The 56541-nt window shown below is 66.2% G+C and carries 53 protein-coding genes and 1 pseudogene (1 of these 54 only partly in view); 29 read left to right on the forward strand and 25 right to left on the reverse strand.

The features are described 5' to 3' along the window. Positions 1 to 913 precede the first annotated feature (913 nt). The 3 genes from QX070_RS17860 to QX070_RS17870 all read right to left on the reverse strand — a co-directional run bounded on the left by QX070_RS17860 (position 914) and on the right by QX070_RS17870 (position 3740). A complete protein-coding gene (locus QX070_RS17860; RefSeq protein WP_315738322.1) occupies positions 914 to 1726 on the reverse strand; it encodes an SDR family oxidoreductase in 813 nt (270 codons plus the stop codon). 327 nt (positions 1727 to 2053) lie between these two features. Next, positions 2054 to 2491, reverse strand: a complete 438-nt coding sequence (locus QX070_RS17865; RefSeq protein WP_315738323.1) for an HIT family protein — start codon at positions 2489 to 2491, stop codon at positions 2054 to 2056. Between the two features lie 1069 nt (positions 2492 to 3560). After that, positions 3561 to 3740 (reverse strand): hypothetical protein, encoded by a 180-nt coding sequence (locus tag QX070_RS17870; protein ID WP_315738324.1) that lies wholly within the window; start codon positions 3738 to 3740, stop codon positions 3561 to 3563. 15 nt (positions 3741 to 3755) lie between these two features. Between QX070_RS17870 and QX070_RS33040 the strand changes: the two genes are divergently transcribed. Next, positions 3756 to 3971, forward strand: a complete 216-nt coding sequence (locus QX070_RS33040) for a helix-turn-helix domain-containing protein (protein ID WP_409999175.1) — start codon at positions 3756 to 3758, stop codon at positions 3969 to 3971. Between the two features lie 137 nt (positions 3972 to 4108). On the opposite strand, the gene QX070_RS17875 is transcribed toward QX070_RS33040, so the two are convergent. After that, positions 4109 to 4534, reverse strand: coding sequence for a nuclear transport factor 2 family protein (locus QX070_RS17875; RefSeq protein WP_315738325.1), 426 nt, complete (start codon positions 4532 to 4534; stop codon positions 4109 to 4111). Between the two features lie 34 nt (positions 4535 to 4568). After that, positions 4569 to 4994, reverse strand: a complete 426-nt coding sequence (locus QX070_RS17880; protein ID WP_315738326.1) for a nuclear transport factor 2 family protein — start codon at positions 4992 to 4994, stop codon at positions 4569 to 4571. 96 nt (positions 4995 to 5090) lie between these two features. On the opposite strand from QX070_RS17880, the pseudogene QX070_RS17885 reads away from it, so the two are divergent. After that, positions 5091 to 6022: pseudogene (locus tag QX070_RS17885) on the forward strand (LysR family transcriptional regulator). A gap of 434 nt (positions 6023 to 6456) precedes the next feature. Beyond that, positions 6457 to 6726, forward strand: coding sequence for a DUF2798 domain-containing protein (locus QX070_RS17890; RefSeq protein ID WP_315738327.1), 270 nt, complete (start codon positions 6457 to 6459; stop codon positions 6724 to 6726). Positions 6727 to 7157: 431 nt separating this feature from the next. Here QX070_RS17890 and mutY read toward each other — a convergent pair whose 3' ends face one another. Continuing rightward, positions 7158 to 8261: an A/G-specific adenine glycosylase gene (gene mutY / locus QX070_RS17895; RefSeq protein WP_315738328.1), complete on the reverse strand. Its 1104-nt coding sequence runs from the start codon at positions 8259 to 8261 to the stop codon at positions 7158 to 7160. Between the two features lie 125 nt (positions 8262 to 8386). Here mutY and QX070_RS17900 point away from each other — a divergent pair, with 125 nt between their 5' ends. From QX070_RS17900 to QX070_RS17940, 9 genes are all read left to right on the forward strand, one after another. Then, positions 8387 to 8866, forward strand: coding sequence for a DUF721 domain-containing protein (locus QX070_RS17900; RefSeq protein ID WP_315738329.1), 480 nt, complete (start codon positions 8387 to 8389; stop codon positions 8864 to 8866). A 118-nt stretch (positions 8867 to 8984) separates the two neighbouring features. Then, positions 8985 to 9641, forward strand: a complete 657-nt coding sequence (locus QX070_RS17905; RefSeq protein WP_315738330.1) for a DsbA family protein — start codon at positions 8985 to 8987, stop codon at positions 9639 to 9641. Positions 9642 to 9884: 243 nt separating this feature from the next. Next, complete coding sequence (locus QX070_RS17910; RefSeq protein WP_315738331.1) at positions 9885 to 13349, forward strand: chromosome segregation SMC family protein; 3465 nt, start codon at positions 9885 to 9887, stop codon at positions 13347 to 13349. Positions 13350 to 13412: 63 nt separating this feature from the next. Beyond that, positions 13413 to 14399 (forward strand): small ribosomal subunit Rsm22 family protein, encoded by a 987-nt coding sequence (locus QX070_RS17915; RefSeq protein WP_315738332.1) that lies wholly within the window; start codon positions 13413 to 13415, stop codon positions 14397 to 14399. A 145-nt stretch (positions 14400 to 14544) separates the two neighbouring features. Continuing rightward, the gene (locus QX070_RS17920; RefSeq protein ID WP_315738333.1) at positions 14545 to 14973 is read left to right on the forward strand and encodes a hypothetical protein; all 429 of its coding nucleotides are present in this window, start codon (positions 14545 to 14547) and stop codon (positions 14971 to 14973) included. Between the two features lie 188 nt (positions 14974 to 15161). Next, the gene (locus QX070_RS17925) at positions 15162 to 15719 is read left to right on the forward strand and encodes a LemA family protein (protein WP_315738334.1); all 558 of its coding nucleotides are present in this window, start codon (positions 15162 to 15164) and stop codon (positions 15717 to 15719) included. Positions 15720 to 15752: 33 nt separating this feature from the next. Next, positions 15753 to 16952 (forward strand): M48 family metallopeptidase, encoded by a 1200-nt coding sequence (locus QX070_RS17930; RefSeq protein ID WP_315738335.1) that lies wholly within the window; start codon positions 15753 to 15755, stop codon positions 16950 to 16952. Positions 16953 to 17215: 263 nt separating this feature from the next. Next, positions 17216 to 17977 (forward strand): hypothetical protein, encoded by a 762-nt coding sequence (locus QX070_RS17935; RefSeq protein ID WP_009025709.1) that lies wholly within the window; start codon positions 17216 to 17218, stop codon positions 17975 to 17977. Between the two features lie 56 nt (positions 17978 to 18033). Next, a complete protein-coding gene (locus tag QX070_RS17940; RefSeq protein WP_315738336.1) occupies positions 18034 to 18702 on the forward strand; it encodes a hypothetical protein in 669 nt (222 codons plus the stop codon). A 16-nt stretch (positions 18703 to 18718) separates the two neighbouring features. Here QX070_RS17940 and QX070_RS17945 read toward each other — a convergent pair whose 3' ends face one another. Both QX070_RS17945 and QX070_RS17950 read right to left on the reverse strand, forming a co-directional pair. After that, positions 18719 to 19258 (reverse strand): adenine phosphoribosyltransferase, encoded by a 540-nt coding sequence (locus QX070_RS17945; RefSeq protein WP_315738337.1) that lies wholly within the window; start codon positions 19256 to 19258, stop codon positions 18719 to 18721. A gap of 156 nt (positions 19259 to 19414) precedes the next feature. Continuing rightward, positions 19415 to 21577, reverse strand: coding sequence for an anthranilate synthase component I (locus tag QX070_RS17950; RefSeq protein WP_315738338.1), 2163 nt, complete (start codon positions 21575 to 21577; stop codon positions 19415 to 19417). A 926-nt stretch (positions 21578 to 22503) separates the two neighbouring features. On the opposite strand from QX070_RS17950, the gene QX070_RS17955 reads away from it, so the two are divergent. Beyond that, positions 22504 to 24003, forward strand: coding sequence for a tetratricopeptide repeat protein (locus QX070_RS17955; protein WP_315738339.1), 1500 nt, complete (start codon positions 22504 to 22506; stop codon positions 24001 to 24003). A gap of 62 nt (positions 24004 to 24065) precedes the next feature. Here the strand turns inward: QX070_RS17955 and QX070_RS17960 are convergent, their stop codons facing one another. From QX070_RS17960 to QX070_RS17970, 3 genes are all read right to left on the reverse strand, one after another. Beyond that, a complete protein-coding gene (locus tag QX070_RS17960; RefSeq protein ID WP_315738340.1) occupies positions 24066 to 24875 on the reverse strand; it encodes a DUF3658 domain-containing protein in 810 nt (269 codons plus the stop codon). Between the two features lie 23 nt (positions 24876 to 24898). Then, entirely contained in the window at positions 24899 to 25123 is a 225-nt protein-coding gene (locus tag QX070_RS17965) for a hypothetical protein (protein WP_315738341.1), read from the reverse strand. A gap of 182 nt (positions 25124 to 25305) precedes the next feature. Then, positions 25306 to 26358 carry a hypothetical protein gene (locus tag QX070_RS17970; RefSeq protein ID WP_315738342.1) on the reverse strand — a complete coding sequence of 351 codons (1053 nt, stop codon included), beginning with the start codon at positions 26356 to 26358 and terminating at the stop codon, positions 25306 to 25308. A gap of 375 nt (positions 26359 to 26733) precedes the next feature. On the opposite strand from QX070_RS17970, the gene QX070_RS17975 reads away from it, so the two are divergent. Beyond that, a complete protein-coding gene (locus QX070_RS17975; protein ID WP_315738343.1) occupies positions 26734 to 26952 on the forward strand; it encodes a hypothetical protein in 219 nt (72 codons plus the stop codon). Between the two features lie 44 nt (positions 26953 to 26996). On the opposite strand, the gene QX070_RS17980 is transcribed toward QX070_RS17975, so the two are convergent. The 4 genes from QX070_RS17980 to petA form a co-directional block, all read right to left on the reverse strand. Beyond that, positions 26997 to 27671, reverse strand: coding sequence for a dienelactone hydrolase family protein (locus QX070_RS17980; RefSeq protein ID WP_315717281.1), 675 nt, complete (start codon positions 27669 to 27671; stop codon positions 26997 to 26999). A gap of 43 nt (positions 27672 to 27714) precedes the next feature. Further along, on the reverse strand, positions 27715 to 28014 hold the full coding sequence (locus tag QX070_RS33045; RefSeq protein ID WP_409999176.1) for a YnfA family protein: 300 nt from the start codon (positions 28012 to 28014) through the stop codon (positions 27715 to 27717). A gap of 185 nt (positions 28015 to 28199) precedes the next feature. After that, complete coding sequence (locus QX070_RS17990) at positions 28200 to 30272, reverse strand: cytochrome c1 (RefSeq protein WP_315738344.1); 2073 nt, start codon at positions 30270 to 30272, stop codon at positions 28200 to 28202. A 60-nt stretch (positions 30273 to 30332) separates the two neighbouring features. Next, entirely contained in the window at positions 30333 to 30863 is a 531-nt protein-coding gene (gene petA / locus QX070_RS17995; protein ID WP_315738712.1) for a ubiquinol-cytochrome c reductase iron-sulfur subunit, read from the reverse strand. Between the two features lie 279 nt (positions 30864 to 31142). Here petA and QX070_RS18000 point away from each other — a divergent pair, with 279 nt between their 5' ends. The 5 genes from QX070_RS18000 (at position 31143) to QX070_RS18020 (ending at position 34379) form a co-directional block, all read left to right on the forward strand. Beyond that, the gene (locus tag QX070_RS18000) at positions 31143 to 31628 is read left to right on the forward strand and encodes a tRNA (cytidine(34)-2'-O)-methyltransferase (RefSeq protein ID WP_315738345.1); all 486 of its coding nucleotides are present in this window, start codon (positions 31143 to 31145) and stop codon (positions 31626 to 31628) included. Continuing rightward, on the forward strand, positions 31625 to 32254 hold the full coding sequence (queE, locus tag QX070_RS18005; protein WP_315738346.1) for a 7-carboxy-7-deazaguanine synthase: 630 nt from the start codon (positions 31625 to 31627) through the stop codon (positions 32252 to 32254). The genes QX070_RS18000 and queE overlap by 4 nt, the downstream gene beginning before the upstream one ends. A gap of 17 nt (positions 32255 to 32271) precedes the next feature. After that, entirely contained in the window at positions 32272 to 32640 is a 369-nt protein-coding gene (locus QX070_RS18010; RefSeq protein ID WP_315738713.1) for a 6-carboxytetrahydropterin synthase, read from the forward strand. Between the two features lie 93 nt (positions 32641 to 32733). Beyond that, the gene (gene hemF, locus QX070_RS18015; protein ID WP_315738347.1) at positions 32734 to 33621 is read left to right on the forward strand and encodes an oxygen-dependent coproporphyrinogen oxidase; all 888 of its coding nucleotides are present in this window, start codon (positions 32734 to 32736) and stop codon (positions 33619 to 33621) included. 32 nt (positions 33622 to 33653) lie between these two features. Continuing rightward, entirely contained in the window at positions 33654 to 34379 is a 726-nt protein-coding gene (locus tag QX070_RS18020; protein WP_315738714.1) for an HAD family hydrolase, read from the forward strand. Positions 34380 to 34439: 60 nt separating this feature from the next. Here the strand turns inward: QX070_RS18020 and QX070_RS18025 are convergent, their stop codons facing one another. From QX070_RS18025 to QX070_RS18040, 4 genes are read right to left on the reverse strand one after another with little or no spacing between them, the layout of a single operon-like run. Continuing rightward, positions 34440 to 35213, reverse strand: coding sequence for an ABC transporter permease (locus QX070_RS18025; RefSeq protein WP_315738348.1), 774 nt, complete (start codon positions 35211 to 35213; stop codon positions 34440 to 34442). Continuing rightward, positions 35197 to 36027 (reverse strand): ABC transporter ATP-binding protein, encoded by an 831-nt coding sequence (locus tag QX070_RS18030; RefSeq protein ID WP_315738349.1) that lies wholly within the window; start codon positions 36025 to 36027, stop codon positions 35197 to 35199. Before QX070_RS18030 ends, QX070_RS18025 begins: the two co-directional genes overlap by 17 nt. 14 nt (positions 36028 to 36041) lie before the next feature. Next, entirely contained in the window at positions 36042 to 37040 is a 999-nt protein-coding gene (locus tag QX070_RS18035) for an ABC transporter substrate-binding protein (RefSeq protein ID WP_315738350.1), read from the reverse strand. Positions 37041 to 37092: 52 nt separating this feature from the next. Further along, positions 37093 to 38172, reverse strand: a complete 1080-nt coding sequence (locus QX070_RS18040; RefSeq protein WP_315738351.1) for a 4-oxalomesaconate tautomerase — start codon at positions 38170 to 38172, stop codon at positions 37093 to 37095. 103 nt (positions 38173 to 38275) lie between these two features. Here QX070_RS18040 and QX070_RS18045 point away from each other — a divergent pair, with 103 nt between their 5' ends. After that, entirely contained in the window at positions 38276 to 39175 is a 900-nt protein-coding gene (locus tag QX070_RS18045; protein WP_315738715.1) for a LysR family transcriptional regulator, read from the forward strand. A 38-nt stretch (positions 39176 to 39213) separates the two neighbouring features. Here the strand turns inward: QX070_RS18045 and QX070_RS18050 are convergent, their stop codons facing one another. Genes QX070_RS18050 through QX070_RS18070 form a run of 5 tightly spaced genes read right to left on the reverse strand, consistent with a single transcriptional unit; the run spans position 39214 to position 42764 of the window. Next, complete coding sequence (locus QX070_RS18050; protein ID WP_315738352.1) at positions 39214 to 39990, reverse strand: TSUP family transporter; 777 nt, start codon at positions 39988 to 39990, stop codon at positions 39214 to 39216. Beyond that, complete coding sequence (locus QX070_RS18055; protein ID WP_315738353.1) at positions 39987 to 41237, reverse strand: CCA tRNA nucleotidyltransferase; 1251 nt, start codon at positions 41235 to 41237, stop codon at positions 39987 to 39989. The genes QX070_RS18050 and QX070_RS18055 overlap by 4 nt, the downstream gene beginning before the upstream one ends. Further along, positions 41234 to 41497 (reverse strand): DUF6111 family protein, encoded by a 264-nt coding sequence (locus tag QX070_RS18060; protein ID WP_315738354.1) that lies wholly within the window; start codon positions 41495 to 41497, stop codon positions 41234 to 41236. Before QX070_RS18060 ends, QX070_RS18055 begins: the two co-directional genes overlap by 4 nt. Further along, on the reverse strand, positions 41494 to 42153 hold the full coding sequence (locus QX070_RS18065) for a CoA pyrophosphatase (protein ID WP_409998911.1): 660 nt from the start codon (positions 42151 to 42153) through the stop codon (positions 41494 to 41496). Before QX070_RS18065 ends, QX070_RS18060 begins: the two co-directional genes overlap by 4 nt. Positions 42154 to 42161: 8 nt before the next feature. Continuing rightward, a complete protein-coding gene (locus tag QX070_RS18070; RefSeq protein ID WP_315738356.1) occupies positions 42162 to 42764 on the reverse strand; it encodes a DUF1285 domain-containing protein in 603 nt (200 codons plus the stop codon). 264 nt (positions 42765 to 43028) lie between these two features. Here QX070_RS18070 and QX070_RS18075 point away from each other — a divergent pair, with 264 nt between their 5' ends. The 6 genes from QX070_RS18075 to QX070_RS18100 all read left to right on the forward strand — a co-directional run bounded on the left by QX070_RS18075 (position 43029) and on the right by QX070_RS18100 (position 53063). After that, the gene (locus QX070_RS18075) at positions 43029 to 44027 is read left to right on the forward strand and encodes a MoxR family ATPase (RefSeq protein WP_315738357.1); all 999 of its coding nucleotides are present in this window, start codon (positions 43029 to 43031) and stop codon (positions 44025 to 44027) included. Beyond that, positions 44027 to 44983: a DUF58 domain-containing protein gene (locus tag QX070_RS18080; protein ID WP_315738358.1), complete on the forward strand. Its 957-nt coding sequence runs from the start codon at positions 44027 to 44029 to the stop codon at positions 44981 to 44983. Before QX070_RS18075 ends, QX070_RS18080 begins: the two co-directional genes overlap by 1 nt. Beyond that, positions 44980 to 47802 carry a DUF4159 domain-containing protein gene (locus tag QX070_RS18085; RefSeq protein ID WP_315738359.1) on the forward strand — a complete coding sequence of 941 codons (2823 nt, stop codon included), beginning with the start codon at positions 44980 to 44982 and terminating at the stop codon, positions 47800 to 47802. Before QX070_RS18080 ends, QX070_RS18085 begins: the two co-directional genes overlap by 4 nt. A gap of 142 nt (positions 47803 to 47944) precedes the next feature. Beyond that, positions 47945 to 50008: a hypothetical protein gene (locus QX070_RS18090; protein WP_315738360.1), complete on the forward strand. Its 2064-nt coding sequence runs from the start codon at positions 47945 to 47947 to the stop codon at positions 50006 to 50008. Positions 50009 to 50207: 199 nt separating this feature from the next. After that, positions 50208 to 50579 (forward strand): DUF2946 family protein, encoded by a 372-nt coding sequence (locus QX070_RS18095; RefSeq protein WP_315738361.1) that lies wholly within the window; start codon positions 50208 to 50210, stop codon positions 50577 to 50579. A 162-nt stretch (positions 50580 to 50741) separates the two neighbouring features. Continuing rightward, positions 50742 to 53063, forward strand: a complete 2322-nt coding sequence (locus QX070_RS18100) for a TonB-dependent receptor (RefSeq protein ID WP_315738716.1) — start codon at positions 50742 to 50744, stop codon at positions 53061 to 53063. 134 nt (positions 53064 to 53197) lie between these two features. Here QX070_RS18100 and QX070_RS18105 read toward each other — a convergent pair whose 3' ends face one another. Continuing rightward, entirely contained in the window at positions 53198 to 53710 is a 513-nt protein-coding gene (locus QX070_RS18105; protein ID WP_315738362.1) for an N-acetyltransferase, read from the reverse strand. A 248-nt stretch (positions 53711 to 53958) separates the two neighbouring features. On the opposite strand from QX070_RS18105, the gene QX070_RS18110 reads away from it, so the two are divergent. The 3 genes in view from QX070_RS18110 to eat are tightly spaced (at most 17 nt apart) and all read left to right on the forward strand, a layout consistent with a single transcriptional unit that may run on beyond the window. Next, positions 53959 to 55359 carry an ethanolamine ammonia-lyase subunit EutB gene (locus QX070_RS18110; RefSeq protein ID WP_315738363.1) on the forward strand — a complete coding sequence of 467 codons (1401 nt, stop codon included), beginning with the start codon at positions 53959 to 53961 and terminating at the stop codon, positions 55357 to 55359. 17 nt (positions 55360 to 55376) lie between these two features. Next, positions 55377 to 56138 (forward strand): ethanolamine ammonia-lyase subunit EutC, encoded by a 762-nt coding sequence (eutC, locus tag QX070_RS18115; RefSeq protein WP_315738717.1) that lies wholly within the window; start codon positions 55377 to 55379, stop codon positions 56136 to 56138. Further along, positions 56131 to 56541: the start of an ethanolamine permease gene (eat, locus tag QX070_RS18120; protein ID WP_315738364.1), read on the forward strand. It continues 996 nt past the right edge of the window; 411 of the gene's 1407 nt are visible here — the first part of the coding sequence; the start codon lies at positions 56131 to 56133; its stop codon lies beyond the right edge, outside the window. The genes eutC and eat overlap by 8 nt, the downstream gene beginning before the upstream one ends.

Here is a 56541-nt window from a genome sequence, read left to right on the forward strand (position 1 = left end):
GCCCCGCGTTGACCGTTTCTTTCGAATGCCCATCGCAACCTCCTCATCGAGTGTTGCGACGACCAATTGAATCCACCTCCGGCATTCCCTGCGCGATGGGCTTCCGTCTTATACGTGATCTCCCTGGTGCGCCGGGCTTTCTGGCCACCATCCCCGCGCGAAGCGAAGCCTCAACGCGAGTTGACATCAGCATCGGGATGCCAGGACCACACGATTTCAACGTCCGCGAAAGGCCCCGCACGCGCGCCACGCCGGCAAGCCGCCGCAGCCCTGCACGAGGCCGGTCGACGTCGCTCGTCCTGACGACGCCGTCGCAGCCACCGCATCCCGCCCCGCGTGTCGTGACGACGCGTACGCCCCTCCTGCCGGGACGGAACGGGGCGGATATAGCCATTGATTTGGGGGCGGAGTCAAGACAAATTCCGAAAAACGGAAGACGCGTCCTGGAACGGAACGGAGCGACGGATCGGAATGACGTGCAATGTCGGCGCATGCTGCGCCGTCGATGCGATCAGCGCCGACCGGTATGCAGCCGTCTCGTCGGGGCAGCGCGCCACGACAAGTTTCATGCAGCGTCACCGTAATACGTATTACTCAACGAAATACTGGAATCCGCCGCCCGGCGTGCTACTGCCACCGACAAAGCGTGGGGCGTGACTTCGCTTTAGTTTCGCGGCATGCTGTCGATTAGCTCGCGGGATGGGTGGAGCAACGCGAAACCCATCAATTGGTCTACGAGACAACAATGGTATCGCTTCGCTCCAACCAGTCCACGCGCTGGCGGGTTTGTCCTATCTGGTGACGCAGCGGAAGTCTTTAAGCCTGACCTCATACGCTCGCGGAAGGCGTCACCATATTCATGTTCATCCTCCGACGGATTGCCTCGCGGCCGATCGCCGGTATGACGATGAACTCACACCGGGTGCTTCCGCTCGAGTTTCCCAACAATGCGCTCGCCAAGTCTACGCACAATCGATGGTACGAGTCGCAAGCCGAGGACGGCCAGCCGGGCGCGGCCACCCGGAACGATGAAATACCGGTCGCGCCGGATTCCCCGCAATGTGTCCGCAACCACGATTTCCAAGGGAGTTCTCGGGATGGTCAGCGTATGTCGCCGGTTCTCCGGTGTCCGATAGGAATCAAGCTCCGCCACCATAGGCGTCTCGAACTCCGCTGGGCAGACGAGGTGAACCTTGATACCTTGGCGCAGCAGTTCGTAGTGCAGGCATTCGGTGAAGCCGACCAAGGCGTGTTTCGCAGATCCATAGGCGGTGAAACCGAAGATTCCGGTCAGACCAGCGATCGATGCTATGTTGATCAACCGCCCGCCAGCGGCGCGTAGATGGGGTAAAGCAGCCCTGGTGACATTTACCGGACCAAAGAAATTGGTTTGCATCACGGCCTGGAAGTCATTGTCGGTGAGGGTCTCGAACCGCCCCTCGCGCATCACACCTGCATTGTTGAACAGCATGTCGATCCCTCCACGGCGCCGAGCAACCTCCTCGATAGCCTGAGACGTTGCAATCGGATCGCCAACATCGACGGGCTGCACCTCGATATCGGCGCCGGCGTGTCGCCGACGAAGTTCATGAACCGCGAGATCCAGATTATCGGTTCGCCGCGAGAGGAGCGTCAGCCGAGCACCTTGGGGGGTAAGCGCGTTCGCTATCGCAAAGCCTAGGCCCGTCGCCCCCCCGGTGATGACAATGCTACGTGAATGGAACATATGAGAGTCCTAAGCCAGAATCCACTTCGGGAAGCCGGGAGAAAGGACGAGCCCCAGCTTCGCCCAATCGCGCGGTCGAGTGCTGCCCACTGACCGCCGTTGCCTCAGAAACACCTATTTTCATTTTGTCGACCTTGCTGAGCTTCCTAGGTGCAGTTGCTGAGCAGGACTTCGTACAAACTCCGCCAGCGGTTGAAGCCTCCGGTGATACCCCCGCAGGGCGACGGCGCGTTCGCCGCAAGGCATGGCTACATCGTTTTCGTGCAGTCACATCGGAGCTTTTCCGATTGCTATTTGAGCGGCAGCAGACCGCATGCCGGGCTGCGGTCAATCAAGCGCAGTGGCGATGCGGTCGGCGAGGGCGAGCAGGGTTTCTGGTTTGCCCATCGGCGCCTGCCCGTGGCCCTTCATCGGAACGTCCGCCCAGCGAGGTATGATATGGAAATGCAGGTGGAAGACGGTCTGACCGCTGGCCGCACCGTTCAACTGAACGATCAGGAAACCCTCGGGTGCCAGCGCCTTGACCACTGCCCGGGCGGTGCGTCGGGTGGCTGCGACCAGCCGAACGAGCACGTCCGGCTCCACGTCCAGCAGGGTGCGCGAGGTCGAGGTCTTCGAGATCACCAGTACATGCCCTTCGGACTGGGGAAAGGCGTCCATGAACGCGAGGACGTGATCGTCCTCCCAGACCTTGGCGGCGGGGACTTCGCCGCGAAGGATTCGGCCAAAGATGTTGTCGGGGTCGTAGGGGGCGGCGAGGGTCATCTGGTGCTCCGGAGTATGGGCGAGGCTAGAAACCGCGGTGCGGTGGGGTGTTTTGGGTGACGGCGCAGTGCTTCCCTAGTTTTGGCGGCCCGGGCTCCATCGGCCGAGGACGTGCGGTCCCCGGCACGGCGGCTCAATCGCTGAGGGGTCTCGTGTGCCGGGCGCGGCGCCCGTGACATGGACTGTCGTCTCTTAGTCCGGCTGAGGCTGACCGGGCGCCTGTTGCAAGTGGGCTATATCGCGTAGCCCGCTTGAACTCCTCGTGTGACAGGCCTTCAGATTCGGCTGTTCGGGTGATCGTTGAAAGCTACCAGCCATCGCGAGGAAGGTGATCGCGTGCTGACGGCGATCACGCTGACGCCCGGTGGCCAGCTCAGCCGCGCGAATTCTGCAAGAACCAAGCAAACAGGTGAATACATTGGCGCTGCGATGGCAGGGGTCGGCGTAAACAGACGCCCGCACTTCGGGCGACGCAACCATGCGGCGGCATTTCCAGATGCCGCCCACCGGAAGAAGCCGCCACAACTCAATATTCGCAATCAAGAAAGCGTTCGACATTATTTCCCCAAACAAATCTTTCCGCTATGGACGCCGGGTACAAGAGCTTGCGCGCCAAGGTCGCTGGATGCCGTCGGCGTGACCTTCTCGAAGCATAGACGTGTGGAGGAATGGCCGCTTGCCAGAATCGGCTACCAATTTCGACGAGAGAGCTTTGTTGTGCCTCTGGCCTCAACGAATGATGTTCATCGGGCGTCTGGGTACGCTGCCGCTGCACCGGCATCCAATATCGGTCTGCCTGGTGGCGCTTCAGGCCCCTCTGCGGATCGGCACCACAATGGCCGGGGAGAGCCTGGCCTGCCTTACCGCCATCGTCCCCGCAGGCTTGGCGCATACCCTTGATCTAAGCGGGGCGCCGGTCGCCGTGATATACAACGACCCTGACGATCCTTACTATCGGCGCCTCTCGCCCCGTCAGAGATGTGGCCTAAGCTCACTGGACCCTGACATCGAAAGTTCGCTTATCGTCGCTGTGCGGAATCTCTACGCGCTGCATCAGACAGGTGATAAGCTACGCTTCGACGATTTCGATTTCGCTGCTGAACAGGCATTGGGAATCGAACCGCGCCCACCACGGTTCGATGCGCGGGTTGAACGTGTCGTAGCTATCATAAGGGCTGACATCGCCCGCAATCACTCGATCCAGGAACTGGCCCGGCGAGTCGACCTTTCCCCTGGTCGCCTGCAGCATCTGTTCGTCCAAGAGATTGGGGTGCCACTTAGGACGTTTAGGATTTGGATTCGTTTCCGGCACGCTGTGGAGCGTGTGGGAAATGGCGATTCTATCACGTCGGCGGCGCTCGATGCAGGCTTTTCGAGCTCCAGCCATTTCAGCCACGCCTTCAAGGCAACCTTTGGCGCTACTGCCGCCAGCGTGCTCAAGGACGCTCCGTCTAGGGTCCGGATTCAGTTGATCGAATAACTACGATGGCCGCGATGGGCGCCGGAAACTGACGGTTTTTCCCTCTTGCTGCCACACGTCATCCTCGAAATGCCTGTCGCAGAAATTATCTGCGTCTCACTTGAGGGGTGCAGTCCAGAGATGTCACCGTAATTGTCTCATGACGTCGTCGGCGGCGGACCGAGTGCGGTCTCGATCAGCAGCGTGTCGCAATATTCGATCCATTCCAGGATACGGCCGTTCTCCAGGCGAAGGACGTTGCAATAGCTGTTGTTGTAGACCTTGCCGTCGCTCGTCGTATTGCGGCCACGCGCCTCGACCACGACACGGTCATCCTCGGCCGTCAGCCGGATCGGGATGGTGGTGATGCGGCCGAGCCGCGCCCGCAGCGGCGCGAACAACTCGGCGAGAACGGTCGCCTTGCCGTCATAGCTGCGCGACCAGGATCCGCTGCCCATGATGACGAAGCGGACATCATCCGCAAGATGCGCGAGCAGCGGCTGCGGATTGCTCTTCGCCAGTTCGTCGAACACATGCTGCACGATCCGCTTGTTGTCATGACCCGTGGCTTCTACGGCGCTCATCGGCAAACTCTCCTTGAATTCGGTCATCGTCGCATCAACCGGTCTGCTTGAGCGCAGCCGGAAACGGTCCCAGCACCGCTTCCGTCAGCGCCGAGTCGCAGTATTCACGGATCTCGACGATGCGCCCCTCGTGCAGCCGATAGATCAGGCAGTAGTCGTTGTTGTAGGGCCGTCCGGCCCTGGTGCGCATCTCGCCCTTGGCCTCGACCACGACGAGGTCGTCATCCGCGATGAAGCGCAGCGGAATGGCGCGGCGTCCCTCCGCCAGCAGGCTGTTGAGATGGCCATGGAGATTGCGCAGCAGCGTCTCCTTGCTTCTGATCGTCTGCGACCACGAATATTGTCCCGTGATCACCATCGTGACGTCGTCGGCGATGGCCGCGACATAGGCCGCGCGGTCGCCGGCGGCGGCCTTGGCGAGCAGCTCTTGCATCAATCGCTTGTTGGCGCTGGCGGTCATGACATCTGTCTCCCGATCTCCTCTGCGACAGGGCGAAGCATGACGGGTGGCGGCGCATTCTTCCAATCGATATCGGATATGATATCAATTCGGCCCATGAATTTGGCCGCGCTCGACCTCAATCTGCTGGTGGCGCTCGACGCACTGCTCCGCGAGAGCAGCGTCAGCCGGGCTGCGCTGCGGATCGGACTGTCCCAGCCGGCCACCAGCCACGCCCTGCAGCGGCTGCGCGACTTGCTCGGCGATCCCCTGCTGGTCCGCACCGGCGCGCGGATGGAGCTGACCCCGCGCGCCCTTGCGCTGCAGGCTCCGCTCGCCCAGGCGCTGGATCAGGTGCGCGGCCTGTTCACGCCCGACGCGTTCGACGCTGCACGGAGCGAACGCCAATTTCGCCTGATGATGCCTGATCTCGCGGTCGAGCTGCTGATGCCGTCGTTGATGGCCAAGGTGACGCGCGCCGCGCCAACCTCCGCATCGACGTTGTGCCTTGGCGAGGCCCTGCGATCTTCCACGCCGAGTTCGCCCGCACCATCGACATGGTGATCTCGATCGGCAACGCCTTCAAGGGCTTCCATCGCCAGTTGCTCTACACCGACAGCGATGCGCTGGCGGTGCGGCGCGGTCACCCGGTCGGCAGGCGACTGAGCCGGCGAGACGGCTTCCTGGCCGCCCGGCATGTCGCGGTGGTGCTGCGCGGCCAAAGCGAGGACCTGATCGACGGCTGGCTGCGCAGCAAGGGCTGGGAGCGGCGGATCGCACTGGTCGTGCCGAGCTACATCGAGGCGCTGCATGTCGCCGCGCGCACCGATCTCGTCGCCTTCGTGCCGCGCCGCCTGATCGCGGCGCTGGCGCAGCCCCTGTCGCTGTCGACCGTCGCGCCGCCGCTCGATCCTGGCATCGACGAACAATACATGTTCTATCCGACCAGGGCGCAGGTCGAGCCGGGGTCGATCTGGCTGCGCACGCTGATGCTGGAAACGGGCCGCGAGCTCGGCGGCGCGCCAGGACGTGCGACGAAACCGACATGAGCGGACGCCGGCGGGCGCCCGCGCGTTCTCCTCCGTCAGGCCGCCAACAGCAAAATGCGTTGATACAGTTGAGGTCGCGCAGGGTAGGCAAAGCAGCCGCCCGGCAGGGCGGCTGCGTGCCCACCGTGACGCTGCGTACTCCGCGTCAGATGGTGGGCACGGCGCGCGATCGAGCGCAGTCTGCGGTGAATACGGTGATGCGCGCCTTTGCCCACCCTACCCTCCAAACCGGCTAGCGCAGCAGCGGCATGAATTCCGGCTCGTTCAGATTTTTGGCTGGCGTCCGCCTTGTTGTCAGGCTATCAGACGCACGCTGCGCGGATGCGCACCGTAAGCGTCTCACGTCAGGCAACGCATTCAACGGATCGGCTCGATCCGGAGGAATGCAGGATGCGTTGCCCGTGATCGACCGATCGAATTCCGGAACTGCCATCATGAATCCACCTGGTGAACGGCGCGCGCGCAGAAAACTGCCCGCGCGCTATGCAGCCGTCGTCATGCCGCTGACACTCTCGGTGCTGATGACGTTCGTCGTGTCGGCGATCGCCACGCTGAAGAGTCTTGGACCGACGCCGGCGTTCATCGCGACCTGGCCCGCAGCGTGGGGCATCTCCTGGCTCGTCGCGTTCCCCACGCTGCTCGCTGTTCTGCCGCTGGTGCGGCGGATCGTGGCGCTCGTGGTGGAGACGCCCAAGCCGAATTAAGCGAAAGCAGCGGGGCCGCTCAACTGCGGCCCCGCTTCAACGGGTATCACGCAAGCCGCTGTTTGAGCCGTGAATCCGCCTCATCTACCGCTGTCGTCCCGGACAAGCCGCGACGCGCACCAGCGCGGCACGGCGCCGATCCGGGACCCATACTCCGCGGCCGTCGTGATGGGCAGAATGCCAATGACCGGTGTGCCTCAAACCACTCCCTGTGGGTATGGGTCCCGGCTTTCGCCGGGACGACAATGGAGCATATTGATATGCGCGGCCGTAGGGTGGGCAAAGCGGTCGCCGAAGGCGGCAGCGTGCCCACCGTCTCGCTGCGCACTCGCAGCCTCGATGGTGGGCACGGCGCGGGTAACATCTCGCTGAACTCATCAGCAGCGTGGCGCGCCTTTGCCCACCCTACAAACTACACGCTCAGCGCGCCCTCACTGCCCCAGCCCGTGCGCGACGACCTTGCGCATGACGTTGGGCAACGCCTCGCCGTCAAGGGTCGCGATCGGAACCCAGCGCATGCCGTCCGGCGCGCGTGTCCGCGCCGGCACCCGCGCGGTATAGACCACGAGCTCCAGCGGGAAATGCGTGAAGACGTGCGTCACGACGCCGAGCTTGCGGTGCCAGCGTTTCACGCCGGCCAGCTCCGGCGCTTGCGCCAGCGCTTCGGCGTCGCCCTGCCCGGCCAGCCATTCCGAGCCGGGGACCTCGGTCATGCCGCCGAGCAGGCCCTTTGCGGGGCGCGAGCGCACCAGCAGCTCGTCGCCTCGGACGACGACGAAGGCGGCGCCGCGCCTGAGCGTACCGGTCTTCTTGGCGGCCTTGCGCGGGAACGTGTCCTGGTCGCCGCGCTCGCGTGCGGCGCAGTCCTCGCTCAAGGGACACAGCGCGCAGGCCGGCTTCTTCGGCGTGCAGATGGTGGCGCCGAGATCCATCAGTGCCTGCGCGCTGTCGCCGGCGCGGGACGGCCCGAGCAGGGTCGCCGCGAGCGCCTGGATCTGCGGCTTGGCCTGCGGCAACGCCTCCTCCACCGCGAACAGCCGCGACACCACGCGCTCGATGTTGCCGTCGACCGGCATGGTCAGCCGATCGAACGCGATCGCGGCGATGGCGGCCGCGGTGTACGGACCGACGCCGGGCAGCGCGCGCAGCCCCTCCTCGGTGTCCGGGAACGCGCCGCCATGCTCGCGCAGCACGGCGACGGCGCAGGCATGCAGGTTGCGCGCCCGCGAATAATAGCCGAGGCCGGCCCACATCCTGAGCACGTCGTCGAGCTCGGCGCCGCCGAGCGCCGAGACATCCGGCCAGCGCGCCAGGAATTTCTCGAAATACGGCCCGACCGCCTTCACCGTGGTCTGCTGCAGCATGATCTCGGACAGCCAGACGCGATAGGGATCGGAGCGCTGCCCGGCCGGCGCGCGCCACGGCAGCCGCCGGCGGTGGCGGTCGTACCAGGCGAGCAGTTGTGCGGGGCGCTCGGCGGAGCCGCGATTCTCTGGTCGGCTCTTGCGCTTGGAAGGAAGGGCTGATGACACCATTGGCTTAATCTAGTACGTCAGGAGCCATCGTCGCCCGCTGGACCGCAGTCTCGTCTGCGGCATCCACGGCTTTCTTCGAGCCTCGGCGGCTCGGACGGGCGGCAGACCACGAGAAGCCTGTATCGATGGCAAAGCCCGGCCGCCTCACCGCAAAGCCATTGTCGCTGATGATGGGCGACGTGCTGTCGGCTGCCTATGCCAAGCAGGGCTTTGCCGCGCGCGAGCTGGTGACGCGCTGGCCGGAGATCGCCGGGCGCGAGATCGCCGAGCACGCCCAGCCGCTGAAGATGCAATGGCCGCGGCCGGTCGAGGGCCAGCCGCAGGAGCCGGCGACCTTGATCCTGCGCGTCGAGGGGCCGATGGCGCTGGAGATCCAGCATTCGTCGGACGTGATCCTGGAGCGGGTCAACCGCTTCTTCGGCTGGCACGCGGTGGGCAAGCTGGCGCTGCGCCAGGGGCCGCTGTTGCGCCCCCCGGTGAAGCGCCGCCCGGTGCCGCCCGATCCGAACACGGTGGCGAAAGTCGCGCAGACCCTGACCGCCATCGAGGACGACGCCCTGCGCGACGCCCTCGCCCGGCTGGGCGCCGCCATCAAGCGAAATTGACGCTTCCCGTTTGATCCCGGTTTGCGGCCCGGCATTGCCTCAAGCTGGGTTTCAAGCTAGCGAAAAGCCGAGTTACGAGTGTTTCAGGCGCGAGATGCGCCCATTCCGGAGCAGAGCCTTGATCATCACCCGCCGCGCCTTCACCGCAGCCTTGTCGCTGACCGGCCTCGCCGCTCTGGCGGGCCTGTCCCCGCTGCGGCTGATCTCGGACGCCATGGCCCAGAGCGCCACCGATGTCGCCAAGCCGGTGTCGCTGCCGGACATGGCGATCGGGCCGGCCGACGCCGCCGTCACCATCACCGAATATGCCTCGATGACCTGCCCGCATTGCGCCGCATTCAACGCGACCGTGTTCCCGAAGCTGAAGGCCGAATACATTGATACCGGCAAGGTGCGCTACATCTTCCGCGAGTTCCCGCTCGACATCAAAGCCGCGGCCGGCTCGATGCTGACGCGCTGCATCGCCAATGGCGATGCGCAGAAGTATTTTGCGGTCACCGACATGCTGTTCCGCTCGCAGAACGACTGGGTGGTGAAGAACACCACCGAGACGCTGACCCGGATCGGCAAGCAGGCCGGCCTCAGCCAGCAGCAGGTCGAGGCCTGCCTGAAGGACCAGGCGCTGCTCGACAAGATCGCCGCCGACCAGAAATACGCGAGCGACATTCTTAAAGTCGATTCGACGCCGACCTTTTTCATCAACGGCGAGAAGATCAAGGGCGAGACTTCGATCGAGGAGTTTCAGAAGAAGATCAACCCGCTTCTGAAGAGCTGATTCGAATCACTGAGTCCTCAGAGACACAGCGCGGCCCCTCAATGGGGCCGCTTCTGTTTCGTGGGCCGTTCGCCACGAGAAAGCCTTGGAAAAGCAGGGCCGGCGGGTTGCCCTGGGGACCGGCCCTCGCCATTGTCCCGCCCTCAGAATGGGGCGCCAGGGCGACTCAGTCCACATTGACATTGCCTTCCATGGTATTGTCGGGGCTGGGAGATTCGTCTCCCGCCAACAGAGAATCTGTGCATGAAACTCACCCGTCTTCGTCTTCACGGTTTCAAGACGTTCGTCGAACCGACTGACTTCGTGATCGAACCCGGCCTCACCGGCGTCGTCGGTCCGAATGGCTGCGGCAAGTCGAATCTGGTCGAAGCGCTGCGCTGGGCGATGGGCGAGACCTCGCACAAATCGCTGCGCGCCGCCGACATGGACGCGGTGATCTTCTCCGGCTCGAACACGCGTCCGTCGCGCAACCACGCCGAAGTGGTGATGACGATCGACAACAGCGATCGCACCGCGCCAGCCGCCGTGAACGATCGCGACATTCTCGAAATCTCGCGTCGCATCGAGCGCGAGGCCGGCTCGGTCTATCGCATCAACGGCCGCGACGTGCGCGCCCGCGACGTGCAGATCCTGTTCGCCGACGCCGCCACCGGCGCGCGTTCGCCGGCGCTGGTCCACCAGGGCAAGATCGGCGAAATCATTCAAGCGAAACCTGAGCAGCGCCGCCGCGTGCTGGAAGACGCCGCCGGCGTCGCCGGCCTGCATGCGCGCCGCCACGAGGCCGAGCTGCGATTGAAGGCGGCCGAGACCAATCTGCTGCGCGTCGAGGACGTCATCGGCCAGCTCTCCGGCCAGATGGAAGGCCTGCGCAAGCAGGCGCGGCAGGCGATCCGCTACCGCGAGGTCGCGGCCAAGGTGCGCAAGGCGGAAGCCACCCTCTATCACATGCGCTGGATGGGCGCGCATGCCGATCTCAACGACGCCGCCCATGTGCACGACGTCGCCGTGCGCGAGATGGCCGAGCGGACCCGCGAGCAGGCCGAGTCGGCCCGCATCCAGGCCATCCGCTCCTCGCATCTGCCGGCGCTGCGCGAAGCCGAGGCCCGCGCCGCGGCGACGATGCAGCGGCTGAAGAACGCCCGCGACCTGCTCGACCGCGAGGAGCTGCGCGCCAAGGAGCGCGCCGGCGAGCTCGATCGCCGCCTGATGCAGCTCACCGCCGACGTCGCGCGCGAACAGCAGCAGAACCAGGACGCGCAGGTCGCGTTGCAGCGGCTGGAAACCGAAGACGCGGAGCTGAAGGAAGAGATCAAGGCGCGCGTCGAGATGCGCAGTGGCGTCGACGAGCGCGTCGCCGAGGCGGAGGCGCTGCTTGCCGAGACCGAGCGCCAGTTCACCGAGCTGACGACGCAGCTTGCGGACCTCACCGCCCGCCGCAACCAGCTCGAAGCCAACGTCCGCAGCCACCGCGACCGGCTCGCCCGGCTCGACCAGGACATCGCCAATGTCCGCGCCGACGAGGAGCGGCTGGCGCAGGAGACCGCCCATCTCGGCGATCTCGACACGCTCGCCGCCTCGCTCGAAGCGGCCGAGGAGGCCGAGGCGCAGGCTGAGGCCGCGGTGCAGACCAACGAGTCGGCGCAGGCCAATGCACGGCAGAAGCTCGAAGCCTCGCGCGCCCCGCTCGCCGAGGCCGAGAAGCGCGCGCAGCGGCTCGAGACCGAGGCCCGCACCATCTCCAAGATGGTCAACAGCGAGACCAAGAATCTGTGGCCGCCGATCATCGACGGCGTCACGGTCGCCAAGGGCTATGAGAAGGCGCTCGGCGCCGTGCTCGGCGACGACCTTGATGCGCCGGTCGACGCGTCCGCGCCGATGCATTGGACCGTGGCCGGCGCCGAGGTCATCGACCCCGCGCTGCCGGATGGCGTCGAGCCGCTCGCGGCCTATGTCCAGGCACCGCCGGAGCTGTCGCGACGTCTGGCGCAGATCGGCGTGGTGTCGCGTGATCGCGGCGCCCAGCTGGTGTCGCAGCTCAAGACCGGCCAGCGGCTGGTGTCCTCCGAAGGCGACGTCTGGCGCTGGGATGGCTTCATCGCCGCGGCGCATGCGCCAACCGGCGCGGCACGGCGTCTGGCCGAGCGCGCCCGCCTGATCGACATCGAGGCCGAGCTAGAGCTGGCGCGCATCGATGCGACGAGCAAGCGCCAGGCGCTGGAGAGCGCCGAGGCCGAGGTGAGGGCCGCGACCGCCGCCGAGAGCGCCGCGCGCGAAGCCTGGCGCGCCGCCCAGCGCGAGGTGAACTCCGCGCGTGAGCGCCACGCCAATGCCGAGCGCGAGATCAACCGCCATTCGGCGCGCAAATCGGCGCTGGTCGAAGCCTCGACCCGCCTCGCCCACGACCGCGCCGAGATCGCCGAGCTGCACCAGAATGCGCTGGAGGCGATCGAGGAGCTGCCGGCGACCAACGAAGCCGACGGCCGTCTTGCCGCCGTGCGGGCCGAGATCGAGACCAAGCGCCGCGCCGCGGCGCAGGTCCGGGCCGAAGCGCAGGCGCTGGCCCGCGAGGCCGAGCTCGCCGACCGCCGCGTGCAGGCAATCATCAGCGAGCGCAACGACTGGTTCAACCGCATCCGCGGCGCCGGCTCGCAGATCGCCACCATCGAGGCGCGCATCGCCGAGGTGAAGGACGAACGCGCCGAGCTCGAAAACGCGCCGGAGATCTTTGCCGAGAAGCGCAGCGCGCTGATCGACGAGCTCGCCATCGCCGAAGGCGAGCGCCAGGTCGCCGCCGACGCGCTGGCCGAAGCCGAGACCGCGATGGGCGACACCGACCGTGCCGCCAAGGCGTCGCTGGAAGCCCTGTCGAAGTCGCGCGAGGCCGCGGCCCGCGCCGAGGAGCGGCTCGAAAGCGCCAAGCGCCGCGTCGGCGACGTCGAGCGCGAGATCCACGACATGCTCGAATGCGAGCCGCAGGCGGTTGCCGCCATGGCCGAGATCGGCCCGGACACGCAACTGCCGCCGCTGCATGAGATCGAAGAGAGCCTGGAGAAGCTGCGCCGCGATCGCGAGCGGCTCGGCGCCGTCAACCTGCGCGCCGAGGAGGAGCTCACCGAGGTCGAGGGCTCGCACACCGCGCTGACCACCGAGCGCGACGACCTGGTCGAGGCCATCAAGCGGCTGCGCCAGGGCATCCAGAGCCTGAACAAGGAGGCGCGCGAGCGCCTGCAGGCGTCATTCGAGACCGTCAACGATCACTTCAAGCGTCTCTTCACCGAGCTGTTCGGCGGCGGCGAGGCCGCGCTGCATCTGATCGAGAGCGACGATCCGCTCGAGGCCGGCCTCGAGATCATCGCCAAGCCGCCGGGCAAGAAGCCGCAGACGCTGTCGCTGCTGTCGGGCGGCGAACAGGCGCTGACGGCGATGGCGCTGATCTTCGCGGTGTTCCTCACCAACCCCTCGCCGATCTGCGTGCTGGACGAGGTCGACGCGCCGCTCGACGACCACAACGTCGAACGCTTCTGCAACCTGCTGCACGAGATGAAGGGCTCGACCGAGACCCGCTTCATCATCATCACCCACAACCCGATCACCATGGCGCGCATGAACCGGCTGTTCGGCGTCACCATGGCCGAGCGCGGCGTGTCGCAGCTGGTGTCGGTCGCACTCGACGAGGCCGTGAAGATCCTCGACCAGCAGGTGGCGTGATCTTGCTCCGTCATTCCGGATCGCCGCCTGCGCGGCGCCCGGACTGACGCGTGGAGAGGATCGATGATCTCTCCTGATTTGCCCGCAGCGCTGAAGGCATCCCTCGAAGCCAGGCTGCACGGGCAGTCGCGGCAGGATGCCGCCGCTCGCGCGGCCCGCATCTCGGATTCCTATCGCAGCGGCGGCAATTCGGGGACGATCACGAGCGAAGCCGACGCAATCGCCTATGCCACTGTGCGGATGCCGGCGACGTATGCTGCGGTGGTGGCCAGCCTGAATGCCTTGATGCAGGCCAGCCCGGACTTCGCCCCGGCCTCGCTGCTCGATGTCGGTGCCGGTCCGGGCACCGCAAGCTTCGCTGCGGCGGACGCATTCCCGTCGCTGGCGTCTTTCGCCGCCATCGATTCCAATCCCGCCTTGCGCACGCTCGCGCTGGCGCTCGCTGGCGACGCGACACGCATCCGCGACCTCGACTACGCGCTGGGCCCGGCGCGAGCGCTGCTCGAGCGCAGCACGGGCGCCGATCTCGTCATCGCCAGCTACATGATTGGCGAACTGAGCGACGCCGAACGCCCGGGCATCATTGATGCGCTGTGGACGAGGACCGGCGATACGCTCCTGATCGTCGAACCCGGCACGCCCGCCGGCTATCAGCGCATCATCGCGGCGCGCGACCGCCTGATCGCGTCCGGAGCCCACATCGCCGCCCCCTGCCCGCACGCCGCGGCGTGTCCACTGATCGCACCGGATTGGTGCCATTTCGCCCAGCGGCTGGCGCGCTCGCGGGCGCATCGCGAGCTCAAGGGCGCGGACGTTCCGTTCGAGGACGAGAAGTTCAGCTTCATTGCCCTCACCCGCAAGCCCGCGACGCATCGGCCCGCCGCACGCGTGCTGGCGCCGCCGGCGGTCACCAAGGTCGGGGCAACCGCGAAGCTGTGCCAGGCGGATGGTGCCGCCAGGGTCGTCAGCATCCCCCGCCGCGACAAGCCCGCCTTTGCCGCCGCGCGGCGCTGGGACTGGGGCGACGGCGTGGAGCCGCCAGGTTCGTAGATGCCTCGGCCGACGGCCCATGGTTAACGGCGGGTCGTATTCGTCTCTCATTTTCGCGATTTCGCGAAACCGGCGAGAAATCCGCGCTTGCTACGGTGAGCTGTAACAGGCGCTGAAGGCGCTACTCACAAGGGAACGCGTTTCGATGTTCAGGACGATGATGATCACCGCCGCGCTGCTGGCTTCGGCAGGAACGGCCCTGGCAAACAGCCACGGTGGTGGATCCTCGGCACCGCCCCCGCCGAAGCAGGAAGGCCCGCCGGCCAAGGCCATCGTCGGCAAGAACGGCCCCGTCCTGGTCGATCCCAAGGGGATGACGCTGTACTACACCGAGCGCGACAACACCGGGAACAAATCGACCTGCGACGGTGCCTGCGCCGAGAAGCGGCCGCCCCTGATCGCACCCGACAACGCGACCGCCAGCGGCGACTTCACCGTCATCACCCGCAGCGACGGCAAGAAGATGTGGGCCTACCGCTACCGTCCGCTCTACACCTCGCAGCTCGACAGCGCCCCGGGCGATATCAAGGGCAACGATCCCACGCAGCAATGGCGGGTTGCCCGTCCCTATTGAGCCCTGCGCATCACTGCCTCCGGCGCCCATTCGGTCGCCTGGGCGACCATCGAACGGACCAGTCAGCCTCAAGCGACTTGAACGAGCATCCCCCCTAATGCGACCAATGCACGCCGGTCCACCTGCGGACCGGCGGCGCCGTCGCGTGGCGGCGCCTCGTCCTCCTGCCCTCTCCCTCGGAGCCCGTCATGTCCGGCTGGATCGTCCTCGGCATCATCGTCATCCTCGTACTGTTCGCCCTTGGCGCCTACAACCGGCTGGTCGCCCTCAGCCAGCGGGTCGGCCAGGCCTTTGCCGACATCGACGTCCAGCTCAAGCTGCGCCACGACCTGATTCCGAACCTGGTCGAGACCGTGAAGGGCTACGCCGCGCATGAGCGCGGCACCCTCGACGAGGTGATCAAGGCCCGCAATGCGGCGATGTCGGCGCAGGGCCCGGCCCAGGTCTCGGCCGCCGAAGGCCAGCTCTCCGGCGCGCTCGGGCGCCTGATCGCGCTGTCCGAGGCCTATCCGGACCTCAAGGCCAACGCCAACTTCCAGCAACTCGCCGGCGAGCTCTCCGACATCGAGAACAAGATCGCCGCCAGCCGCCGCTTCTTCAACAACGCTGTGCAGGAATACAATACCAGCATCCAGCAGATGCCGGCCGCGCTGTTCGCCGGCACCTTCGGCTTCACCCGCAAGGAATTCTTCGATCTCGGTACCAGCCGGGCCGAGGTCGAGGCCACGCCGAGCGTGAAGTTCTGAGCCAGCGCCTTCGCGCCTGAAGGGCCCGAAATCATGGCCGCCTATGGTCTCTACACCCACATCGCATCGAACAAGACCCGTTCGATGCTGCTGCTCGGCGGCCTGTTCCTGCTGATCTACGTGCTGGTGTTCGCCGGCGCGCTGATCGCGGAGGTCATGATCAACGGCAATGGCAGCGTCGCCTATTACATGCAGGCCGCTACGCGCGACCTGATCAAGGCGTTGCCCTGGGCCACGATCGGCGCCGCGGCCTGGATCGTCATCGCCTATTTTTTCCATCAGAAGATGATCGACGCCGTGACCGGCGGGACGGCCGTGACCCGCCAGGAGCAGCCGCGGCTGTACAATCTGCTCGAGAATCTCTGCATCTCGCGCGGCATCACCATGCCGCAGCTGAAGGTCATGGACAGCCCGGCGCTGAACGCCTTCGCCACCGGCCTGAATCCGCGGCAATACGCCGTCACCGTCACGAGCGGTCTTCTGAACGCACTCGATGACCAGGAGATCGAGGCGGTGCTGGGCCACGAACTCACCCATATCCGCAACGGCGACGTGCAGCTGATGGTCGTGGCCGTGATCATCGCCGGCGTGGTCGGCTTCTTCGGCGAACTGTTCTTCCGCCTGTTCACCAACATGAGCTGGGGCGGCGGCTGGGGCCGCTCGTCGTCGTCCTCCTCCTCCTCGTCCGACTCCGACCGCAAGGGCTCCGGCGGCGGGGCCATCATCGTCGTGATCATCGCGGTGGTGCTGATCGTGGTGGCCTGGCTGCTGTCCCAGGTGGTCAAGCTGGCGCTGTCGCGCACCCGCGAATACCTTGCCGATGCCGGTTCGGTCGAGCTGACCAAGAATCCGGACGCCATGATCAGCGCCCTGCGCAAGATCGAAGGGCGGGGCGAACTGCCCGGCGCCACCTCCGCCGTCATGGAATTGTGCGTCGACAATCCGCGCGAGGGCTTTGCCGATTTGTTCGCCACCCACCCCTCGGTCGACTCCCGCGTCCAGGCGCTGATCAAGTTCGCCGGCGGCCATGATCCCGGCCCGCTAGCGCTGCCGTCCGACGGGAGGGATAACGATACCGGTGACGAGCCAGCCGACGGCACTGCGCCACCGCCGCTGCCCCCGGCCGGCCCCTGGAGCGATGCCGATGGAGGGGGTAAGTCACCCGGCAGCGGGCAAGCCGCCCCGGAAGGCCCCTGGACGACACCTGCTGCAGGCCCATGGGGCCGGCATTAGGACCAGCAGCTGCGGCGCTGTTCGAGCCCCGATCGCGCGCAGCGCGCAATCATCCCGGCATTCGCTCTCAAGTGTTTCGGCGCGAACCGGACGTTTCGGCTGGAACGGGTCCGATTGCGCCGATCTGTTGCAGCGAAGGCGCAAATTTCCCCGGTCTCGTGCTGCAATGAATTTGAATTCTCCAGCGTTTCTGCCATGTTCGCGCCCAAAGCAGAATGCAAAGCGCCGGCCCCCTGGCCGGCCTCAGGGCTGAAGGACTTTCCATGGCGAAACCGGCAGTGGTTGTGGTGGGTGCGGACAAGGGCGGGGTCGGCAAGACCACGGTGTCGCGGACGTTGCTCGATTATTTCAGCGCCAACAACGTCCCGACCCGGGCGTTCGACACCGAGCATCCGCGCGGCACCCTGAAGCGCTTCCACCCGGAAATCACCGAGATCGTCGACATGAATTCGACGCCGGACCAGATGAAGATCTTCGACACCTTGAGCGCGGTGGCGCCCTCGGTGACCGTGATCGACGTCCGCGCCGGCCTGATGTCGCCGACGCTCGCGGCACTGCGCGACATCGGCTTCCTCGACGCCGCCCGCTCCGGCCAGATCACCTTCGCGGTGTTCCACATCCTGGGCTCGTCGATCGCCTCGCTGGACGAGATCGCGGAGACGGCAAGCTACATGATCGGCGCGAAGTACTTCCTGGTGAAGAACTTCATCAACAACACCAGCTTCTTCGAGTGGGACCAGTCGACCTACAATTCCTACTTCCACCGCATCAAGGATGCGACCGAGCTGACCATCCCCAAGCTCAACGAGATGGCGTTCGAGCAGGTCGAGGTCGCCTCGGTGCCGTTCCTGAAGTTCGTCGCCAACAAGGGCCCGCGCGACGAGGCCGCCAACTACTCCTTCGTGCTGCGCGGCTATGTCCGGCATTGGCTCGCCAATGTCTGGAGCGAGTACGACCGCATCAAGCTGACCGACATCGTCGGTTCGACCAAGGCGGCGGCGCCGCGGCCGGCCGGGGAAAAATAGCAGCCCCGTGAAGGATGGGACTTTATCGCAACCGCATTTGACCTGATATAGGTCTGATGCCCGCAACGCCCGTCTACATCGTCTGCTCGCCCCGGCCGCAGTCCGGGAAGACGCTGCTTGCGCGGGTGCTGAGCGAGTTCCTGCTGCTCAAGAACGGCCAGGTGCTCGCCTTCGACGTCACCTTGCGCGAGCCGTCGCTGCTCGACTTCCTGCCGCAGATCACCGAGACCGCGACGATCGAGGACACCTACGGCAAGATCCAATTGATGGATCGCGTCATCCTCAACGACGGCATCGCCAAGGTGATCGACCTCGGCTACTACTCGTTCGACGAGTTTTTCAAGATGTCCGAGGAGATCGGCTTTTTGAAGGAGGCCTCACGGCGGAACGTGGTCCCGATCGTTCTGTACTGCGCCGAGGGCGACCGGGTGTCGATGCGCGCCTACGACGCCCTGCGGCGACAGATCCCGCGACCTCAGCTGATCGTGGTCGAAAACGACCACGTCCTGCGCGAGGAGCTCCCCGACCTCTACAGCCGCGGCAAGCATCTGCGCATTGCCGCCCTGCCCGCGTTCCTGAGGACCTATATCGAGCGCTTCTCGTTCTCCTTTACCGGCTATCTGCGCCAGGAGAAGGACCCGTCCACCGAGCTCTATCAATGGATCCGGCGCAACTACTATGCGCTGCGCGAGATCGAGAACGAGCTCCTGATGCAGCGGTCCTGACGCCGCCGCGCGTTCCTCAGTGCCCCTCGAAGGAGATCAGCGTGCGCACGGGCACGTCGAGCGCGCGCAGCTTGGCGGCGCCGCCGAGATCCGGCAGGTCGATGATGAAGCAGGCCGCCACCACCGTGGCGCCGATCTGGCGGAGCAGCTTCACCGCCCCCTCGGCCGTGCCGCCGGTGGCGATGAGGTCGTCGACCAGGATCACGCGCTCGCCGGGCTCGACCGCGTCGACATGCATCTCCATCTCGTCGGTGCCGTATTCCAGCGCATAGGACATGCTGACCGTCTTGTGCGGCAGCTTGCCCTTCTTGCGGATCGGCACGAAGCCGGCCGAGAGCTGATGCGCCACCGCGCCACCGAGGATGAAGCCGCGCGCCTCGATGCCGGCGACCTTGTCGATCTTGGAGCCGGCCCAGGGATGCACCAGCTCGTCCACCGCGCGACGGAACGCGCGCGCGTCCGCCAGCAGCGTCGTGATATCCCGGAACAGGATGCCCGGCTTCGGATAGTCCGGAATGGTGCGGACCGTATTCTTGATGTCCAGATCGAACGTCATCGTGCTCTCATCCACTCTGTTTATGTGCCGTCATTGCGAGCGAAGCGACGTGTCCGCCGAAGCCCACTCGGGCGAAGGCGGAAGCAATCCAGGGTCGCGAAAACAACTCTGGATCGCTTCGTCGCTCACGCTCCTCGCGATGACGGCAACCACCTTTCACCCCGGCTGATTGAGCCGGAACGCATTCTCCACGATCCTCAAACCCACGGCATCGCCGAGCGACATCAGCGACTCCGGGTGGAACTGCACGCCGCCGACCGGCAGCGTCTTGTGCTCGATCGCCATCGCCACGCCGTCCTCGGTCGCTGCGGTGACGGTCAGCACCTCCGGCATGCTGTCGCGCTCGACGAACAGCGAATGGTAGCGGCCGATGACGATCTCGTTCGGCAACCCCTGCATCAGGCGTCCGCCGCGCACCTGGACCCGCGACGGCCTGCCATGCGCCGGTTGGGCGAGCTGGCCGAGCTGACCGCCAAAATATTCGCCCATCGCCTGCACGCCGAGGCACACGCCGAAGATCGGCAGCTTCTTCGCGAGCGCCGCATCGATCGTCGTCGAGATCTTGAAGTCCTCGGGGCGGCCCGGTCCGGGCGACAGCACGATGAGATCCCAGCTGCGCTCGGCCAGCATCTTCAAGGCATGGACGTAACGCACCACGGTGACGTTGGCGCCGACCTGGCGGAAATAGTCCGCCAGCATGTGCACGAACGAATCGTCGTGGTCGATCAAGAGCACGTTCTTGCCGGAGCCGGTGGCGTCCGGCGCGGTCGAGGACAGCGGCTTCGGCGGATCGCCGCGCAGCGCCTGGAAGAGGGCCGCGGCCTTGACCTGGCACTCGCGATCCTCGGCCGCGGGGTCGGAATCGAACAGGCAGGTCGCGCCGACGCGGACCTCGGCGAGCCCGTCCTTCATGCGGATGGTGCGGATGGTGAGGCCGGTGTTGATCGAGCCGTCGAAATTCACCGCGCCGATGGCGCCGGCATACCAGCGCCGCGGCGAGCGCTCATTGTCCTCGACGAACTGCATCGCCCACAGCTTCGGCGCACCGGTCACGGTGACCGCCCAGGCGTGCGTCAGGAATGCGTCGAGCGCGTCGAAGCCCGGCCGCAGCATGCCCTCGACGTGATCGACGGTGTGGAACAGCTTGGAGTAGGTCTCGATCTGCCGGCGCGCGAGCACCTTGATGGTGCCGGGGACGCAGATGCGCGCCTTGTCGTTGCGGTCGACGTCGGTGCACATGTTGAGCTCGAACTCGTCCTTCTCCGAGTTCAGGAGCTGGCGGATCTGCTCGGCATCGCCGATGGCGTCGCGGCCGCGGGCGATGGTGCCGGAGATCGGACAGGTCTCGACGCGGCGGCCATCGGAGCGGACGAACATCTCGGGTGACGCCGACACCAGAAACTCGCCGTCGCCGAGATTCATCAGCGCCCCATAGGGCGACGGATTGATCCGGCAGAGCCGCTGGAACACTTCCGCCGGCGAGCGCTCACAGGGCTCGGCAAACAGTTGGCCGGGCACCGCCTCGAACAGGTCGCCGCGGGCAAACGCCGCGCGGGCCTTCTCGACCGTCGCCTGGTACTCGCCGGGCGCGTGATCGGCAAAACCCTGGCGCGGCTCCTTGAGATAGACGCTGGCGTCGGTGTCGCGCGGCAGGCCTGATGTCGACTGGCCATTCCAGGAAAAATCATACGACAGCACCACGCCGCGGCCGGTGGCGCGGTCATAGGCCAGCAGGCGATCCGGCACGTAGAGCACGATGTCGCGCTGGTCCTTCTCGCGCGGCCGCTTCTGCAAGAGGTCCTCGATCTGGAACACGAGGTCATAGGCGAAGGCGCCGAACAGGCCGAGCAGCGGATCGTCATTGGCCGACAGCACAGCGATCATCGCCCGCACCAGCGACATCACGCTGGCGCGGCGGGTGCGCTGGTCCTCCTCGACCGGGGCAGGCCCGCGGACGATGTGCCCGGCGAGCCGCGCAGGCGAGGCCTCGGTGATGACCACGCAGGGCTCGCGCAGCGTGTCCTTGAGGAACGCGATCAGCACCTCGCCGCGACGATTCAGCGCCTGCAGGGTGAAGGTGGTGCCCTTGGTCTCCAGCACGAGCGGCGGATCGGCAAAGCCGAGGTCAAAACTCTCGTAGCGGCCGGGCACGGTCGTGCCCGAGGACAGCACCACGCCGCGGCGGCGGTCGAGCAGGTCGATCAGATCGTCGAGCCGGCTGGCGCCACCGGAAAACTGCTCGACGGCGCGCGTGATCGCGAGCCCGCCACGAGTGCGGTAGTCGCTGACAGCTGGAAGGGCGAAAACGGTCCTGTTCATGGGGTCCTCTCAGGCGTCCTCTTACGAAACTTGCCGAGGAAACGCCACACAGGACCAACCGGAAGCCGCCGCTGCGTGGCGGCCCCTCTGCGATTGGATGTCAATAAAATCGCACCGGCCACCTTTTACAAGGTGCGCCACCAGAGACGGGCTGGGCGGACAAGGGTGCTCATGGCGCGGACCTGACCATGCGGGACGGCTGCGGTCAAGTGCGGCGGGGCCACAAATGGGGGTGGGATGCGTCAGCAAATCAACAGAGGCGCCGCGGGGCGGCTGCCAGATACAGCGCCCTCGCCCCTTGCGGGAGAGGGCATGCACGGCCCATCCGCGGGCGCGGTTGGGTGAGGGGTATCTCTCCGCGAGTCCTGCTTGCAGAGGCATACCCCTCACCCAATCGCGTTTGCCGCTCTGTCCTACATGCCCTCTCCCACAAGGGGCGAGGGCGCAATAACGGGCAGCGGCGAGGCCAAGGCAAGAGCGGAAACTGAGATGACGATCAAACATGGAAAAGCATTCTCGCGACACGATCTGCCCGAGGGATGATCATCGACACCGCCCTCTCCAAGTCGAGGGCGCAGGGAAGGCCGGGCATCGGCTGATGCCCGTGGCCCGCCTGCAGCAAAAAAAGCAGGCGGCAGTCACCACAGGTCAGCCGGACGACCGGCCTTCCCTGCGCGATGGTTTGACGGATTATACGCATTCTCCCCGGGGACCGGGCTGTCTTGCCCCCGTGACTGGCGGATCATCCACCAGCGTAGCCTCAGCGTCGGGAGGCCAGGACCATGCGACTTCACCGTGCGCGCCCGCCGTTCGTCCGCACGACCTGAGCCATGCTGCGACGTGACGCGCCCACCGCATCTCCACCCCGCGTCTCGTGACGATCGCGATACGCCCCTCGTGCCGGGGTGGGACGCGCACATCCAAGCATGAATTCTGAAAAAGAGAAACAAGAATATTTTTCGAGGCCGGACTGGACAGGGCAAATCAGCTTGAGACGGCTGATGAATTTGGCGTACCGGCGCATGCTCGACCAGCCCGGCTCAGATCTCACCGGCAGAGCGGCTATCCGAATTGCCGGGCCTGCGGCGCCCGGTCTATGCTGCATCGTCTCCCTTGCAGAAGGCATTCGTCCGTTGCAACGCCATTCCCTGGCCCTGCCCGCCATGCTCCTTTTTGCCCTGGCGACGGCGCCCGACGCTGTTGCACAGAGCGAGCCGCCACCGGCCTGGTGCCTGGACCGCCGTTTCCCGGCCGACCAGCGTATCGAGAGCTGCACCTTCGCATTGCAGTCCGATCGATGGTCCGGACAGGAGGAGATCCAAGGCTATTTCAATCGTGGCAATGCGTACTATGAGAAACAGGACTATGACCGCGCCATTGCCGATCTCACCGAAGCAATCAGGCTCGATCCCTCTTACCCGGCAGCTCGCAACAATCGTGGGTTCGCCTACGCGGCCAAAGCCGACTACGACCGCGCGATTGCCGACTATGACGAGGCGATCAAGCTCGATTCGAAAAAGCCGCTCTACTACTACAATCGCGGCTTGGCCTACTTCTCGAAAGAAAATTATGATCAGGCGCTCTCGGACTTCAATCGAACGTTGGCGCTGGATCCCGAGCAAGCCAAGCCCTACGTTGATCGCGGCGCAGTCCATGTTATCAGGAACGACTTCGATCGCGGACTCGCAGATATAGACGAGGGGATCCGACGCGACCCGACTGACGCCACCGGATACACCCTTCGCGCCATCGTGCATAAACACAAGAAGCAGTTCGACCGCGCCATTGCCGACTACAGCGCTGCGATCAAATTTGGCCTGACGCCCGCGAAAGCCCTTAATGCCCATTTCAACCGAGGGATCGCGTATTTCGAAACAGGTGACATCGATCAGGCCATCGCCGATTTCGACGAAACGATCAGGCGCGATCCGGGTCACGTTCTTGCCCATGTCAATCGCGGTATTGCATATGACGACAAGGGCGATCACGACCGGGCCATCGTGGATTTCGGCGTGGCGATCAAGCTCGAGCCGCAGCACGCGAAAGCATACATGAACCGCGGCGCGGCCTACGACAAGAAAGGCGATCATGATCGCGCCATCGCCGATTATGACGAGGCCTTGAGGCTCGATGGCAAGCTGGCAGAGGCCTTCAACCGTCGCGGCATCGCCTACGACGACAAAGGGGATCACGACCGGGCCATCGTCGACTTCGACCAAGCCATCAGGCTCGATCCGAGCTATGCCGATGCCTACAACAATCGCGGCCTCGCCTATAAGGAGAAGGCGGACTACGATCGCGCGATCGCCGACTTCGATGCGGCCATCGCCCTGGAGCCGGATTTCGCCGAGGCCCAAGGCAACCGGGACGCGGCTCGCGAGCTGAAGAAGAGCCGCGAAGCTGCCATACCGCCCCCGCAACGATAGGCGTTTCCGCAGCGAATCCGGTCGGGGCGCCGCTTTCGGTCAACCCGACTCTTCCGCGCACCTCATGCGCCGCCACTCGGCAACCGCAACGCGCTGCGATGCATATCAAGCAAATCGCCACGACACTCCAGGCGGCCAGCCGCAACCAGTGCGCGGACACGCGCGAACAACTGCAGATCACCTGTCTGCATGCCCTCGGTCCAGCTCTCGCAGAGCGCCTCGCCGATGATCCTCGCCGTCTTCGTCCATTCGGCGGTGGCGCAGGACAGCAGCAGGGGATCAAAATGCGTGATCGGGGCTGAGACGAGCTCGCCGTCGCGGAGAATGCGGAACGGCGCGTTATCCGCTTTGAGGCGCGCCCATTGTTCGCGGCAGGCCGCGCGCATATCCGATGTGAGGTGCTGCCCAAAACTCCAGAGTTGATTGTCGCTGATGATGGAGGGCTTTAGCTCGCCGAGGCTGAACACCCGGCGCGGATTGGGCGCGCCATGATCCCCTGCCCTCGCGACAGCGTCAGCGAGATCAACGATCTCGATCGGCTCGTCGCCGAGCCGCCACAGGAATTCGAGGAAGCCGGCATATTCCTGGGTCGACCGCCGCGTGAGCCAGGCGATCCTGCTATGCGTGCGCGAGAGCGCCTCGTCCCAGAATGATGTGGCCCGTCCGCCCACCTCGTCCCAACCTGACACTTCAAATTCCTGGTCCACCCAGGCGGTTCGCAACGCTGGATCGGGCGGGTCGATCGGACCGAAGCTCAGGCTGTCGCCAAGACCAATGACGCGGTCGTCGCGGCCAGCGTGCTGGAGCGCAGCGCGCAACATGCCGGCGGCAGACATGTTGAAGACGACATGAAGAATGGAGCGGGGAATCATGATCTCCTTTGCCAGACGTGCGTTCAGCCGGGGCGAGGCATGCCGCTTCCCTCGCGCCTCATCGCCACGCGAGCCTGCTGAAGCGCACCGATGACCCGATCGAGCTCTTCGGCCGCCAAGAACACCTCGATGTCTCCTTCAGTCCTCAACGACAGCGCTAAACCGATGCTGTCGCCGACGACGCGAACCAGCACGCATGCCTCGTCACCGGAGGATGTGTCGACGAACCTGATCGGGTCGATGGTCATGCGGGATCCTGGATTGGCTGATAGGCCACTCTAGCAGTATCGACGCGTCGTGAGAGCCGCCGTGCCGCCAAGATGACGGTGGGCTCCCCTCCCCCTTGCGGGGAGGGGAGCCCACCGATGTCGGGGTGAGAGGCCCATTCACGCTTGCGAAGATGACCCCGCTCGCGGCGCGCGCCGTCACATCAGCCTCCCGGCTTCACCAGCCCGAGCTCCCTGAACTTCATCTCCGTCGCCACCACGGCATTCTCATACACCTCGCCGCGCTCGACGAAGTAGTTGAAATAGCCGGCCGGCGTTTCCGGCTGGATCTCAACCAGATCGACGGTCTTGTATTTGGGATCGGTGATCACGCCGCCCGCGATCAGATCGTTGATGCGCTTGAGCGCGTCGACCTCGGCCTTGTAGCCGACCGAGAACCACATCTCAGTGGTCCAGTCCTGCACCTCGAACCAGTTGGCGGGCGCCTGGCCCTGCCACCCCTGGGCGAGCGGGCGGACGGCGAAGATGCGGTCGAAGCCGTGCAGCTCGGAGATGATGCTGGCGCGGTGATAGGCGCCGTCCATCTGTCCCTGCGGCAGCTTGGTGAAACCGTAGAGCGACAGCCACAGCGCAGCCTTGACCGCCTCTGGCGTGATCGGGCGGATGGCGCGCTCGGCCAGCACCTCGGAGGCGTAGCGCAGATCGCGCTTGGCCGCCGATTCCCGCGCCTTGACGGCATGGGCGTTGGGAACCGACTTCTCCGCCGGCAGCATCGCCCGCGCCGCCTCGTTGCCATAGAGATAGCCCGTGCCCGCCTCGGGATCATAGGTGTTGAACACAACGCCGATCGGCGTGGCATTGAGCGTCTCCGCCGCGTGCGCGAAGTCAGCCTCGCTGCGCACCGGGACATATTGCTGCGCCGGCCACAGCCGGTCCGCGAGGGCGTTGAACGGGCCGTCGCGCCAATCCGGCCAGGAGACGAATCGCGCCAGCGCCTCGGCATAGGCGGGACGAAACACGCCGGGATAGCCGAACAGCACTGTGCGCAGCTGCGACGCCGGATCTCTGAGGCGGTCGGAGGACATCAGCTCGTTGCGCAGATCGAGACCCTGAAGCCACGCCGACAGCACCAGGATCTGGCCGGACGTCGCGGTGACGAGATCCGGCGTGACGCCCCAGGCGCGGGCGGTGTCGAGGAAGCCGGCGCCATGGGCGTTCAAGCCGCCCAGCCCAGCCAGCGCAAAGGCCACACGCACGGCTTTCTCCATCAGCAGAGGAACCGGAGAACGCTACCTCAGATTGTTTCGGCGACGCAACCGACGGCGAGGCACGGCGAATTCGACCATCGAACGAAGCGACGCGTTGCGAACATGATCAATGCTCAGATCCCCACAAAATCCCGGTGATTCGCGGAAGCGTACGGCGGCAAGCGGCGAAAAGCTGCAGCCGGCGGCTGTGAGCCCCCTCCACAACCTCATGTTGCGCGCGTGCAGAATGCTCCACTTATCGACCAATGATTGTCGCAACCCCAAAAAAGTTACATAACTTGGCTGTGCGCGAGGGCAACACTGTTGTCTAGCTGCAATAGTGTGGCAATGATTGGTTAACCATATTGAATTACCTTGGTTAACATGGCCCGCGGCAAACAGCCTTCAGTGTCGCATGCGCTCCCGAAGCAGCCGACGCTGCTCGATTGCTTCCTCGAAGCGCAGGCGAAGCGGACGAAGCGTCGGCGACGCCCCGCCGACGCGGTGACCAGCGCCGATCCCTTGGATCCTGCAAACGACGCTTCGGCTCTCGATGAGGCCGAACAGCCGTCGGCCGAGACCAAGACCGCCCGCGCGGTTTGAGTCCGCGCGGCACGGTTGAGGACCGACACGCCGGCCCTCTCGGCTCAGCCGAGGTGCTTGTGGAAGAACGCCGTGGCGCGGCCCCAGGCGAGCTCGGCGGCCCTGCGATCGTGCACGGTCATGCGCTGCTCGTTCACGAAGGCATGCTCGGCATCGTAGCGATAGAGCTCGAGCGACTTGCCGGCGGCCTTCATCGCCTTCTCGAAGCCGTCCACCAGCGCCGGCGTGCACCAATCATCCTTGTTGGCAAAGTGGGCCTGCAGCGGGATCTTGACGTCGGCCGGCTTCGCCGCCTGCTCCGGCGGAATGCCATAGAACACGACGCCGGCGGCGAGCTCGTCGATCTTGGTCGCGCCGATGATCGTCACCGCGCCACCGAGGCAGAAGCCGGTGAGGCCAACCTTGGCGCCGTTGCGCGCCAGATATTGCGCGGCCCCGCGCACGGTCTGCGTGGTCGCGTCCATGAAGTCGAGCGAGTTCATCTCCCGGCCCGCCGCATCCGTGTCGTGATAGGGCACCACCGTGCCCTTGTAGAGATCGGGCGCCAGCGCGTTGAAGCCGGCGAGCGCAAAACGATCGCACATCCCCTTGATCTGGTCCTGCAGGCCCCACCATTCCTGGATGACGACGACACCCGGCGCATCGGCCTGCGCGGCCTTGGCGAGATAGCCCTTGGCCTCCTGGCCGTCGGGGCGCTTGAAGCTGATGAGTGTGCCCATGTGTTCCTCCGCATTTTCTGATTGGGATGCTCAGGAGCGCGGTTTACCGCAAATCCGTGTCCGGCGCGACGGGAGCAATCGGGTTCGTTTCAACGTGACTCCCGTAGCCCGGATGAGCGCAGCGACATCCGGGACCACAACCGGCGCCGCGACGATCCCGGATATCCGGGCGATGGCCCTCGACCAGCCAGCCCCACAGCAGCGCCGCGGTGATATCGATGCCGCCATAGGCGGCATAGGCGCGGCCGGCGAGCGGGCTGTCGGCCAGGGTCAGCAGATAGGCAAAGCCGGCAAGCGCGGCCAGCCCCGGCAGCAGCCATAGCGGCGACTGGCCGAGCCGCAGCTAGGCCCAGAACGCGAAGCAGCCGCCGATTTCGAGCACGGCGGCGCCTGCGAAGGCCAACGATGAAGTCATGCGTCCCCTCCTCTGCCGTGCCTCGCCAATGGCGCGACGGCCAGACCGGCCAAAAGCAAAAAAGCCCCCGAAGGGGCTTTTTCAATCTCATGCCGTGATGGCCCGCACACCGCTCAATGCGCGGCGGCCCAGACCCGCTTCTTGGTGAAGTACATCAGGCCGGCGAAGATGATCAGGAAGATGAACACCTGGTAGCCGAGGCGCTTGCGCGCCTCCATGTGCGGCTCGGCGGTCCACATCAGGAAGGTCGCGACGTCGTGGGCATACTGCTTCACGGTGGCCGGCGAGCCGTCGTCGAACGTCACCTGGCCGTCGGACAGCGGCGGCGGCATCTTGATCGCATGCCCGGGGAAGTACTTGTTGTAGTACGAGCCCTCCGGGATGGTGACGCCGTGCGGCGGGGTTTCTTCATAGCCCTGCAGCAGCGCGTTGATGTAGTTCGGGCCCTGCTCCTGGAACTGGGTGAAGAAGTCGATCAGGAACCAGGGGAAGCCGCGCTTGTACGAGCGCGCCTTGGCCATCAGCGACAGGTCCGGCGGGGCCGCACCGCCATTGGCGGCCCGTGCGGCCTGTTCGTTCGGGAACGGCGACGGGAAGTAGTCGGCCGGCCGGCCCGGACGCTCGAACATGTCGCCGGCGTCGTTGGGACCGTCCTTGATCTTGTACTCGGCCGCGAAGGCGGCGGCCTGCGCCGCCGAGTAGCCGGGGCCACCGGGCTCGGCGAGGTTGCGGAACGCCACGTATTGCAGCGAATGGCAGTTCGAGCAGACTTCCTTGTAGACCTTGAGGCCGCGCTGCACGGCGCCGCGATCGAAGGTACCGAACGGACCGGCGAACGACCAGCTCGCCGACGGCGGGTTCTCCTGGCCTTCGCTGGCACGGGCGTCGCCCATGCTGCCGGCGAGCAGCGACACCGCAGCGACCAGCGCGATCGCGGTCGAGACCATCGGCGCCGCCTTGCGGCCGGACTTGGCCAGCACGTCGTCAGCGATCGAGTTCGGCAGCGGGCGCGGCCGCTCGATGCGCGCGAGCAGCGGCAGCACGATCAGGAAGTAGGCGAAATACAGCATCGTCAGGATGCGGCCGAGCACGACATAGACGCCCTCCGGCGGCTGCGCGCCGAGATAGCCAAGGCCGATGCAGACGACGACGAAGATCCAGAAGAACTGCTTGCCGAGCGGACGGTACTTGTTGGAGCGGGTCTTGGCCGAGTCGAGCCAGGGCAGGAACACCAGCACGATGATCGCCGCGAACATCGCCACGACGCCGGCGAGCTTGTTCGGGATCGAGCGCAGGATGGCGTAGAACGGCAGGTAGTACCATTCGGGCACGATATGCGCCGGCGTCACCGCCGGGTTGGCCGGGATGTAGTTGTCGGCCTCGCCGAGATAGTTCGGCATGTAGAAGATGAACCAGGAATAGAAGATCAGGAAGCAGGTGGCGCCGAAGAAGTCCTTGATGGTGGCGTAGGGCGTGAACGGCACCATGTCCTTCTCGGTCTTCGGCTCGACGCCGGCCGGGTTGTTCTGGCCGGCGACGTGCAGCGCCCAGACGTGCAGCACGACCACGCCGGCGATCAGGAACGGCAGCAGGTAGTGAAGCGCGAAGAAGCGGTTCAGGGTCGGGTTGCCGACCGAATAGCCGCCCCACAGCAGGGTCACGATGCTCTCGCCGAAATACGGCACGGCCGAGAACAAATTGGTGATGACGGTGGCGCCCCAGAAGCTCATCTGGCCCCACGGCAGCACATAGCCCATGAAGCCCGTCGCCATCATCAAGAGATAGATGATGACGCCGAGGATCCAGAGCACCTCGCGCGGCGCCTTGTATGACCCGTAATAGAGGCCGCGGAACATGTGGATGTAGACGGCGAGGAAGAACATCGACGCGCCGCAGGCATGCATGTTGCGCAGCAGCCAGCCGTAGTTCACGTCGCGCACGATCAGCTCGACCGACTTGAAGGCCAGGTCGGCATGCGGCGTGTAGTGCATCGCCAGGATGACGCCGGTGACGATCTGGACACCCAGCATCATCGAGAGGATGGCGCCGAACGTCCACCAATAGTTCAGGTTCCGCGGCGTCGGATAGGCAACGAAGGACGAGTGGACCAGGCCGATGATCGGAAGTCTTTGCTCGAGCCACTTCAAGGCGGGGTGGCTCGGCTGGTAGTCAGAAGGTCCACTCATGATGCGTTCCTGAAGAAATTATCTTGCACGATCGAGCGTGAGCTGAAGACGAACGTCCGCTCAGCCGATCTGGATCTTGGTGTCGGAAACGAACTGATAGGGCGGGACGGGAAGGTTGAGCGGCGCCGGCCCCTGGCGCACGCGGCCGGAAGCATCGTACTGGGAGCCGTGGCACGGGCAGAAGAAGCCGTCGTAGTTGCCTTCATGGGCGATCGGGATGCAGCCGAGATGGGTGCAGATGCCGATCACGACCAGCCACTGCTCGTGGCCGTCCTTGGTGCGCGACTGGTCGGTCGCCGGATCGATCAGGCTCGACACGGGAACCTTACGGACCTCCTCGACCTGCTTCTTGGTGCGGTGGGAGATGTAGATCGGCTTGCCGCGCCAGAACACCTTGATGTCCTGACCTTCGGCGACCGGAGAGAGGTCGACCTCGATCGGCGCACCGGCCGCGATGGTCGAGGCATCGGGATTCATCTGGGAGATGAAGGGCCACAGGGCGGCCACACCACCGACCGCCGCGGTCGCGCCCGTGGCGACGAAAAGAAAATCCCGGCGTGTCGGATGATCCGCAGTAGACGCTGTCACGATTCCAACCCTTTCTTCGTTGCAGCCGGTGGAACCGCCCCGCTCGACGTCTTGGATCTCGGCGTTGGAGATCACGTGACCGGGAGATCCTGCCGGCGCCCGCGTCCCCCGCGGCGGCAGAAAACGGCTCGCTCCACCGCCCCTGGGGAACAAGCCGTCCAGAATCGTTCTATTGGCACCCTTGCGATACGAGCGCAAGCCCGCTATCGGCCCTGCAGCACGCCATGCACCAATTCCCGCGCAGGAAGCGGACTTTCCGCCTCAGTCTTAAGACCAATTCGCATGCAGATCGCGCTCTATCAACCCGACATTCCGCAGAACACCGGAACGATCCTGCGGCTGTGCGCCTGCCTCGGGCTCGCGGCCCACATCATCGAGCCGGCCGGCTTTCCGGTGTCGGACCGGCAGTTCCGCCGCGCCGGCATGGACTATCTGGACCAGTTGAATTGGCGGCGTCACGATTCATGGCACGCGTTCGAGGCCTGGCGGGCGGCGGCGGGCCATCGCCTGCTGCTGCTGACGACCAAGGCCGCGATCTGCTATCTCGACTTCAGCTACGGCGCGGACGACATCCTGCTGCTCGGGCGCGAGAGCGCCGGCGTGCCGGAGGCCGTGGCGGAGGTCGCCGATGCGCGGCTGCGGATTCCGCTGCAGCCCGGGCTGCGCTCGCTGAACGTGGCGATGGCGGCGGCGATGGCCGCCGGCGAGGCGCTGCGCCAAACCGGACAATTCGTCCAAATGCAATCTGCGCAAGGAGCCGAAGGGTGAGCTACGCGGTGAAGGAAATCTTCATGACCCTGCAGGGCGAAGGCGCCCAGGCGGGCCGCGCTGCGGTGTTCTGCCGCTTCGCCGGCTGCAACCTGTGGAGCGGACGCGAGGCCGACCGCGCAACCGCGACGTGCCGGTTCTGTGACACCGATTTCGTCGGCACCGACGGCACGCTCGGGGGCCGCTATGACAGCGCCGATCTCGCCGAGGCGATTGCCGGGCAATGGACAGGCGGTGCCGCCGACCGCTATACGATCCTCACCGGCGGCGAGCCGCTGCTGCAGGTCGATGCCGACCTGATCACGGCGCTTCACGCCCGCGGCTTCGCGGTCGGGATCGAGACCAACGGCACGCTCATTCCGCCCGACGGCATCGACTGGATCTGCGTCAGCCCGAAAGCGGGCACCGAGCTGAAGCTGCGGCAGGGCCATGAGCTGAAGCTGGTCTATCCGCAGGACGGCGCCGGGCCGGAGCGGTTCGAAGGCCTCGCCTTCGAGCGTTTCTCGCTGCAGCCGATGGACGGGCCCGACGCGGCCGCGAACACGGCGCGCGCGATTCAATACTGCCAGCATCATCCGCAATGGCGGCTCAGCCTGCAGACGCACAAGATGATCGGCATCAGATAGGGATTGTGACTGACACGATGTGGGAATTGACCAAGTCGTTCACCTTCGAGGCCGCGCATACGCTGCCGATTACGACGCTCGGCGAAGCCAGCCAGGAAATCCACGGCCATTCCTTCCGCGCCGAGGTGACGGTGCGCGGCGATGCGACCAATCCCGAGACCGGCATGGTGGTGGATTTCGGCGTGCTGACGCAGCGCTTGAGCGAGATCCAGGCCATGCTCGACCACAAGTTCCTGAACAAGATCGAGGCGATCGGGCTGCCGACGCTCGAGAACCTGTCGCGCTTCATCTATGAGCGCGTCCGCTCCATCGGCCATGTCACCAAGGTCAGCGTCCACCGCGACAGCTGCCGCGAGACCTGCACCTATTTTGGCCCGCAGGGCTGATCGCTTATGGTAGTAGCCAGGTGTAGCGACATGAGCGGTCCCACCCTCCCCTCCAGGGGAGGGTGAAAGAAACGCGCCCCGGGGAAAACTGCCATGACCACTGCCGCCATCGAGGATCGCAAGGCCCGCGCCCGCGCCTGGTTCGAGAGCCTGCGCGACCAGATCTGCGCGGCGTTCGAGCGGCTCGAGGACGAGGCGCCGGCCGCCCTCTATCCACGTCAGGCCAGCCGCTTCGTGCGCACGCCGTGGGAGCGCACCGATCATGCCGGCGGCCCGGGCGGCGGCGGCGTCATGAGCATGATGCACGGCCGGCTGTTCGAGAAAGTCGGCGTGCACTGCTCCACCGTGCATGGCGAGTTCGCGCCCGAATTCCGCAGCCAGATCCCTGGCGCCGCCGAGGATCCGCGGTTCTGGGCCTCGGGCATCTCGCTGATCGCGCATCTGTGGTCGCCGCACGTGCCGGCGGTGCACATGAACACCCGCTTCGTCGTGACCACGAAGGCCTGGTTCGGCGGCGGCGCCGACCTGACGCCGGTGCTCGACCGCCGCCGCACTCAGGAAGACCCGGATACGCTCGCCTTCCACGCCGCGATGAAGAGCGCCTGCGATGCGCATGCGGCGGTCGCGTCGTACGACAAGTACAAGCGCTGGTGCGACGAGTACTTCTACCTGCCCCATCGCAAGGAGCCGCGCGGCATCGGCGGCATCTTCTACGACCATCACGATTCCGGCGACTGGGAGGCCGATCTCGCCTTCACCCAGGATGTTGGCCGCGCCTTCCTGAAGGTCTATCCGGAGCTGGTCCGCCGCAATTTCGGCGCGCCTTGGACCGACGCGGACCGCGAGGAGCAGTTGATCCGGCGCGGCCGCTATGTCGAATTCAACCTGCTTTATGACCGTGGCACCACATTTGGGCTGAAAACCGGCGGCAATGTCGACTCGATCCTGTCCTCGATGCCGCCCGAAGTGAAATGGCCCTGAAACCTTCAGCCCCGCCGCCGCGTACCCAGGAGATGACCGCTCCCCTGCCCCGCGCCATGCTGATCGACATGGACGACACCATCCTGTCGGCCTATGGCCGGCCCGAGATCGCGTGGAACATCGTCGCCACCGAATTTGCCGACGAGCTGGCGCCGCATACCTCGCAGGAGGTGGCGGCCGCGATCCTCTCCTCGGCGCGCAGCTTCTGGTCGGTCGCCGGCGCCGAATGGCGGATGAAGCTGATCCAGGCCCGCCAGGAGGTGGTCAAGGGCGGCTTCGCGGCGTTGATCGCCGCAGGCCCGGCGCTGCCGATCGAGCTTGCGATCCGCATCGCCGACCGCTTCACCGCCTATCGCGACGAGCAGATGTTCATCTTTCCCGGCGCGCATGAGGCGATCGACGCATTCAAGGCGCGCGGCGTCCGGCTGGCGCTCGTGACCAACGGCGAGGCCGGCCAGCAGCGCGCCAAGATCGAGCGCTTCGCGCTGGCGCACCGCTTCGACCACATCCAGATCGAGGGCGAGCACGGCTTCGGCAAACCCGAGGAGCGCGCCTATTGGCACGCGATGGAGCGGCTCGGCGTCGGCCCCGAAGACACCTGGATGATCGGCGACAATCTCGAATGGGAGATCGTGGCGCCACAGCGGCTCGGCATCTATTCGATCTGGATCGACGTCCATGGCGACGGCCTGCCGGAAGGCACCGACGTCAAGCCCGACCGCATCATCCGCTCGCTGACCGAGCTCGTGCCGGCCTGAAGCCTGGTGATCAATGCAAGAGCGCCGGCCCGTCAGGACCGGCGCTCTGTCGTATCCGGATCAGGCCGGACGCTCGGCGACGTTGGGACGCCATTTGATCAGGCGGCTCTCCACGAGGTCGAGCAGCGCGTCGATGCACAGCACGAAGATCGCCAGGATGAAGATGCCGGCGAACACGCCGACCGCATCGAAATTGCCTTCGGCCTGCGCGATCAGATGGCCGAGCCCGGCGGACGAGCCGAGATATTCGCCGATGATGGCGCCGACCACCGCAAAGCCGACCGAGGTTCGCAGCGACGACAGGATCCAGCTCGCAGCCGCCGGGAAGTAGACGTGACGCAGCAGCTCCGAGCGCCGGGCGCCGAGGATGCGGGCATTCGCCAGCACCACCGGGTTGACCTCGCGCACGCCCTGCAGCGCGTTGAAGAAGGTGACGAAGAACACCAGGGTCACCGCAAGCGCCACCTTCGACCACAGGCCAAGGCCGAGCCATAGCACGAAGATCGGCGCCAGCACCACGCGCGGCACGGCGTTGAGCGCCTTGATGAAGGGATCGAGGATGCGCGCCGCGGAATGGTTGAGGCCGAGCCAGACGCCGGCGGTGACGCCGAGTCCGGTGCCGATGATGTAGCCGAGGATCGTCTCGGTCAGCGTCGTCGAGACATGCGCGTAGAAGCTCTGCGCCGACAGCCAGGCAAACACCTGCTTGAGCACCGCCAGCGGCGCCGGGAAGAAGAACGGATCGATGACGCCATAGGTGACGCCGGCCTGCCAGCCGCCGACGATGACGATCAGCAACGCGAGCTGGATGAGGCGTTCAGTCATGGCGGGCATAGCTCTTCTCCACTTCCCCGCGCAGCGAGGCCCAGATGTTGCGATAGAGATCGGTGAAGCGCGGATCGAGCTTGATCTCGGCCACGTCGCGCGGCCGCTCCAGGTCGACTGGGAAGCTGTCGATGACCCGCGAGGCCGGTCCCGAGGCCAGAACGACGACGCGATCCCCCAGCGCGATGGCCTCCTCGAGATCGTGGGTGATCATGACCACCGCGCGCTTCTCCTCCTGCCACAGCCGCAGCAGCTCGTTCTGCATCAGGTGGCGGGTGTGGATGTCGAGCGCCGAGAACGGCTCGTCCATCAGGATGACCTTCGGCCCATGGATGAGCGCCTGAGCCATCTGCACGCGCTTGCGCTGGCCGCCGGAGAGCTGGTGCGGATAGCGGTGCTCGAAGCCCTTCAGCCCGACCTTGACGAGCCAGGCCATTGCGCGCTCATGGCGCTCACGGGCCGACACGCCGCGGAACAGCGGGCCGAGCTCGACATTCTCGATCGCGGTCTTCCACGGCAGCAAGGCATCCTGCTGGAACAGATAGCCGATGTTGCCCTGGACACCGCGCACCGGCTGGCCATCGATGGCGATGCTGCCGGCGCTCGGCTTCAAGAGGCCCGCGATCGCGTTGAGGATGGTGCTCTTGCCGCAGCCGGTCGGACCGGCAATGGCGAGAAACTCGCCATCGGCGACCGTCAGATTCACGTCCCTGACGGCGGTGTAGCTGCCGAAGGACATGGTGACCTGATTGATCTCCACCATGCTCCTGGCGCTGCGGGACTGAACCATCGGGTCCGGGTCCTTGACGACGGCGAGTGCCATTGTTTTCCTCCCGATCAGTTCGAGACGCTCTGCGCCTTCACGGCGAAGGCGTTGGTGTAGGTCTTGGCGAGGTCGATCGACGCCGCCTCCACCTTGTCATTGAAGCTCTTGAGCACATGCAGCGGCGTCTGCACATCGGTCTCGTCGAACTGCCCATCTCTGGAGAAGATCGCCTTGGCGTTCTCAACCGCCTTCGTATAGGTCTCCTTCTCGCCGGAGATGAAATCGTTCGGCAGCACCGCGACGATCTCCTCGGCGCTGTGCGTGGCGATCCAGCGCAGTGCCTTGACCGTGGCGTTGGTGATCTTCTGGACCGTTGCCGGGTTCTTCGCGATGTACTGCTGGGTCGCGTAGAGCACGGAGGTCGGATAGATGCCGCCATAGACCTGCTTGGCGCCCTCGTCGCTTCGCGCATCGATCAGGATCTTGCCGATCCCCTTCTGCTCGACATAGGTCGCGGCCGGATCGTAGTTCACCAGCAGATCGATCTTGCCCTGCTCCAGCGCGGCCACGGCAGCGGCCCCTGATCCGACGCCGATCAGATACACGCTCTCGGCGGGGATCTTGTTCTGCTTGAGATAATAGCGGACGAAGAAGTCCGAGGATGATCCGGGGGCGGTGATGCCGATCTTGGCGCCCTTGATGGTCTCCGGCCTGGCCGGGTCGAACGTCGCAGCCTTGCCACCGGCCAGCACCAGACCGGAATTGCGCGACAGCAGCACGAAGCCGACGACCGACTTGTTCTGCGACTGCATCTGGATGGTGTGGTCGTAGAAGCCGACGGCGACATCGGTCGATCCGGCGACCAGCGCCTGCAGCGTCTTGGAGCCGCCGGAGGCGAAATTCTCCACGGTGATGTCGAGCCCTTCCTTCTGGAACAGGCCAAGGCCCACCGCGACCGGAAACGGCAGGTTGTTCAGATTGTACGAGCCGACGCTGATGCGCACGGGCTCGGCGGCGGCCGAGCCGCAGATTGCGACAGCCGCAGTGATGGCGAGCATGAGACGACGCATGTGACTTCCTCCCTTGTTATCGATGTCGATTGAGTCCGGACGCCGCGTGCGCTCAGGCGGCGTGTACCATCCGTGTCGCGGGCTTTGCGAACACGCAGCCTTCGAACAGCCTGCGGGCGGTCCGCAAAATCCCAGCCACGATCCGGCCATCGCGCTCCTGCAGCTTGACGTCGATATGGCCCATCGGGTGCTCGATGCCGATGACCGCAGGCGCGACCTGCAGCCCAGCGAGACGCGCACTCACCGTGTCCGCCACGATCAGCGAGGTGGCGATGCCGACGGCGCCGGTGGTGGCAAGCGACGGGTGGCAATCGTGCGGCATGAAATAGCGGGCCGACACGTGGCCGCCGTGCACCGCGGGGGCGAGCAGCACCGGCTTGGGAATGACACGGTCGCGAACGTCGCCGAGTCCCATGCGCCCGCCGGCCGCCACGCGCAGCCGCTCGAGCCGCTCCAGCAGCGCCGTGTTCGCACTCAACGCGGCGGCGCTCTCATAACCGGTCACGCCGAGATCCTCCGCACGCACGATCATCATCGGCATCGCGCAGTCGATCAGCGTGACGTCGACATCGTCGATCGTCTCATTGGCCTCGCCGGTCGGAAACATCTCGTCCATCCGGTTGGCAGCATCGAGAAAGGTGAGCGCAATCGGCGCCGCTCGCCCTGGGACACCGTCGATCGACGCGTCGCCGAGATACGACACTTTGCCGTTGGGGGTCGGCACCTCGGCCTCGATCAACTGGCGCGTATTGACGTTGTGAATGCGGACCAGCGTCGCCGGACCTTTCGCCGGCACCAGCCCCGCCTCGATGGCGAAAGGTCCGACCGCGGCAAGCATGTTGCCGCAATTGGGCGAGGTATCGACCAGTTGCTGATCGATCCGCACCTGCGCGAACAGATAATCCACGTCGGCGCCGGGCACGCTGGCCGGCCCGACGATGGCGACCTTGCTCGTGACCGGATTGCCGCCGCCGATGCCGTCGATCTGCAGCGGATGACCGGAGCCCATGACCGAGAGCAGAATCTCATCGCGCCGGACCGGATCGCTCGGCAGGTCCGACGCCAGGAAAAAGGGCCCCTTCGACGTTCCGCCTCGCATCAGGACGCACGGTATCGAGATCAGATCGTTCATGCCGGCCTCAGTTATGTCAATTTCGTATCAATCTACGTTACTGTTGCGTATACTGAGCTGAGATCGATCTTTGAAATGCAAAGAATTGCGGTATTGATGCATGATTAACATCAATTGTGAGATCCTAGACCTCCGGGCCTTCCTGAGCGTCTCGGATCTGGAGAGCTTTCATCGGGCCGCCGAGGCCCTGAACCTCTCGCAGCCGGCATTGAGCCGGCGCATCCAGAAGCTGGAGGGCGCGATCGGCGCACCGCTCCTGGAGCGCACGACGCGTCACGTCGCGCTGACGGCGCTCGGCGCCGAGCTGGTGCCGCTCGTGCGGCGTATGATCGAGGAGTTCGACGGCTCGCTGTTTGCTGTGCGCGACAGCGGCCTCAATCGCGGAGGCCTCGTCACCATCGCCTGCCTGCCGACCGCGGCGTTCTACTTCCTGCCGTCGGTCATCCGCGAGTTCAACGATCAATATCCCAACATCCGCTTTCGCATTCTCGACCTGCCTGCCACCGATGGGCTGCAGGCCGTCGAGCGTGGCGAGGTCGAGTTCGGCATCAACCTGATGGGAGCATCGGACCCCGAGCTGATCTTCGACCGTCTGGTCGAGGATCCCTTCGTGCTCGCCGCGCGCAAGGATCACCCGCTCGCCGCGATGGCGACGGTCGGCTGGGGCGATCTCGAGCCCTACCCTCTGATCACCGTACACCGGTCCAGCGGCAACCGGACCCTGCTCGATGCCGCGCTCGCCAAATCAGCGATCAAGCTGCGCTGGTTCTACGAGGTGACGCATCTCTCCACGTCGCTTGGACTCGTCGAGGCTGGGCTTGGCATCTCGGTTCTTCCGAAGATGGCGACACCGCAGAGCGATCATCCCTTCCTCGTCACGCGCCCCATCCTCAATCCCGAGATCTCACGCACCATCGGCGTCGTGCGCCGCAGAACCGGCACGATGTCGCCTGCGGCGGAGCGTTTCCTGAAGATGCTGATCGGCCGCTGGGGGCGGACGTAGAGGCCGAGCAGCACAGCAGGTAGCCTGACGCCGAAGGGCTATCCCGCCGGCAGCAGGTGCCGCAGCGCCGACGCGATCATCACGCCGCCGCCGGTGATCACGGCGGCGTCGAGGATGGCGGCGTGGATGTGCACCGGCATGCAGGCGACGAAGGCCTTGGCGAGGAACGCGCCCGGCACCGCAACCGCGCCGATCAGGAGCGCGAAGGCCAGCACCTGCGCCGTGACCACGCCGGCCAAACCAAACACCGAGATCTTGATGACGCCCGTCGCCACCGAGATCATCGCGTCGGTGGCGATGACCGCGGCGCCTTCCAGGCCCGCCGCCATCAGCAGCGACAGCAGGATCACGCCGGAGCCGGAGGTGCCGCCGACCAGCACGCCATAACCGACTGCTCCGGCGGCAAGCCCGCCATTGCCGATCCTGACCTCGCGCTTGCGCAGGATCCGCCGCAGCGGGACGCTCATGATCAGCATGGTGCCGATCACGAACGCCGCGCCGGCATTGGTCAGTCGCGTGTAGCCGTAGGCACCGAGCGCCGTCGTGAGCGCCGCCGCGGCGATGACGATGCCGGCCCGGGTGCGATCGGCATGCTGGAGGTAGGCGGCGACGCGGCTGAGGTTGGTGAGGATCGCCGAGATAGCGATGATCGGCACGACGGGTTCGGCGCCGACCATTGGCACCAGCACGAGCGGCATGAGAGCGCCGGTGCCGTAGCCGGCAAGACCACCGATGATCGAAGCGAATAGAGCGACGGAAGCGACGAGCAGGAGTTGCAGGAGCGAGATGTCGGCAAAGCCTGCCAGAAAATTCATGAACGTCCGTCGCGGTTGACACGCGCCGCCGCCTGATCGGCGATCGCGTTCAGCGATGCCTCGTCGAGCGGAAAGTCCGCAGCTAACCAGGCATCCTCTGCGAGGGTGAGCACATGACCGAGAAGCGGTCCCTCCGCAACCCCGCGCGCGATGAAATCGGCCGCCTTCAACGGCAATTTCGGCGGCGTGAAGCGCTGCGGCAACAGCGCACGCTCGCGCCAGCGCCGGTCGTCGCGATCGCGCGCCCGCGCCCAGCCGAGCATCAGGCGGTCGCGATAGACGGTCTCGCCGAGACGATACAGCAGACGCCGGACTCGCGCCTCGTCGGCGGATGCGAACCGCCACCAGCGATGGCCCATGCCGTCCAGCGCCTTGGTCTCGGCATTGGAGAGCTTCAGTCTGACGCCGAGACGGCGCGCATCCTCGGTCACGGCGACCGCGAGCGCCGCGAGACGGCGGACCGCGCTCGGCGAAAGCTCCAGTTCGCGCTCGATGCCGATCATCGCGGCGAACGGACCGAGATAGGCGACGCCGCCGAGGATCGCCGTCAGCAACCCGCCATCCGCCATCGCCGTGACCGCGCCGACCGCGCCGTCGGTGACGAGCAGTTTCAGCATCTCCATGCGCACCCGCTCGGCGGACAATGCGGCGAGGCCGGCGCGGCCGGCGATGCAGGCCAGATAGCCCTCGCGGTCGGGGACGCCGTGGCCGAATGCCGAATGGATGCGGAAGAAGCGCAGGATGCGCAGATAATCCTCGGCGATGCGCTGGGCGGGATCGCCGATGAAGCGCACGCGGCGTTGGGCGATGTCGGCGAGACCACCGACGTGATCATGCACCACGCCGTCCGGCCCGACGGACAGCGCATTGATGGTGAAGTCGCGCCGGTGCGCGTCGCCGACCCAGTCGCGGCCGAACTCGACCTTGGCCTTGCGGCCGAAGGTCTCGGTGTCCTCGCGCAGGGTCGTGACCTCGAATGGATGCCCCTCGAGCACGAGGGTCACGGTGCCATGGTCGATGCCGGTCGGCACGCTCTTGATCGACGCCGCCTTGGCGCGCCGGAGCACCTCCGCCGGCAGCGCCGTGGTCGCGATGTCGATGTCGCCGATGGCGATGCCGAGCAGCGCATTGCGCACGGCGCCGCCGACCACCCGCGCCTCCTCGCCGTCGCAATTGAGCAGCGCGAGCACGCGCGCGGCGGGACCGGACGAGAGCCAGGGCGCATGCAGCACCCGCGCGCCGATCATTTCTCGACCCCTGGAACGAGCCTGCCGTTCTCGACATGAGCGGGGATATAGGTCGAACGCGGCGGCGCGCCGGAGAACTCGGCGATCAGGACCAGACTTGCAATCACCAACACCAGCGCCGCCACCGTCAATTTTGTGATCAGATGAAAGGGCCAGTTGACAGGCACCAACAGCCCCGATTTGGTCGCGAGCAAGAACAACACATAAACCGCAAAAGGAATGAGGAAAATTCCGATTTCCGTCAACACGCCACGGATCATGGCTGACAGACCCGCTCGTACAAGACCCGAAGGATGCCCGCTGTAGCGCCCCATATGTAGCGCTCGGCGAACGGCATCGCGTAATACAAACGCTCCATGCCGCGAAACTCCTTGGAATGCAGCTGATGATTGGCGGGGTCCATCAGGAAGGCCAGCGGCACCTCGAAGGCGTCGTCGACCTCGCCCTCGTTGATCTTGAGCGTGAATCCGGGCCGCACCCGCGCCACCGTGGGCAGGATGCGGAAGCCGAAGGCGGTGCCGTAGACGTCGAGATAGCCGATCGGGTCGACGAAGCTGCGGTCGAGCCCGACCTCCTCTTCGGCCTCGCGCAGGGCGGCATCGAGCGGCGAGGCATCGGTGACGTCGATCTTGCCGCCGGGAAAGGCGATCTGCCCGGCATGGCTCGAGAGGTTCGGCGAGCGCTGGGTCAAAAGGACCGTCGGCTCGGGACGGTCGACCACCGGGATCAGCACCGCCGCGGGGCGGATGGGCTGCTCGCGGGAGATGATCTCGAGCATGCGGTCGGTGCCGGAATCTCCGCTGGCCGGAATGACATCCGGATCGAGCAGGGCCTGCGGAACGTCGAAGCGCAACCGCGCGCGGCCCCGCGCGAAGAAATCGGCTGAACTGAGCCCAGCGGTCCCGTTCCTCACCATGGGCTGGTTCAAAGCGCCGCCCTCACCTGTTCTGCATCGGCCATGGGGAAGAACGCGCCGCCCGACCCCACGCCGAACATGACACGCCCATCGATCATCCGCTCCTCACCCATGTCAACAAGCTCGTAGTAGAGCGCCCGCGTCACCTTGGCCCAGAGATCGGCTCGCACATGCAGATAGGGCCTCAGGCCGCCGCTCTCGCCAGGCTCGAAGCGCAGCCGGTGCTCGGCATCGCACGCGACCCAGTCGTCGACATTGGTGCGGAAATGCAGCAGCGGTCCGCGCGCATCGCTCTCCGTCCGCATTTCTACGGCTGTGAAGGGGGCATCATCGACGCGGATGCCGACCTTCTCCACCGGCGTGACCAGGAAATAGCGATCACCCTCGCGCTTGAGGATCGTCGAGAACAGCCGCACCAGCGCAGGCCGCCCGATTGGCGTGCCCATGTAGTACCAGCTACCATCACCGGCGATTCGCATGTCGAGATCGCCGCAGAATGGCGGATTCCACAAATGCACCGGCGGCAGTCCCTTTGCGGATGTGCCAGCCTGCGTTGCCGCCGACGTCAGCCGATCGAGTCCGTTGTCGGTGGTCTGCCCTTGCTTCGCCATGGTTTGCCTTGAGTTTGCGTCCACCTTGGCACGATTGGTGCAAGATTCCATCGTCGTCGTCTGTGCAAAAGTTCCTGGCGGCCCTGCAGGTCATGTAAGGTCGCCATAACGTGATGCCGTCAATACCCCGTAATGCCGATAATATGGGGATAGTTTAACTCAACGAATACAGCGCCTTCGCATAGGTTGGCATCCGTGTCCCGGCAAACTGGAGCGGAACGTCCGTCCGAAAGTTCAAGATGCGGGGCAGAAGGAGCGATGGGAATGGCTGAGAGTGCCGAGAAGCTCGAGGATGCGATCGTCCGGTCGGCCGAACAGGTCTCCGGCCAGATCCGAGCGGCAAAGGATGCGATCTCCAGCGTCATCTTCGGCCAGGACCGCGTGGTGGAAAACACGCTGGTGACCATCCTGTCCGGTGGCCACGCGCTGCTGATCGGCGTCCCCGGCCTCGCCAAGACCAAGCTGGTCGAGACCTTGGGCGTGACGCTCGGCCTCGATGCCAAGCGCATCCAGTTCACGCCGGACCTGATGCCGTCGGACATTCTCGGCGCCGAGGTGCTCGACGAGAGCGCCGGCGGCAAGCGCTCGTTCCGCTTCATCGCCGGCCCGGTGTTCGCGCAACTGCTGATGGCGGATGAGATCAACCGCGCCAGCCCGCGCACGCAGTCGGCATTGCTGCAAGCCATGCAGGAGCAGCACATCACCGTCGCAGGCGCCCGTCATGACCTGCCGAAGCCCTTCCACGTGCTCGCGACCCAGAATCCGCTGGAGCAGGAAGGAACCTATCCGCTTCCCGAGGCCCAGCTCGACCGCTTCCTGATGGAGATCGACGTCGACTATCCCGATCGCGACGCCGAGCGCCGCATCCTGTTCGAGACCACCGGTGCCGAAGAGAGCGGCGCCAAGGCCGCGATGACCGCAGACGCGCTGATCGCTGCGCAGCGGCTGGTGCGCCGGCTGCCGGTCGGCGATTCCGTGGTCGAGGCGATCCTGTCGCTGGTGCGGTCCGCCCGCCCCGGCCCGGAGGCCGGCGACGCCGGCAAGCTGATCGCCTGGGGCCCGGGTCCGCGCGCCAGTCAATCATTGATGCTCGCGGTGCGCGCCCGCGCCTTGCTCGACGGCCGCCTCGCTCCCTCGATCGACGACGTGCTCGATCTCGCCGAGCCCGTGCTCAAGCACCGCATGGCGCTCACCTTCCCGGCCCGCGCCGAGGGACGCACCATTCCGGACGTGATCCGGCAACTGAAGAGCCGGATTGGCTGATGGCCGCAGCGACAGGGCACGCCGACACGGAGATTCTCGCAATCCGGCGTGCCGATGGCGAAAGCCGGACGCTGGCGTCGTCGCTGCCGCGGCTGGTGCTCGAAGCGCGCCAGATCGCCGCCAACGTGATCCATGGTCTGCATGGCCGTCGCCGCGCCGGCTCCGGCGAAAGCTTCTGGCAGTACCGCCGCTTCGTCTCCGGTGAGCCGTCGCAGCGCGTCGACTGGCGCCGCTCCGCGCGCGACGATCATCTCTACGTCCGTGAGCAGGAATGGGAGGCCGCGCACACCGTGTGGATCTGGCCGGACCGCTCGCCGTCGATGGCGTTCGCGTCGAAGGGCGCCCGCGACAGCAAGCTCGAGCGCGCCCTGATCGTGACCTTCGCCCTGGCCGAGTTGCTGGTGGCCGGCGGCGAACGCGTCGGGATTCCCGGCCTGATCAATCCGACCGGGAGCCGCAACGTGATCGACCGCATCGCGCAGGCGATGCTGCATGATGAGACGATCAGGCCGAGCCTGCCGCCCTCCTTCGTGCCGTCCGCGCTCGCCGAGATCGTCGTGCTGTCGGATTTCTGGTCGCCGATCTCCGAGATCAGCACCATGCTCGCCGGCCTGTCCGCGTCGGGCGCGCACGGCACGATGGTCCAGGTCGTCGATCCCGCCGAGGAGACCTTCCCCTATTCCGGCCGCGTCGAGTTCGTCGAGCCGGAGGGCGGCGAGGTCATCACGGCCGGCCGCGCCGAGAGCTGGGCGCAGGACTACGTCGCCCGCGTGGCGCTGCATCGCGACCAGATCCGCGCCGAGACCGGCAAGCTCGACTGGCTGTTCACCACCCACACCACCAGCCGCTCGGCTGCCGAGCTGCTGCTGTTCCTGCATGCCGGCATGACCACGGCCAAAGGTAGCGCGCGCGGCGGCGTCAAAGTGGGCGCTGGCCCCGGAGGGCTCGGCGCATGATGGGCCTGCCGCTGTCGTTCGCCGAACCCTTGCTGCTGACCGGGCTCATCAGCCTGCCGGTGCTGTGGTGGCTGCTGCGGGTGATGCCGCCGCGGCCGCGCCGCATCGAGTTTCCGCCGACCCGGCTGTTGTTCGACATCACGCCCAAGGAAGAGACGCCGTCGCGCTCGCCCTGGTGGCTCACCCTGCTGCGGCTGATCGCGGCGGCGCTGGTGATCTTCGCTGCGGCCGGCCCGATCTGGAATCCGCGCACCGAAGCCGTCGGCAGCAAGGCGCCGCTTGTGCTTTTGCTCGACGACAGCTGGAGCGCGGCGGCGAGCTGGGACACGCGTATCAGGGCCGCCGACGAGATCATCGCCAATGCCGATGCCGACCGCCGCGGCGTCGCGCTGATGCCGCTGTCGGAGCCCGCACGCGACCTCACCTTGATGCCAGCCGGCGCGGCGCGCGTCGCGCTGCGCCAGATCGCGCCCAAGGCCTACACGACCGAGCGCGCCGATGCGCTGCCGCAGCTCGATCGCTTCCTGAAAGCGACGGGCGATGCCGAGATCATGTGGTTCTCCGACGGCGTCGATCCCGGCCGCGGCAGCGAGTTTGTCACCGGCCTTGCCAAGACCATCGGCGATCGCAGCCTGACGGTGTTCGAAGGCGGCACCCTGTCGCCGCTGGCGCTTGCGGGCGCCGAGAACGCCGCGGCCAAGATGACCGTGAAGGTGCTGCGCGCCGATCTCTCGGTTCCGGGCGGCATTGTGCGCGCGCTCGACGCCAAGGGCTCGCCGCTCGGCGAAGCGCAGTTCGGCTTCGCCGCCGGTGCGCACGACGCCGAGGCGAGCTTCGATCTTCCGGTCGAGCTGCGCAATGACATCACCCGGCTCGAGATCGCCGGCGAGCGCTCCGCAGGCGCCGTGCAACTGCTCGACAAGCGCTGGCGGCGGCGTGCGGTCGGCATCGTCTCCGGCGCCACCAGCGACACCGCGCAACCGCTGCTCGCGCCGACCTTCTATCTGACGCGCGCGCTGGCGCCGTTCGCCGATCTCCGCCTCGGTGATCGCGGCGCTCCGCAGCAGGTCATCACGCAGTTCCTCGACCAGAAGGTGCCGATGATCGTGATGGCCGACGTCGGCACGCTGTCGCCGGAGCTGCGCGACCGTCTCAACGGCTGGATCGAGAATGGCGGCGTGCTGGTGCGCTTCGCCGGCCCGCGCCTGGCGCAGGGCGACGACGATCTCGTGCCGGTCAAGCTGCGCCGCGGCGGCCGCACCCTGGGCGGCAGCCTGACCTGGGAGAAGCCGCAACACCTGGCCGCGTTCGCCGCCGACGGCCCGTTCGCCGGCATCACCGTCCCGAAGGACGTGACGGTCAATCGCCAGGTCCTCGCCGAGCCCGACGCCGTGCTGGCGACCAAGAGCTGGGCCTCGCTGGAGGACGGCACGCCGCTCGTCACGGGCGAGCATCGCGGCAAGGGCCTGATCGCGCTGTTCCATGTCAGCGCCGACATGCGCTGGTCCGATCTGCCGATGTCGGGCGCGATGGTCGAGATGCTCCGCCGCATCGTCGACATGTCCGGCTACACTTCGACGCCGGGCCCTGGTCCCGCGGGTGAGACCGCCAAGGCCACGCTGGCGCCGCTGCACATCCTCGACGGCTTCGGCGCCTTCGGACCGCCGCCTTCGACCGCCAAGCCGCTGCCGGCGGATTTCAACGACCGGGCTTCGCTGGATCATCCACCCGGATTCTATGGCCCAGCCGAGGGACCCACCGCAGTGAACACGCTCAGCCCCGCCGATCGCATTCTGCAGCTCGACACGTCGACGCTGCGCGCCAAGCGTGCCAGCTACACCACGGCGGAGCCGCGCGATCTCCGGGGCATCCTGCTGTCGACCGCACTGCTGCTGTTCCTGATCGACGCGGTCATCGTCGCCCTGCTCGGCGGCGTGCTGGCCTCGCTCGCGCGGTGGCGGCGTGCAGCGCCCGCGTCCATCGTGCTTGCGGTGCTTGCAACCGGCGCCCTGCTCGCGGTCGCGATGCCGACGGCCGCGCGCGCCGACGCCGCCAGCGACGATTTCGCCATGCGCGCGGTGTCGCAGACGCGGCTTGCCTATGTCGTGACCGGCAATGCCGACGTCGATTCCATCGTCAAGGCCGGCCTGACCGGACTGACCTTGTTCCTGGCCCAGCGCACGGCGCTCGAAGCCGGCGACCCCGTCGGCATCGATCCTGCGCATGACGAGCTCGCCTTCTTCCCGCTGATCTACTGGCCGATCGTGCCGGGCACGCCGAAGCCGCCGCAGGACGCGATCAACAAGATCGACGCCTACATGAAGCAGGGCGGCACGGTGATCTTCGATACCCGCGATGCAGTCGAGGCGCCCCCGGGCGAGAACGGCGCGCAGCAGACCCCGGGCATGCAGTCGCTGCGCGAGATTCTGTCGTCGCTCGACGTCCCCGAGCTCGAGCCGGTGCCGCGCGAGCACGTGCTGACCAAGACGTTCTACCTGCTGCGCGACTTCCCCGGTCGCTTCACCGCAGGCCAGACCTGGGTCGAGGCGCTGCCGAAAGACGAGGACGAGGACAGCGCCTCGCGTCCGGCGCGCGGCGGCGACGGCGTCTCACCGATCATCATCACCTCCAACGACCTCGCAGGCGCCTGGGCCATCCGCCCCGACGGCCAGGCCATGCTGCCGATGGTTCCCGGCGAGCCGCGGCAGCGCGAATTCGCCTTCCGCGCCGGCGTCAACATCGTGATGTACACGCTGACCGGCAACTACAAGGCCGACCAGGTGCACGCGCCGGCACTGATCGAACGGCTTGGGCAGTGATGACAATAGCCACGCGCAGCCGCGCCAAAACCTCCGTCGTCACGCCCGGCCTTGAGCCGGGCATCCACGCCCCTCTTTTCCGAGGGAATGACGTGGATGGCCGGGACAAGCCCGGCCATGACGAAGCCAGCGAGTTTGCCTCATGAATTACGGCATCGCATTCACGCCTCTGGTCCCAACGGTCGTGCTGTGGCTCGCGATCGGCGCGATCGTCGTCATCGCCGCGCTCCTGTTGCTCGGCCGCTCGCGCTCGGCCTGGATCCGCGTCACCGCGCTCGCCTTGATCGCGCTCGCGCTGGCCAATCCGCAGTTCACGCGCGAGGACCGCGAGCCGCTGAGCTCGGTCGCCGCCGTCGTGGTCGACAAGAGCCCGAGCCAGAATTTCGGTGACCGCAACAAGCAGACCCAGGCGGCCCAGGAGTCGCTGGTCGACAGCTTGAAGAAGATCAAGGGCCTCGAGGTCCGCGTGGTCGATGCCGGCCAGGCCGATGGCGAGACCGACGGCACGCATCTGTTCAGCGCGTTGACCTCGGCGCTGTCGGACGTTCCCGTCGATCGGGTCGCCGGCGCCTTCCTGATCACGGATGGACGCGTCCACGACATTCCCGGCAACGTCGCCGCGCTCGGCTTCCAGGCTCCGCTGCAGGCCCTGATCACGGGCCAGAAGGCCGAGCGCGACCGCCGCGTCGCGATCACGGCCGCGCCTCGCTTCGGCATCGTCGGCCAGCCGCAGACCATCAGCTTCCGGCTCGACGACCAGGGCGTCAGCGGCGCCAGCGCCAAGGTCGTGATCCGGCGCGACGGCGAGGTCATCAGCGAGCGCACCTTGACCAGCGGCCAAGCCGCCAATGTCGACGTCGACATCAAGCACGAAGGCCAGAACATCGTCGAGATCGAGGCATCGCCGCTCGACAACGAGCTGACCCTCGTCAACAACCGCGCCGTGGTCTCGATCGATGGCGTCCGCGACAAGCTGCGCGTGCTGCTGGTGTCGGGCGAGCCGCATTCGGGCGAACGCACCTGGCGCAACCTGCTGAAGTCGGACGCCAGCATCGATCTCGTCCACTTCACCATCCTGCGGCCGCCGGAGAAGCAGGACGGCACCCCGATCAACGAATTGTCGCTGATCGCGTTTCCGACCCGCGAGCTGTTCCAGCAGAAGATCAACGAATTCCAGTTGATCATCTTCGACCGCTACGCCCGCCAGGGCGTGTTGCCGATCGCCTATTTCGACAACATCGCGCGCTACGTGCGCAATGGCGGCGCGGTGCTGGTCTCGGCCGGGCCGGACTACGCCTCCAACACCAGCATCTGGCGCACACCGCTCGATTCGGTGCTGCCCGCCGAGCCGGTCGGTGTCACCGAGAAGCCCTTCTATGCGCATCTATCTGACGCCGGCAAACGCCATCCGGTTACGCGCGGCCTCGAGGGCTCGGGCTCCGAGCCGCCGCGCTGGAGCCGCTTCTTCCGCACCGTCGAGACGCGTAATGCGGTCAGTCCGCCGGTCATGACCGGCGCCGATGGCAAGCCGCTCCTGCTGCTGTCGCGCTTCGGCGCCGGCCGCGTCGCTCTGCTGCTGTCCGACCACATCTGGCTGTGGGCACGCGGCTACGAAGGCGGCGGACCGCATCTCGATCTGCTCAGGCGGATGTCGCACTGGCTGATGCAGCAGCCTGATCTCGACGAGGAAGCGCTGCGGCTCCAGATTCAAGGCAAGGATCTCGCCGTCATCCGCCAGACCATGGGCGACACCGTCCCGCCGGTGACCGTGACCTCGCCGTCCGGCACCACGCGCGAGCTCACTCTGAGCCAGGGCGATCCCGGCGAATGGCGCGCGACCCTGCCCGCCAACGAGCTCGGCCTGTGGCAGGCGACCGACGGCACGCTGAAGGCGCTGATCAATGTCGGCCCGACCAATCCGAAGGAATTCTCCGAGGTCACCTCGACCACCGAAACCCTGAAGCCGCTGGCACAGGCGACCGGCGGCGACGCCCGCCGCATCGCCGACGGCTCGGGCATCGACCTGCCGCGTATCGTCCCCGTCAGGTCATCGACGCTGTTCAGCGGCGACGGCTGGATGGGCGTGCGGATGCGCGACGCCAGCGTGGTCAAGGGCGTCGGCGTGCTGCCGATGTTCGCCGGCGTGATCGGCCTGCTGCTGCTGCTCGGCGCGCTCGCCGCAACCTGGGTGCGCGAGGGACGCTGACACGAAGACACACGCGCACCACGGCGGCGCGCGACGTGGCGCGAAGGGCACAGCGAGCCGGTTTCCATCCGTTGCCGCGGCGCTCTGATTGACAGCTAAGAGGCGCCTCTGCGATGTTACATTGTAACAAAGGCTGAGCCTCTCAGCCGAACGGGGTGGCCTACTCACATGAGCCAGATCACATGAGCCAGAGCTGGCGATGAGCTGGTTTCGCGCGAACATCAAAGATGTCTCGCGGCTCGCGCTGTTGGCGCTGGTGCTGCAATTCGCGCTCGCGTTCGGCCATGTTCATTGGCTCTCCACGCAGAGCCTGGACGGCAGTCGTATCACGACCGCACAGGCCCATACCGGCTCCTCTCCCGCAAGCCAGGACCCCGACCAGCAGCCCTCCGCTGATGGCTGCGCCATCTGCGCCGTCATGGCGATGGCGCAATCGATCCTGCTGTCACCGACGCCCGTTCTGACGCCTCCTGAAGCGGTCGCATTTCGTCTGCCCGATGCGATCACCGCCACTGTCGCGGCCGTCGTCGTCGACACCGCCTTCCAGCCGCGCGCTCCTCCCATCGCCTGATCTGAACCGCTCGAAACGCCGCCACGGCTGCGCTCACGCGCACGGCGGCAGCGTGCAGGAATGGGTCCGTCGCAAGCCGACGGCAGGCGCATCCCGCCAGCAACGAAAGACGTGGGACGCCTGATCAGGATCAGGAATTGAAGGATGTTGTCGAGAGCCTTGATGTCGGGCTGCAGCGCCGCAGCCATGTTGTGCGTTTTGAGCGCGCCCGCGCGCGCTGACGATCCGAAGCCGGCGGCCGAGTTGCCCGAGGTCAACGTGACAGCACCAAGCCCGATACGGGCACGGAAACCGGTGGTGCCGCGGCCCAATCCTACCACGCGCGTCGCGCGCGGGCCCCGTGCGCCGACGCCAGCGCGAGAAGCACAATCAGCGCCACCGCCGCCGCAACAGGGCGTGCTGCCTGTCGTCACCGACCAGTTCGCAACCGTCACCGTGGTGCCGAACGAGGAGCTTCGCCGCTCCGGCGCCGCCACGCTCGGCGACCTTCTCAATTCGAAACCCGGCATCACCGGATCGAGCTTCGCGCCGGGCGCCTCGAGCCGGCCGATCATCCGCGGCCTCGACGTCAACCGCGTCGGTATCGTCGAGAACGGCATCGGCGGCGGCGGTGCGTCCGATCTCGGCGAAGATCATTTCGTGCCGATCGATCCGCTCACCAGCGACCAGATCGAGGTCGTCCGCGGCCCCGCGGCGCTGCGCTACGGCTCCACCTCGATCGGCGGCGTCGTCAGCGCCACCAACAACCGCATTCCGCAGGCCCTGCCGACCTGTTCGACCGCGCCGTTCCAGACCTATGGCCTGTCGGCGAGCGCGCCGGCCGCGGGCAGCGCGCCTTGCGTCACCGCGGAAACGCGCACCTCGTTCAGCTCGGTCGACCGCGGCGTCGAGGCCGGCGTGCTGCTCGATGCCGGCGGCGGCAACTTCGCACTTCATGCCGATGCCTACGGCCGCAAGACCGGCGACTATTCGATTCCGGGCTACCCGTACCTGTTCGACCAGACCCGCCCGGTGAACGGCCGGCAGCCGAACTCCGCCGTGCAGAACGATGGCGCCTCGATCGGCGGCAGCTACTTCTTCACCGGCGGCTTCATCGGCGCGGCGATCCAGCAGACCGACGCGCTCTACCACATCCCCGGCATCGACGGCGCCGACAGCCGGACCCGGATCGACGCACACCAGACCAAGATCACCGCCAAGGGCGAGTATCGCCCGGACTCCGCGGCGATCGATGCGATCCGATTCTGGGCCGGCGCGACAGACTATCGGCACAATGAGCTCGGCCTTGCAGCCGTCACCGACCCGACCACCGATGGCGTGCGCCAGACCTTCACCAATCGCGAGCAGGAAGCGCGCGTCGAGATGCAGATGATGCCCGTCAATCTGCGCTTCGCCACGCTGACGACCGCCTATGGCGTGCAGGCCGGGCACCAGGAGCTGAATGCGCCGAGCCCCGACAACCCCGGCTCGGTGTTCAACGGCCTGTTCGGCCCCAACACCAACAATCGCGTCGCCGGCTATGTCTTCAATGAGCTCGCCTTCTCGCCCTCGACCAAGGCGCAGGTCGCTGGCCGGATCGAGCACGTCGCGCTGAACGGCTCCACACCGAACTTTCCGGTCGACTATCTGCCGGACGGTACGCCGCAGGCCAACATCGCCCGCAATCCGTCGTACACGCCGAAGAGCGCGAGCGTCGGCCTGTTGCAGAACCTGCCGGGCGATCTGGTGGCGAGCGTGACCGCGCAATATGTCGAGCGCGCGCCGAAGCCAGCCGAGCTGTTCTCGCGCGGCGGCCACGATGCGACCGCAACCTTCGACATCGGTAATCCGAACCTGACCATCGAGACGGCCAAGACCGTCGAGGCCGGGCTGCGCAAGGCCACTGGCCCGTTCCGCTTCGAAGCCACGGCCTACTACACGCAGTTCAGCAACTTCATCTATCGCCGGCTGACCGGCGTGATGTGCGACGACGATTTCGCGTCCTGCGGCACCACGGGCACCGCGCTGAACCAAGCGGTCTACTCGCAGCGCAACGCGCTGTTCCGCGGCTTCGAGTTCCAGAGCCAGTTCGATGTCGCTCCGCTCGGCAGCGGCATCTGGGGCATCGAGAACCAGTTCGACGTCGTCCGCGCCACCTTCTCCGACGGCACCAACGTGCCGCGGATTCCGCCGATGCGCGTCGGCGGCGGCCTGTTCTGGCGCGATGCCAACTGGCTGACCCGCATCAACCTGCTGCACGCCTTCGCCCAGAACGACATCGCGCCGATCGCGGAGACTCCGACGCCGGGCTACAACCTGTTGAAGGCGGAGGTCAGCTACCGCACCAAGCTCAATCCGAACATGTTCGGCGCGCGCGAGATGCTGGTCGGCCTCGTCGGCAACAATCTGTTGAACGAGAAGATCCGCAACTCAGTCTCCTACACCAAGGACGAGGTGCTGCTGCCCGGCATCGGCGTGCGGATCTTTGCCAATCTCAAGTTCTGATTGCGAGCTCAGGGGGGCGTGAAACGCGACAACCCCCTTCCTTCGTCATTGCGAGGAGCGAAGCGACGAAGCAATCCAGACTTCTCTTGGGGCTCTGGATTGCTTCGCTTCGCCGCTTCGCTCGCAATGACGACCTACCTGGCGTAGTCCCAGTCAGGACGGATCGCGCCCTCGACGTCCTCGAACGCGTCGTCGACGAGCTCGTTCACCAGCAGCCGGTTGTAGTCGACCGGGCCCGGCATGATCGCCCGGCCTTTCGGCACCGGCTTGAACCCGACACGGCTGTAGTAGGCGGCGTCGCCGACCAGCAGGATCAAGCGATGGCCCTGCGCCCGCGCGTCCGCGATCGAGCGCTCCATCAGCATGCGGCCGATGCCGTGCTTGCGGAACGGCGGCTCGACCGTCAGCGGCCCGAGCATCAGCGCCTTGGTGTCGCCGACGCAGATCGGGAGCTGCCGCACCGAGCCGACCAGCAAAGTGCCGATATGGGCGGTGAACGATAGCGCGAGCAGATGATCGACATGCTCGCGCAGTCGATAGGCACTCAGCACGAAGCGGCCGGGGCCGAAGGTGCGCTCATGCAGCCGCTCGATCGCCTGCGCGTCGCCCGGCTTTTCGGCGGAGATCGTAATGGACAGGTCACTCATGTGGGGTGGCGAGATAGCATTCTGGAGCGGCGCGGTCCATGGCGTGCCGTCCGCGCGTTGACAGCATTCGCTCGCCCCGGGGTCGCCAATGCCAATTTTCTGAGCACTCGCGTGGCGTGACCGAAGATTGTGCTAAAATGTCAAGTTTCCGGAGCCGCCCTCGCTTAACCTGCCCCAGGTCATGAGCGTTGTGGTCGCTGTCGCGGCCGCTGGGACCGCTCTGACGCAGCACGAGCGGCAGGTCGAAGATGACGGGTGCGTTCCGGTCGCGCCATCGCGGCGAAACTCATGTGTTCGATGATCTCAAGACGCTGTTGGCCTGCGCCTCGCCGCGCCGGTCCGGCGATGAGCTGGCTGGCCTCGCAGCCGACAGCGCCGCGCGGCGGGTGGCGGCGCGGATGGCGCTCGCTGACGTGCCGCTGCGGCGTTTCCTCGACGAGCCGCTGATTCCCTATGAGAGCGACGAGGTCACGCGCCTCATCCTCGACAGCCACGATGCCGCCGCATTCGCGCCCGTCGCGTCGCTGACCGTCGGCGAATTGCGCGAATGGCTGATGTCCTGGGAGGCGGACGCTGACCGGCTGGCCGCCCTCGCGCCGGGCCTGACGCCGGAGATGGTGGCCGCGGTCTCCAAGCTCTGCGGCAATGGCGATCTCGTCGCTGTCGCCGCCAAATGCCGGGTCGTGACCCGCTTCCGCTCCACGATCGGCTTGGAGGGGCGGCTGTCGTCGCGGCTGCAGCCGAACGATCCGACCGACGATCCCCGGGCGATCGCCGCAGGCACGCTCGATGGCCTGCTGTTCGGCATGGGCGATGCGGTGATCGGCATCAATCCCGCGACCGACAATGTCGAGGCCTGCATCCGCCTGCTCACGATGCTCGATGATCTCAGGCTCAAATTCGAGGTGCCGACGCAGTCCTGCGTGCTGAGCCACGTCACGACCTCGATCCAGGCGATCGGGAAAGGCGCGCCGCTCGATCTCGTCTTCCAGTCGATCGCCGGCACCGAGGCTGCCAATGCCGGCTTCGGCGTGACCCTGGCGCTGCTGGCCGAGGCGCAGGACGCGGCCTTGTCGCTGAAGCGCGGCACGATCGGCAACAACGTCATGTATTTCGAGACCGGCCAGGGCGCGGCGCTGTCGGCCGAGGCTCATCACGGCCTCGATCAGCAGACCGTCGAGGCCCGCGCCTACGCGGTGGCGCGCGCCTTCTCGCCGCTGCTGGTCAACACCGTGGTCGGCTTCATCGGTCCCGAATACCTCTACGACGCGAAGGAGATCATCCGCGCCGGGCTGGAGGATCATTTCTGCGCCAAGCTGCTCGGCGTGCCCATGGGCTGCGATGTCTGCTACACCAACCATGCCGAGGCCGATCAGGACGACATGGACGATCTGGCGCTGCTGCTTGCGGCGGCCAACGTCAACTTCCTGATCGCCGTGCCCGGCGCCGACGACATCATGCTGAACTATCAGAGCCTGTCGCATCACGACGTGATGCGGCTGCGGCATCTGCTCGGCCGCCGCCCGGCGCCGGAGTTCGAGGCGTGGCTGGCACGGATGGGCCTGCTCGACAGCAGCGGCCGCATGCCGCCGCTGCCCGGCAGCGCGCCGGCCGTGGCCCGGCTGATCGGCCATGGAGCGCGCGCGTGAGGGACGATGCGTTCGACATGTTACGCCGGATGACGCGCGCCCGCGTCGCGCTCGGCCGCTCCGGCGACGGGCTGCCGACGCAGGCCAAGCTCGCATTCCAGATGGCGCATGCGCTCGCCCGCGATGCTGTCTGGGGCCGCGTCAATTTCGACGGCATCGCCGACGCGCTCGCGCCGCGCGAGGTGATCAAGGTCGCGAGCGCAGCGCCGGACCGCGCCAGCTATCTGCGCCGGCCCGACCTTGGGCGTCGCCTGGCCGCGCAGGAAGCCGCCGGGCTAACATCCGGTCCGTACGATCTCGTCTTCATCATTGTCGACGGGCTGTCGGCGGATGCGGTCGAAAGCCATGCCGCCGCTGTCGTGATCGCCACCGAGGCGCGTCTGACGGGCCTGTCTATCGGCCCGATCGTGCTGGCTTCGCAGGCGCGCGTGGCGCTGGGTGACGCTGTCGGCGCCGCGATGCGCGCCCGGCTGGTGGCGGTCCTGATCGGCGAGCGTCCGGGTCTGTCGGCGGCGGATTCCCTGGGTGTGTATCTGACACTGCACCCAGCCCCTGGCCTGCGCGACAGCGCGCGCAACTGCATCTCCAACATTCACCACCATGGGCTGTCGGCCGAGCGCGCCGCCGACAAGCTGGCCTGGCTGGTGCGCGAGGCGCTGCGGATCGGCGTCACCGGCATCGGCCTCAAGGAGGCGGCGCCGGACGCCGCGATCGAGACGACCACACCGTCATCACAAATCACCCATCACAAACAGACAGGAGCGACTGGACATGAGTGACGAGACCAAACCGACGCTTTCGAAGAGCCTGACCGGACTCCATCTCTGGGGCATCGCGGTCGGGCTCGTCATCTCCGGCGAATATTTCGGCTGGAGCTATGGTTGGGACAAGGCCGGCACGCTCGGCTTCCTCGTCACCACGATCTTCATCGCGGTGATGTATACGACCTTCATCTTCTCCTTCACCGAGCTCACCACCGCGATCCCGCATGCCGGTGGTCCATTCGCCTATTCCTACCGTGCCTTCGGCCCGCTCGGCGGCTTCGTCGCCGGCTTTGCGACGCTGATCGAATTCGTGTTCGCACCGCCTGCCATCGCGCTCGCCATCGGCGCCTATCTCAACGTCCAGTTTCCGGCGCTGTCACCCAAGACCGCCGCGCTCGGCGCCTATGTGGTGTTCATG

This window comes from Bradyrhizobium sp. SZCCHNR1093 (assembly GCF_032381175.1).
Classification (GTDB): domain Bacteria; phylum Pseudomonadota; class Alphaproteobacteria; order Rhizobiales; family Xanthobacteraceae; genus Bradyrhizobium.

What these genes read in the sequence shown, in the direction of transcription:
- QX070_RS17930 (WP_315738335.1), top strand. Translation starts at nt 15,753, where the DNA reads ATGGCCGCCTATGGTCTCTACACCCACATCGCATCGAACAAGACCCGT.
- QX070_RS17960 (WP_315738340.1), bottom strand. Translation starts at nt 24,875, where the DNA reads ATGATTCCCCGCTCCATTCTTCATGTCGTCTTCAACATGTCTGCCGCC.
- QX070_RS18105 (WP_315738362.1), bottom strand. Translation starts at nt 53,710, where the DNA reads ATGAGTGACCTGTCCATTACGATCTCCGCCGAAAAGCCGGGCGACGCG.
- QX070_RS18050 (WP_315738352.1), bottom strand. Translation starts at nt 39,990, where the DNA reads ATGAATTTTCTGGCAGGCTTTGCCGACATCTCGCTCCTGCAACTCCTG.
- QX070_RS17865 (WP_315738323.1), bottom strand. Translation starts at nt 2,491, where the DNA reads ATGACCCTCGCCGCCCCCTACGACCCCGACAACATCTTTGGCCGAATC.
- QX070_RS18065 (WP_409998911.1), bottom strand. Translation starts at nt 42,153, where the DNA reads ATGGTGAGGAACGGGACCGCTGGGCTCAGTTCAGCCGATTTCTTCGCG.
- QX070_RS17925 (WP_315738334.1), top strand. Translation starts at nt 15,162, where the DNA reads ATGTCCGGCTGGATCGTCCTCGGCATCATCGTCATCCTCGTACTGTTC.
- QX070_RS17880 (WP_315738326.1), bottom strand. Translation starts at nt 4,994, where the DNA reads ATGACCGCCAGCGCCAACAAGCGATTGATGCAAGAGCTGCTCGCCAAG.
- QX070_RS17860 (WP_315738322.1), bottom strand. Translation starts at nt 1,726, where the DNA reads ATGTTCCATTCACGTAGCATTGTCATCACCGGGGGGGCGACGGGCCTA.
- QX070_RS17975 (WP_315738343.1), top strand. Translation starts at nt 26,734, where the DNA reads ATGGCCCGCGGCAAACAGCCTTCAGTGTCGCATGCGCTCCCGAAGCAG.
- QX070_RS18095 (WP_315738361.1), top strand. Translation starts at nt 50,208, where the DNA reads ATGAGCTGGTTTCGCGCGAACATCAAAGATGTCTCGCGGCTCGCGCTG.
- QX070_RS18000 (WP_315738345.1), top strand. Translation starts at nt 31,143, where the DNA reads ATGCAGATCGCGCTCTATCAACCCGACATTCCGCAGAACACCGGAACG.
- QX070_RS17935 (WP_009025709.1), top strand. Translation starts at nt 17,216, where the DNA reads ATGGCGAAACCGGCAGTGGTTGTGGTGGGTGCGGACAAGGGCGGGGTC.
- QX070_RS17890 (WP_315738327.1), top strand. Translation starts at nt 6,457, where the DNA reads ATGAATCCACCTGGTGAACGGCGCGCGCGCAGAAAACTGCCCGCGCGC.
- QX070_RS17945 (WP_315738337.1), bottom strand. Translation starts at nt 19,258, where the DNA reads ATGACGTTCGATCTGGACATCAAGAATACGGTCCGCACCATTCCGGAC.
- QX070_RS17920 (WP_315738333.1), top strand. Translation starts at nt 14,545, where the DNA reads ATGTTCAGGACGATGATGATCACCGCCGCGCTGCTGGCTTCGGCAGGA.
- QX070_RS17950 (WP_315738338.1), bottom strand. Translation starts at nt 21,577, where the DNA reads ATGAACAGGACCGTTTTCGCCCTTCCAGCTGTCAGCGACTACCGCACT.
- QX070_RS17940 (WP_315738336.1), top strand. Translation starts at nt 18,034, where the DNA reads ATGCCCGCAACGCCCGTCTACATCGTCTGCTCGCCCCGGCCGCAGTCC.
- QX070_RS17910 (WP_315738331.1), top strand. Translation starts at nt 9,885, where the DNA reads ATGAAACTCACCCGTCTTCGTCTTCACGGTTTCAAGACGTTCGTCGAA.
- eutC (WP_315738717.1), top strand. Translation starts at nt 55,377, where the DNA reads ATGTTACGCCGGATGACGCGCGCCCGCGTCGCGCTCGGCCGCTCCGGC.
- QX070_RS18035 (WP_315738350.1), bottom strand. Translation starts at nt 37,040, where the DNA reads ATGCGTCGTCTCATGCTCGCCATCACTGCGGCTGTCGCAATCTGCGGC.
- QX070_RS18100 (WP_315738716.1), top strand. Translation starts at nt 50,742, where the DNA reads ATGTCGGGCTGCAGCGCCGCAGCCATGTTGTGCGTTTTGAGCGCGCCC.
- QX070_RS18010 (WP_315738713.1), top strand. Translation starts at nt 32,272, where the DNA reads ATGTGGGAATTGACCAAGTCGTTCACCTTCGAGGCCGCGCATACGCTG.
- QX070_RS18055 (WP_315738353.1), bottom strand. Translation starts at nt 41,237, where the DNA reads ATGATCGGCGCGCGGGTGCTGCATGCGCCCTGGCTCTCGTCCGGTCCC.
- QX070_RS18070 (WP_315738356.1), bottom strand. Translation starts at nt 42,764, where the DNA reads ATGGCGAAGCAAGGGCAGACCACCGACAACGGACTCGATCGGCTGACG.
- QX070_RS17980 (WP_315717281.1), bottom strand. Translation starts at nt 27,671, where the DNA reads ATGGGCACACTCATCAGCTTCAAGCGCCCCGACGGCCAGGAGGCCAAG.
- hemF (WP_315738347.1), top strand. Translation starts at nt 32,734, where the DNA reads ATGACCACTGCCGCCATCGAGGATCGCAAGGCCCGCGCCCGCGCCTGG.
- QX070_RS18020 (WP_315738714.1), top strand. Translation starts at nt 33,654, where the DNA reads ATGACCGCTCCCCTGCCCCGCGCCATGCTGATCGACATGGACGACACC.
- QX070_RS18090 (WP_315738360.1), top strand. Translation starts at nt 47,945, where the DNA reads ATGAATTACGGCATCGCATTCACGCCTCTGGTCCCAACGGTCGTGCTG.
- QX070_RS18040 (WP_315738351.1), bottom strand. Translation starts at nt 38,172, where the DNA reads ATGAACGATCTGATCTCGATACCGTGCGTCCTGATGCGAGGCGGAACG.
- QX070_RS18060 (WP_315738354.1), bottom strand. Translation starts at nt 41,497, where the DNA reads ATGATCCGTGGCGTGTTGACGGAAATCGGAATTTTCCTCATTCCTTTT.
- QX070_RS18080 (WP_315738358.1), top strand. Translation starts at nt 44,027, where the DNA reads ATGGCCGCAGCGACAGGGCACGCCGACACGGAGATTCTCGCAATCCGG.
- QX070_RS18075 (WP_315738357.1), top strand. Translation starts at nt 43,029, where the DNA reads ATGGCTGAGAGTGCCGAGAAGCTCGAGGATGCGATCGTCCGGTCGGCC.
- mutY (WP_315738328.1), bottom strand. Translation starts at nt 8,261, where the DNA reads ATGGTGTCATCAGCCCTTCCTTCCAAGCGCAAGAGCCGACCAGAGAAT.
- QX070_RS17915 (WP_315738332.1), top strand. Translation starts at nt 13,413, where the DNA reads ATGATCTCTCCTGATTTGCCCGCAGCGCTGAAGGCATCCCTCGAAGCC.
- QX070_RS18110 (WP_315738363.1), top strand. Translation starts at nt 53,959, where the DNA reads ATGACGGGTGCGTTCCGGTCGCGCCATCGCGGCGAAACTCATGTGTTC.
- QX070_RS18085 (WP_315738359.1), top strand. Translation starts at nt 44,980, where the DNA reads ATGATGGGCCTGCCGCTGTCGTTCGCCGAACCCTTGCTGCTGACCGGG.
- QX070_RS17965 (WP_315738341.1), bottom strand. Translation starts at nt 25,123, where the DNA reads ATGACCATCGACCCGATCAGGTTCGTCGACACATCCTCCGGTGACGAG.
- QX070_RS17870 (WP_315738324.1), bottom strand. Translation starts at nt 3,740, where the DNA reads ATGCTGCAGGCGACCAGGGGAAAGGTCGACTCGCCGGGCCAGTTCCTG.
- QX070_RS17875 (WP_315738325.1), bottom strand. Translation starts at nt 4,534, where the DNA reads ATGAGCGCCGTAGAAGCCACGGGTCATGACAACAAGCGGATCGTGCAG.
- QX070_RS17900 (WP_315738329.1), top strand. Translation starts at nt 8,387, where the DNA reads ATGGCAAAGCCCGGCCGCCTCACCGCAAAGCCATTGTCGCTGATGATG.
- QX070_RS18030 (WP_315738349.1), bottom strand. Translation starts at nt 36,027, where the DNA reads ATGGCACTCGCCGTCGTCAAGGACCCGGACCCGATGGTTCAGTCCCGC.
- QX070_RS17990 (WP_315738344.1), bottom strand. Translation starts at nt 30,272, where the DNA reads ATGAGTGGACCTTCTGACTACCAGCCGAGCCACCCCGCCTTGAAGTGG.
- QX070_RS17955 (WP_315738339.1), top strand. Translation starts at nt 22,504, where the DNA reads ATGAATTCTGAAAAAGAGAAACAAGAATATTTTTCGAGGCCGGACTGG.
- QX070_RS18025 (WP_315738348.1), bottom strand. Translation starts at nt 35,213, where the DNA reads ATGCCCGCCATGACTGAACGCCTCATCCAGCTCGCGTTGCTGATCGTC.